Here is a 57,671-nt window from a genome sequence, read left to right on the forward strand (position 1 = left end):
CGTCCGCCCGGAGGGCGGGGCCTGCGACGTCTGGTGCGTGCGATCCCAAGGCGGAGGATCATCCGTGTACTGGACGTACTCGGATGACTCCGACAACGCCCCGAGCGGGCGTGCCGGGCGTCGCGGGCCAGGCGGGATGTGTCAGACAGGACCTAGTGGCCCGAGTGTTCCGTCATGCCCTTCATGCCGGGCATGTCCTTCATCGGCTTCGCCGCGCCCATCGGGTGGTCAGGGTCGTGCGGCTCGTAACCCGGGACCGTGCCGTCCGGCTTCGCCACCAGCAGCAGTCCGGCCATACCCATGTCGGAGTGGCTCTGCACATGGCAGTGGTACATCCACGCGCCGGCGCCCACGTGTTCGCCCGCGATGACCTGGAATCCGAATGACTCCGCCGGGCCGGTGATCCGGGTGTCGATGACCCGGCTGGGATCGTCCGGGCCGGTGAGCAGGCCCGTTCTGTTGTCGGCCCAGCGGTGACCGTGAATATGGAAGGTGTGGTAGAACTCGCCGTGCGTGATCATGACGATCTCCACCCGGTCCCCCACCGTGGCCTCGAAGTTCGGCGTCTCGGCGGCGGGCTTGTTATTGATCATCATGTCGTTGAAGACGATCGTGAACTGCTTGTCCGGCAGGATGTCGCCCTTTCTGCGGACGATCAGCGGGCCGTAGAGGCCCTTGCGGATACCACCGGTGCCGTGATCCGTACCGACGACATGATCGTGGTAGTGCCAGTACCCCGCGCTGCCCGCCTGCCAGGTGCCGTCCTTGCGCTTGCCGGGAGCATGAGTGCGCCAGGTGTAGGTGCGCGTGCCACCGGGCTCGACATGACTCCTGGTCATCCGCGTGCCGTCGCTGGCGATGTCGTAGTCCACGCCGTGGACATGGAGGCTGGCCGCCACGTCCGCCGCGTTCTCGAACTCGATGTGCAGGGTGTCGCCCTCCACCAGCTCGATCAGCGGCCCCGGCACGGTCGCCTTGCCCTTCTCCAGGCCGTAGCCGAGCTGACCGTCCGGCAGGTTCTCGGCGTAGAGCTTGAGATGGCGTACCTGTCCGCCCGCGGGCGCCGTCCTGGGCGGCGGTTCCGCCGAGGTCGCCGAGGGAGCGGTGGCGACCGACAACGATGTCACTCCTGTCGCCGCCACCGCGCCTCCCGCCAACAGGCGCCGGTTGAAGGTCCGTCTGTCCATGGCCATACCGAACTCCCCAGTGCCGTATGGAGGTTGCGGGGCCCACGAGGCCCCTGGGACGGCCACACGGTAGACCAGTGATCTTCGTTTATCCACACTCAGGACAAAGTTGGTGGGATTACGGTTCAACCTATTGGCGAGTCACCGAAAGAGGTCTAGCTTCAGGCGCTGTTGCTATGACCCAAAGAGGTGTGACCAAAGAGGGGTGGGTGAACACATGCAGCGCGCACCACATCACCGGTCAAGATCCAGGCGCGGAATGGCCGCGGCCCTGGTGGCCGGCACGATGGCGGCGTCTCTGCTCGGCGGCACCGCCGCGACCGCAAGACCGTACCCGGAAGCGCCGTCGACAACGTTGTCCCTTCCGTCGCCTCCCGGCGGCAAGAACGTCAAGGTCCTCGTCTTCCACGCGTCGGCCACCGAGGAGTCACCGGCCGTCGACGCCGGTATCGAGGCCATCGAGGCGATCGGCCTGTCGGGAACCGCCGCGCAGCGCTTCAAGACCGAGGCCACGGACGACGGTTCGGTCTTCACCAAGGCCAAGAAGCTCGGTACGTACAACGCGGTCGTCTTCCTCACCGGAGGCGGCGATGTGCTCGATCCCGAGCAGGAGGCGGGCCTGGAGGCCTATGTGGAGGCCGGTGGCGGCTTCCTCGGCATCCATGACGCGGCCCGTACGGAGCCGTACTCCGACTGGTTCACCGGGCTGATCGGAGCCCGGCCGGCCGCCACGAGTCCCACCAATGTCCAGCGCGCGACCGTCGAGGTCGGCGACCGGGTCAACCCGGCCACGAAGGACCTTCCGCTGGAGTGGAAGCGCCCGGACAAGTGGATCAACTGGGCGAGCAACCCGACCGGCAAGGTGCACACCGTGGCCCGCGTCAGGGAGAGCACGTACCAGCCCGGCGCCGGTGCCAACGGCTCCGACCATCCGGTCTCCTGGTGCCGTGACTACGACGGCGGCCGGTCCTTCTACACCGGCATGGGCGGTACGGCCGAGTCGTTCGCCGAGACCGACTTCCGCGACCATCTGCGCGGCGCACTCCTGTGGACGACGCGGCTCTCCCGCGCCGACTGCAAGGCGACGATCGACGCCAACTACACGGCGGAGCGCGTCACCCAGCCGAACCAGCCGGGCCAGCAGGACCAGATCGGCGAGCCGCACGGCATGGTCGTCGCGCCCGACGGACGTGTGCTGTACATCGGCCGCGGTGGCGGTACCGGCAGCGACCCTGTCGTGACCGACTGGAACAACCCGGACGTCGGCAAGGGCAAGGGCGACATCCACGTCTACGACCCGGTGACGAAGAAGGTGACCCTCGCGGGCTCACTGACCGTCTTCGGCAACAAGGGCGGCGGCGACGAGCTGCAGAAGGTCGAGGAGGGGCTGCTCGGCATCGTGCTCGACCCCGACTTCGAGACCAACGGCTGGGTGTATCTGCACTACTCACCGCACTCCGAGATCAACCGTGACACCCAGATGGGCAAGCGGCGGGTCGCCCGCTTCACACTGGACCTGACGACCAACAAGCTGGACCTCGCCTCCGAGAAGGTCCTGCTGCAGTGGCCGGTGCAGATCCACAGTTGCTGCCACGCGGGCGGCGGCATGGCCTTCGACTCGAAGGGCAATCTGTACATCGCCGTCGGCGACAACAACTCGTCCGGCTTCAGCGACGGTTACTCCGGCAACAACCCGCAGCCCAACTACAAGGGTGTCTCCTTCGCGGACGCACGCCGCACCGCGGGCAACACCAACAACCTCAACGGGAAGATCCTGCGCATCCACCCGGAGGACAACGGGACGTACACCCTGCCCGAAGGAAACCTCTTCACGGGCAAGGAGACGGCCGAGGGCGGCGGCAAGACCCGCGGCGAGATCTATGTGATGGGCGTGCGCAACCCGGCACGTATCTCCATCGACACGAAGACCGATGTGCTGTACGCGGGCTGGGTCGGCCCGGACGCGAACGCGCCGAGCACCACCTGGGGCCCGGCGAAGTACGACACCTTCTCGGTCATCACCCACGCCAGCAACCGCGGCTGGCCGTACTGCATGGGCAACAAGCAGCCCTACCGCGACCGCAATCTGCCCGACCCGAGCAAGCCGCTGGGCTGGTACGACTGCGACAACCTGAAGAACGAGTCGCCCAACAACGACGGCCTGGTGAACATCCCGCCGGCCGAGTCCAACACCATCTGGTACTCGCCGCAGGGCGGTGCCCCCGACTATCCGCGCGACGCGAACGGCGTTCCCAGCTACAAGGCGTCCGAGGCGAAGTTCCTGCTGCCGTGGCTCAAGGGCGGCGGCCAGGCGACCATGGACGGCCCGGTCTACCGGTACGACGCGACGACCGACAGCGCCGTCAAGTGGCCCGAGTACTGGGACGGCAAGTGGTTCGTCGGTGACTTCTACGACGCGGACAACCCGCGCCACGCGGTGCTGACCGACCCGAAGACCGCCGGTCAGGGCGGACTGCCCGTGTCCGCCGAGTCGCTGAAGAAGATCATCCCGGTCGGTGAGGGCGGTATCCGCAACCTCATGGACTGGAAGTTCGCCCCGGACGGTTCGCTCTATGTCCTGGACTACGGGCGTGGCTTCTTCACCTCCGATGCCCAGTCCGCGCTCTGGCGTGTGACATACAAGGGCGGCGCGCCGACACCGGCCGCCGATGATCTGGCCAGGAAGGCGGCGCAGTGAGACACCGACCTCTACGCCTGTGGACGGCGCTCGTGGGCGCGCTGCTGATGGTGCTCGGACTCACCACGACAGCGGCGTACGGACGGCCCGACGACCGTGCGGACAACCGCGCGGCGGCGGCCCAGGTGCTCACCTGGACGGCCGGCGATCCCATCGACCACTACCTCAGTTTCCCGACCACCGCGGTGGCCGGACCGACCACGATCGTCTTCGAGAACAGCGCGGCCACCGGCAACACCACCGGAATGCCGCACACGCTGACGTTCGACGTGTCCAACTCGGACTACAACAACGACGTCCCGCTGAACATCCTGGCCAATCCCAGTGATGCCAACGGCGGCAAGTACACCGCCGAGGTCAACCTCAGCCCCGGCACCTACCGCTTCTTCTGCTCCATGCCCGGCCACAACATGATGACCGGCATCCTCACCGTGACCGAAGGCGGCGGTGGCGAGGACACCACCGCTCCCGTGACCGCGGCCGAGGTCACGGGCCAGCAGAACGCCGACGGCGCGTACGTCGGTTCCGCGACGGTCACCGTGACGGCGACCGACGACGGCTCCGGCGTGGCGACGACCGAGTACGCGGTCGGAGCCGACGGACCGTGGCAGGCCTACACCGCGCCGGTGGTCGTCGACCAGGTCGGCGCCCAGACGATCCGCTACCGGGCGACCGACAAGGCCGGCAACGCGGCGGCCGAGAAGTCCGTGGACTTCACCGTCGTGCCCCCGCCGACCGACGACACGACCGCGCCGGAGACCTCGGCGACCGTCAGCGGCGAGAAGGACGAGGCCGGCAACTACCTGACGATGGCCACGGTCACCGTCACGGCCTCGGACACCGGCTCGGGCGTCAACACGATCGAGTACGCGCTCGGCGCCGACGGCGCCTGGCAGCCGTACACCGCGCCGGTGATGGTGCACGAGGTCGGCACCCACACGGTCCGCTACCGCGCGACCGACAAGGCGGGCAACGCGGCGGCCGAGAAGTCCGTCGGGTTCACCGTCGTGGAGCCGCCGGCGCAGGACGCCACCGCACCGGAGACCTCGGCGGCGGTGGCCGGTGACAAGAACGCCAACGGCGCCTACATCACCAGCGCCAAGGTGACGCTCACCGCGACCGACGCCGAGTCGGGTGTGGACAAGGTCGAGTACTCGCTCGACGGCGGCCCGTACCTCGCGTACAGCGCGCCCGTCATCGTCGACCCGGTCGGCTATCACGTGTTCGCGTACCGCGCGACCGACAAGGCGGGCAACACCGCACCGGCCAAGCAGGTGACCTTCACCATCGCGCAGGGCGGCGGTGTCCCGGCTCCCAACTGCCCTGAGTACGACGAGCGGTTGACGGTCATCGTCGGCACGGTCGACACGGGCGTGCCAAACCGGCTCACCCGTAACCGGTGCACCATCAACGAGCTGATCGAGGACGAGCGGGAGTGGACCTCCCAGGCCCTCTTCCTCAAGCACGTCGACGGTGTGCTCGACAAGCTGCTGGCCGACAATGTCATCGACCAGCGCGAGTTCAAGAAGATCACCAAGGCCGCCAACCAGTCCAAGATCGGCAAGCCCGGCCAGACCACGGGCTACCGCGATCTCTTCGACGGCACGGCGGCGTCCCTCGCCAAGTGGGAGCAGGTGGGCGGCGGCAAGTTCGCTCTGACCGACGACGGTGCCATCAAGAGCAGCACCACGGTCGACGGCATGGGCATGCTGTGGTTCCCGGAGCGCAAGTACGGCGACTTCTCGCTGAAGCTCCAGTTCCGCGACGACGCTCCGGGCACGGGCAACGCCAACGGCGGTGTCTTCGTCCGCTTCCCGAATGTCCACGGGCACCCGGAGGAGTCCCGCCCCGAGTGGGTCGCCATCAACTACGGCCATGAGATCCAGATTCTCGACAAGCCGGACGGCGACATCTACAAGACCGGCTCGATCTACGGCTTCGACCGCGTGGGCCTGGGCGGCGCCGGTGTCACTCCGAAGGGCACCTGGAACGACTACGAGATCCGTGTGGTCGGCCAGCACTTCACGATTCTGCGCAACGGTGTCCTGATCAACGAGTTCGACAACATCGGCGGTCAGACGTTCACTCCCGAGCGCGCCGGTGACCCGGGCACGGACGGCCGGCGGTACGCCACCGGCTATGTCGGGCTCCAGGTCCACAGCACGACGGATGTGATCTCGTACCGCAACATCCGCATCAAGGAGCTGTAGCGGGACCGGCTCCGGTTCGTACGCCAAGGTGCCCCCTCTCTCGCGGGAGGGGGCACCTTCGTCTGTCGGCGGAGCCGGGCGGACACGACCGCTACGCGCTGTCGTCGCGTCTGGCCCGGCTCGGCTGGACCCGCTTCGGCTCGCCCGGCATCTTCGGATAGTCCGGCGGATACGGCATGTCTCCGAGCCCGTGGTCCCGTTCGTACCGGTCGGCCAGTTCCAGCAGTCCTTCGAGGCCCTGCGCCTCGTCCTCCATCTCCGCGTGCACATCGCCCAGTTCGGCGAAGCGCACCGGCATGGTCGCCAGATCGAAATCGCGCGGCGAGACCTCGTCCAGCTCCGACCAGCGCAGCGGCGCGGAGACCGGCGCGTGCGGCCGAGGCCGTACGGAGTAGGCGGAGGCGATGGTGCGGTCGCGGGCGGTCTGGTTGTAGTCGACGAAGATCCGCTCGCCGCGTTCCTCCTTCCACCAGGCGGTGGTCACCCGGCCGGGCATCCGCCGCTCCAGCTCGTGGCCCACGGCGATGGCGCACCGGCGTACCTCGGTGAAGGTCCAGCGCGGTTCGATCGGTACGAACACATGGAGGCCCCGGCCGCCGGATGTCTTGGGCCAGCCGCGCAGCCCCTGCTCGTCGAGGAAGGCGTGCAGCTCGTGGGCGGCTCGGACCGCGTCGTCGAAGTCCGTGCCGGGCTGCGGGTCCAGGTCGATCCGCAGCTCGTCCGGATGGTCGGCGCGGCCTCTGCGTACCGGCCAGGGATGGAAGGTGAGGCAGCCGAGGTTCGCCGCCCAGAGCACGGCGGCCACCTCCGTCGGACAGATCTCGTCGGCCGAGCGCCCGCTGGGAAAGTCGATCCGGGCGGTGGGAATCCAGTCGGGCAGATTCTTCGGCGCGCGTTTCTGGAAGAAGGACTCGCCCTCGACGCCTTCCGGGAAGCGCTCCAGTGTCGTCGGCCGGTCGCGCAGCGCGCGGAGCACACCCGTCCCCACGGCCAGGTAGTAGCGGGCGACATCCAGCTTGGTGAAGCCTCGCTCAGGAAAATAGATCTTGTCCGGGCTGGACAGCCGTACGGTCCGGCCACCCGCCTCCAGCTCCACCGCTGCACCCATGTGCGCCACCGTAGGCCGGGCACACCTGGACCGCATATCGGGCGAAGCGCGATGTTCCCCAGCACAATCGGGACATGGATCTGCCGGTGATGCCACCTGTGAAGCCCATGCTCGCCAAGTCCGTGGCCGGCATTCCGGCCGGTATGCAGTACGAGGCCAAATGGGACGGCTTCCGGGCGATCATCCACCGCGACGGCGACGAGGTGGTGATCGGCAGCAGGACCGGAAAGCCTCTCACCCGCTACTTTCCCGAGCTGGTCACGGCCCTGCGGGCCGAGCTGCCCGAGCGCTGTGTCGTGGACGGAGAGATCGTGATCGTCCATGACGGAAGGCTGGACTTCGACCGTCTCACCGAGCGCATCCATCCGGCGAAATCCCGGGTGGACACGCTCGCCGAGCGGACACCGGCGAGCTTCGTCGCGTTCGATCTGCTGGCCCTCGGCGACGCCACACTGATGGCCGTCTCCCAGACGCGACGCCGAGAGGCACTGGAGGCCGCGCTTGTCGGCGCCGAACCGCCGGTGCATCTCGCGCCCGCCACCACCGATATCGAGCTGGCACGGGAGTGGTTCGAGCGGTACGAGGGCGCCGGGCTCGACGGAGTGATCGCCAAGCCGCTCGATCTGCCGTACCGGCCGGACACCCGGTCGATGTTCAAGATCAAACACGAGCGCACCGCGGATGTGGTCGTCGCGGGCTACCGGCTCCACAAGAGCGGCCCGGTGGTGGGATCTCTGCTGCTCGGCCTCTACGACTCCGCCGGCGCACTTCAGCATGTCGGCGTCTGCGCCGCGTTCTCCATGAAACGCCGGGCGGAGCTGGTCGAGGAGCTGGCACCGCTGCGGATGGAGTCGGCGGCGGGCCATCCGTGGGCCGCGTGGACGGAGGAGACCGCGCACGAGAGCGCACGGCTGCCCGGCGGACCGAGCCGCTGGTCCGGTACGAAGGACCTGTCGTGGCTTCCGCTGCGTCCTGAGTGGGTGTGCGAGGTCGCCTACGACCATATGGAAGGCGCCCATGAGAGCGGCAGGTTCCGGCACACGGCGCAATTCCGCCGATGGCGCCCGGACCGTACGCCCGCGAGCTGCACCTACGACCAGTTGGACGAGCCGGTGCGGTACGACCTGGCGGAGGTGCTGGCGATTCCGCGAGGCTGAGCGGCCGTCGGCGGCGGTCCGGTCAGGTCGGGTCCGGTCCGGTCCGGTCCGGCCCGGCCCGGTCAGGTCAGGTCAGGTCAGGTCAGGTCAGGTCACTCCGCGAAGGTGCCGTCCACATAGACCCAGGCACCTTCGTGGCGCGCGAAACGGCTCCGCTCGTGCAGTACGCCGGGCTTGCCCTGCTGAGTGAAGCGGGCGCGGAAGGTGACGGTGCCGGTGGTGTGGAACGCGCTGCCGTCGGTGGTCTCCAGGATCTCCAGTCCCGTCCACCGCATCGCGGGTTCGAGATCCACGCTCGGCGGGCGGGTGGCAGGATCCCATGTCGTCAGCAGATACGGCTCGTCACGCACGGCGAAGGCGCTGTAGCGGGAACGCATCAGCAGCTCGGCGGTGGGCGCGGTGGCGGGTCCCGTGTGGAACCGCCCGCAGCACGCGCCATACGCGGCGGGCAGACCGCAGGGACACGGCGAGGCGGTGGTGACGGCAGGGAGTTCGGAACGCTTGGCGCGTGGCGCACGGACGGATCGTCGGGACATGGCCCCATTCTGCGGCCTGCGCGGGACACTCTCCCGACCAGCCCGCCGAGGACGCGCGACCGGACAGGGCCTAACGGGCCACCTGGTCGTCCCGGCTCGCGGCGAACGCGATGAAACCGGCCCACGCGCCAGAAGCGAACACAAGCACCGGACCGGCAGGCCTCTTGGAATCACGGACAGGCACCACACCAGACAGACCGGACGCGACCTCAACACAGTCGCCACCGTTGCTACTGCTGTAGCTGGACTTACGCCACACCACACCGGGCAGACCGCTCAAGCTGATCATGGTCTGAGTTCCTTCAAAACACGTCAGAACACCTGACTAATCCACCTTGCTCGCGGCGAACGCGACGAAACCGGCCCACGCGCCAGAAGCGAACACAAGCACCGGACCGGCAGGCCTCTTGGAATCACGGACAGGCACCACACCGGACAGACCGGACGCGACCTCCACGCAGTTGCCGCCATTGTCGCTGCTGTGGCTGGACTTACGCCACACCACACCGGGCAGACTGCTCAAGCTGATCATGGTCTGAGTTCCTTCAAAGAGTCGGCGATCATATCGATCGAGCGGTTGGGCGAAAGGGCAGCGGCTGCGAGCAGATCATAGGCACGCGTGGCCGCCTTTACGTCCTCGGGCTCGGCGAGGATCTGCCCTTGCAGGAAGCCGTCGACGTATACGACATCCGGCCCTTCATCCAGCGTGAGTGCGGAGAACGGTCCACCTACCCCCGCGTGCCCACCAGCGTCGTACGGGATGATCTGAAGCACGGTGTTATACGTCTGCGCGGCTGTCAGTAGGTGTTCCAGTTGACCACGCATCGTGTCAACGCTCCCCATGCGACGGCGGAGCACGTTCTCATCCAGCACTATCCACAGTTCCGGCGGGCTGTCGCGCATGAGGATACGTTGCCGTTCGAGCCGGGCGATGACGTGTTCTTCGACGACATCGGGGTTGGGCCGTCTAGCGGCGAGCACCTCACGCGCATAGCCCTCCGTCTGCAACAGACCAGGCATCACCTGCACTTCGAACGACCGAATCTCCGACGCCGCTTCCTCAAGCTCCACGAACGGCCGGAACCACTTGGGATAGGCGTACTTGATGACCAGAGGCCAGAGCCGAGTGAAGTGACCGTCAGTGCCGAACGTCCTGTCCGCGAGCGCTGACAGCTCTTTCGTCGGTAACCGCTTCGCCGCCTCAATCTTGTTGAGCAGCGAGGGCGCCATCAACGCCTCGGCAGCCAGGGCCCGTTGAGACATACCCGCCTTCTCGCGGAGCCTCCGTAGATCCGTCGCGTAGAACGACAGTACGGAGTCCGCCGGATCCAGCTCGTCTGCATATGCCACGCGGGCAGCCCTTTCCTTGAAAGCCCTCATAGTCAACGCCGACCCCCTGTTGAGCGTACTCGCGCCAGCCGATGCTTGAACACAGACGGCGAATGCGCGATTACGGAAGGCACATCCTCATGCGCGAGAAAACCCCTCAGGTATCGGAACCGGCAGACGAGTCGCCCGGCCCGGACGCGTCGGTCGCCGCCGGAGGACCTGAGGCGGTTGGCCGTATGACACGGAGCGAGTCGCGACGGTTCTTGTCCCGGCTGTCGGCGGCGTTCGGCGTGGACGGTGTCCTCCTGGTCCAGAAGGCCGGCGCCGAACCGGAAGGCGCGGACCTCGTCCCAGGATCCGGCCTTCGATGGCCCCGGTGTGAATGCGGTTCGCCGAAGTGCCCCGACTATGTGGCCCCGCCTTCTTCCGACGAAGTGCTCAGCGCACGCGCGGCGGAGCGGAACGGGCGGCGCAACGGGAACGGGCGGTGACCACGGATCCAGGAGCCGCGCCCGTTCCGGTGGACGGCTGTGACGTATGCGCCGCACTGGCCAAGCAGCGTGACGAGGCACGGACGGCCGGCGCCGGCTGGATCGTACGGGCCTGCGACGCGGAATTACGGAACCACTGGAATGGGCGAGCGCCCGACGGGCGCCCGGAGGCGCCATAACACGGCGCTGCTGACGCGTCACGGCGTCGACTGACACGCGTCACGGCGTCGAACGGCCTCTCACGCCGGGCCGAACCGGCGGCGGTAGGCGCTCGGCGGGAGACCCGTGCGGCGGCGGAGCTGAGCGCGCAGGTTCGCCGACGTGCCCAGGCCGCTGACGCGCGCCACCCGGTCGAGCCGTACCTCGCCCTCCTCCATCAGACGGCACGCCAGGGCCACTCGCTGCGCGGTGAGCCAGGCCAGCGGCGTGGTGTCGAGCTGAGTGCGGAAGCGGCGGTGCAGAGTCGCCTGGCTGACGGCCGCTCTGGCCGCCAGGTCCGCCACGGTCAGCGCCGTACCGAGCCGCTCCCCGGCCCAGGCGAGCAGCGGTCCGAGCGAGGTGTCCGGGACGGCGGGCAGCGGCTGTTCGACGAACTGGCGCTGGCCGCCGTCGCGGTGGAGCGCGAAGACCAGCCTGCGGCTGACGGAGACGGCGGCCCGCGCCCCGTGATCCTGGCGGATCAGCTCCAGACAGGTGTCGAGAGCGGCCGCGCTGCCGGCGGCGGTGACGATGTCGCCGTCATCGACGAACAGCACCTCCGGGTCGAGCCGTACGGCCGGAAAGCGGGCCGCGAAGAGTTCGGCCCAGCGCCAGTGGGTGGTGGCCCGCCGTCCGTCGAGCACTCCGGCCGCCGCCAGCGTGAAGGAACCGGTGCAGAAGCTGACCAGCCGGGCGCCGCGCGCGGCGGCCCGGCGCACGGCGGCCAGGACCGCGTCCGGTGGATCGTTCTCGGGGTCCGGGCGGTTGGGAACGATCACGGTGTCGGCGCGGTCCACGGCGTCGAGACCGGCCACTCCGGAGAGCTGGAAGAACCCGGAGTGCATCCGCACATTCGGAGTCTCGGCGCACAACTCGAAGTCGTACCATCGCCGCTCCAGCTCGGGGCGGGCGAGGCCGAAGAGCTCGGTGGCGATGCCCATCTCGAACGGATTGGAGCCGTCCGCGACGATCATGACCACGCGGTGCGAGGATTCTTGCGCCATATGCAATTCCTAACACTCGCGCTCGGCCCTCGCCAGGCCGATGATCCTTCCATGAGCCATGAACCCATCTCGCTGAGCCAGGCCCTCGACTCCTTCGATGCCCTGTGGAGCCCGCGCATCGTGACCCGCGTCAATGACTACGACGTACGGGTCGCCAAGGTCGCCGACGAACACGTCTGGCACGTCCACGACCACACCGACGAGTTCTTCCAGGTCCTCGACGGCGAGCTGCTGATCGCGCTGCGCGAGGACGGTGCGGAACGGACCGTCGTCCTGCCTCGCGGCTCGGTGTTCGTCGTCCCGCGCGGTGTCGAGCACAAGCCGTCGTCGCCGGAGGGCGCCTCGATCCTGTTGTTCGAGCCGACCGGCACGCTCTCGGTCGGTGATCGCCATGACGCACTCCCGGCCCATGTCGATACCACGACCGGGCACGGCCTCTGACGACGAAGGCGGACAGGGCCCGTCGCGGCGCCGGGCGCGGCGCCCAGCCACGGCGAACGATTCCGCCCGCTTGCCGGAGTGACCGCCATTCACAGACGACGCGAAACGTACTGCGTACGTACGGACCCGGACGGTACCGTGACAGTGACGTTCCGTCACAGCGTTGACCTTGGAGGTGGCAGGTCGTGGCCCGTGTCTGGGAAGCCGACCCGTCCGCGTCATTCGTCCGGCGGTTGGGAAATTCAGCGAAAGAGCTGGGCAACTCCCAGGGCAGAGAGCAGTGCCCGGACATCTGGCAGCTCAGCAATGGCGATATCGCCGTCATCGGCCGCGATCTGACTGACGACTACGATTCGCGCCTGCCGGAAGGTGTCACGCTCGCCGCTGACGAACGAATCGTCATCATTCCGGGCAACATGCTCAGCGCGGCGAAGCCGGACATTCCAGATGCTTGATGTGCACGCTCCGGCGCTTCCCGTGGAACGCGGCCGGCGGCTGGAAAACGAGGAGTACCTCCAGGATTTCCGCGCGCGGGACGCGACGATCCGCAACGGCAACTCATGGAAACTCGAACGGCTACAGCACTTTGAAGAGGTAGGCAGCCCGTCCCGCGACGCGCTGCGGCGAGGCGACTGGAGCATGGCGCTGCGCTTGTTCGAGGAAGAACGTGACAACCTGCGCGGGATCCAGGCGGACGAAGAGGCCCGGGGCTCGGTGTTCCACCGCGTGCGCGTGGTGGAGAATCCGCTGACGCCGTACGTGCAGTGGGAGCTGCATTCGTTGCGGATCAGCGCCGAGCACGGGGAGCGCGTACGGATTCTGCCTGCCGAGGCGGTCGCCACGGCGGAGAACGACGGACCGCTTCCAGAACTGACCATTCAGGACGACAAGGTGCTCTTCCACGTCTTGTACACCGATACCGGGGTGCCAGATGGTGCGATCCGCTTCACCGACCCGGCCGTCGTTGAACCGTGGACGGCATACCTGCGGGCGACCTACGCGGCCGCAGAGGACATCGCGACCTACTTCGAGCGCGCCGTCGCGCCGCTGCCGCCGCCCCCGGCGGCCTGACTCGGAAGGATGTACCCATCGGCAAGCCGGCGGACTCCGACGGACGGCCCGGAGACTCGGCCAACGATCTCTCCGGGACGTCCCGTGATGTGGTCCAAGCCGGGAATGTCACCGGTGACATCCACTTCCATCAGGCGCCTGGAGCACCCGAGCGTCCACGCACGCCTCGGCAACTTCCTGCCGACATCGACACTTTCGTCAACCGCACCGCAGAACTGGGCGAATTGAACGCCATCCTGACCGGCCGGGACGGCGGCCAGGTCATCGTGTCCGTGCACGTGGTGGCCGGCACGGCCGGAGCGGGCAAGACGTCCCTGGTCCTGCACTGGGCCCATCAGGTCAAGGACCACTTCCCGGACGGCCAGCTCTTCGTGAATCTCCGGGGCTACGATCCGCGCGAGCCTGTCACCGCCGAGCAGGCGTTAAGCCGTTTCCTGCGCGCGCTCGGAGTGGCGTCGGGCGACGTACCGCAGGACACGGACGACGCGGCCGCGCTCTACCGTTCCCTGCTCGCCGACCGCCGGATGCTCATCCTGCTCGACAACGCTGCCACGGTCGGCCAGGTGCGCCCGCTGCTTCCCGGCAGCGGCGACAGCCTGGTGGTGGTAACCAGCCGCAACCGCCTGGCTGCCCTCGCCGTACGCGACGGCGCCCGCAGGATCACCCTCGGCACACTCCCCGAACCGGAGGCCGTCGCACTCCTGCGGGCCGTCACCAGGGACTACCGCCCGGGAGACGACCAGGACAAGCTCACCGAGCTGGCCAGGCTGTGCGCGTGCCTCCCGCTCGCCCTGCGTATAGCCGCTGAGCGCGCCGCCGGCCACCCACACCTGCGCCTCGACGACTTGCTGGCCGATCTGCGCGACGAGTCCGCGCTCTGGGACGCGCTGAGCACGGGAATCGACGAGGAGGCCGAGGCCGTCCGTACGGTCTTCGCCTGGTCCTATCACGCGCTGCCGCCGCACTCCGGTCGGCTCTTTCGGCTCCTTGGCCTGCACCCCGGACCGGAGTTTGGGCTCCACGCCGCCGCTGCCCTCGCCGACCTCGCGCTCGGCCGGGCCCGGCAGCTTCTCGACGACCTCGTGGGCGCACATCTGCTGGAGCAGATCGGGCCTGACCGCTATCAGTTCCATGACCTCCTGCGCGCCTACGCCTCCGACCAGGCTCACGACGAGGAACCCGTCGAGCAGCGGAAAGCCGCCCTGCGCCGCGTGCTGGACTGGTACCTGCACACCGCGGACGCGGCACAGACGTGGCTCCAGCCCGGTGAGGACCACCTGTCGCTGCCCGGGACGACCACAGTCCTGCCGCCGCCTGTCTTCTCCGACTACGACGCCGCCGCCGACTGGGCAGAGCGGGAACGCGCCACCTTCCCGCACCTCGTACAAGCCGCCGCGGCCGCCGGGCTGCACCAGCACGCCTGGCAGCTGACCGCGACCCTGTGGAACGCGTTGTCCGCTTCCGCGTCTTTCGTGGACTGGCTCGACTTCGGACTCGTCGGCCTCGCGTCCGCCGAGCACGTGAACGACACGAATGGTCAGCTCCTGCTGCTCAACCAACTCGGCATGTCCCACCGGTCCGTTCACCAACTTGACCAGGCGGTGGACTACCTGAGTCGCGCTCTCGTTCTTGCCCGCACTGCTGGAAACCGCGTGGAGGAGGCACATGCCCTCAATCTCCTGGGCCTCATCCACTTGCGCGCCCGCCGACTCGATGCTGCCGCCTCACACTTCGCACAGGCCATAGGAGTCTTCCGTGAAGTGAACGGCGACCGCTGGGCCGCGTCCGCCCTGTCCAACTTCGCCGGAGCCCACCTGGAAGCGGGCCGCCTTCCGGAAGCAGCCACCGCGATCCAAGCCGCCCTCGACGCTCACCGCGCCCTGGACAACCAGCAGAGCGTCGGTAACGCCCTGTGGCTCACCGCAGCACTGCATCTTGAGCGGAACGACATCGCGGCGGCACGTGAGGCCATCGACGAAGCCCTCGGGATCGCACTCAGCCTGCGCAATCGTGGGCTGGAGGGCTTCTGGCTGCTCACCCTCGGCGACATCCAGCGCGCTGCCGGGCAGTACGGCGACGCTCTGGCCTCTTACCAGCGTTCGGCCATGCTCCACCGGCGCATCGGTGATCGCAGTCGCGAAGCCCTGGCCTGGCGGGGCACGGGGCAGACGTACGCCGTAATGGAACGTCACGGCGACGCTGTCGCCTTCCACCGCCAGGCCGCGGCCGTCCACCGTGGCCTCGGAGACCTGTGGCAGCTCGCCGTGGAACTCGATCAACTGGCCGCCGCCGTCCATGCGGAGGACCCGGAGGCGGCTCGCGCCCACTGGACCGAGGCCCTGACGCACCTGGCCCTTCACACCGATCCTCGCGCCGAGTCCCTTCGCTCCCGAATGGAGAGGCGGACGGCCGGACCCGCCGACTGAACGCGCCGCCCATCGCACGGCCGGCATCCGGACGGACCTCTGGCCGGAAACCGCTCGGTTCACCGTCAGCCTGTCCACTTTCGGCCCCTCGGTCCGACCGCGACAACGGCCCGGCGGTCCGCCGCCCGTTCATCCGTGACCTGCCCACCTGCCCACCTGCGCGGCGGCGCGTGGCGCTGTCCGGGATCGCGTGTTCGGCACCGATCACGGCACAGGATGGCAAGTCACCATATGACGGGCATGGTTGACGATGCTCCCCCGGCCGCGCCCATCACGCCACGGTCTAAAACAAGCCGAGGTGACTGGTAAGCGCCGTGTTGCCGCCGCGTAAAGGCCCACGTGGTCCACGGCGTGTGAGAGCGAACCAGCAGCGAACGGCTGACCGACTTTCGGACAACGATCTCCGCTCTGATGACAATCCGATCTCCCGCTGAAACTATCTGCACACCGCATGGACGTCGCATCGCACGTCTTCTCGCCGGAGGAATTCCAGCCTCCGGTTCCCGCATCGCCACCGGCCGCCACCTCACGGCCGGACAGAAGGAAGCCGCAGGAGTGACGAACTTTTTCCGTAGCACCAGGACAACGTTGTCTCATCCATCCCATCCCTCATCTCGCCGGACCTCCGCGCGCGGGCGTGTGGCGGGGACAGCGGCTGTCGCCATGGCCGCGCTCCTCGTCTCCGCGCTGCCCGCCGCGGGCGCCGTCTCCGCCGCGCCGGCCGGCGCGGATCAGGCCCCTCGGCAGATCACGGCGAAGCCAAGACCCGGCGCCGCCGCCGTCCAGCTCTCTCCCGCACAGCGGACCAAGCTGCTGAAGGCCGCCGCGGATTCGGCGACCGCCACCGCCCGTTCGCTGAAGCTCGGCGATCAGGAGAAGCTGATACCGAAGGACGTCGTCAAGGACGCCGACGGCACGCTGCACACCCGTTACGAGCGCACCTACGCCGGACTTCCCGTCCTCGGCGGCGACTTGGTCGTCCATGAGAGCGCCGGTACTCGTACCGTCACCAAGGCGTCGAAGGCGAAGGTCTCGGTGCCGACGACCAAGGCCGCCGTCTCGGCCTCGGCGGCGAAGAAGTCGGCCCTCGCCGTCGCGGAGACGGAGAAGACCGACGAGGCCGCCCCGGACGGAGCGCCGAAGCTGGTCGTCTGGATGGGATCCGGCACGCCCACGCTGGCCTGGGAATCCGTCGTCACCGGTGTGCAGGAGGACGGCACACCCAGCGAGCTGCACATCGTGACCGACGCCGAGAGCGGTGAGCGGCTCCAGAGCCACGAGCAGATCCACTCCGGCACGGGCAACAGCCAGTACAGCGGCAAGGTGCAGATCGGCTCCGTCCGTAACGGCGACGTCTACGAACTGACCGACGCGCAGCGCGGTGGCCACAAGACGTACGACCTGGCCCTGGGCGGGAACGGCACACTGCTGACCGACACCGACGACGTCTGGGGCGACGGGACCACCGCCGACCGCCAGACAGCGGCCGTCGACGCCGCCTACGGCGCGCAGAAGACCTGGGACTTCTACCACGACCTGTTCGGCCGCAACGGCATAGCCAACGACGGCGTCGGCGCCCGCTCCCGCGTCCACTACGGCGACGGATACGCCAACGCCTTCTGGGAAGACGGCTGCTTCTGCATGACCTACGGCGACGGCATCGGCAACGCCAGGCCGCTGACCTCACTTGATATCGCCGCACACGAGATGACCCACGGCGTCACCTACGCCACCGCCGATCTGGACTACGAAGGGGAGTCCGGCGGTCTGAACGAGGCCACCAGCGACATCATGGCCGCCTCCGTGGAGTTCTTCGCCAACGGCTCCAGCGACGTACCGGATTACCAGATCGGCGAACTGGACGACGTCCGCGGCACCGGCAAACCGCTGCGCTACATGGACCAGCCCTCCAAGGACGCCTCCGCCAAGGGCACCTCCCAGGACTTCTGGACCCCTGAAACCGACTCGCTCGACCCGCACTTCAGCTCCGGCGTGGGCAACCACTTCTTCTATCTGCTCGCCGAAGGCAGCGGCAAGAAGACCATCAAGGGTGTCTCCTACGACAGCCCCACCTACGACAACAAGCCCGTCGCCGGTCTGGGTCTGCACAACGCCACCAATGTCTGGTACCGGGCGCTGACCCTCTACATGACCAGCGACACCAACTACGCCGGCGCCCGGACCGCCACGCTCCAGGCGGCGGCCGACCTGTTCGGCAAGTCCAGTGACGCCTACGAGGCCGTCGGCAACGCCTGGGCCGCCGTCAACGTCGGTCCCCGCTACGTCAACCACATCGCCGTCACGGCGCCGTCCACCAGGGATGTGGCGGTCGGCCAGCCGACCAGCCGGCAGATCGAGGCCACGACCTCCCGTCCTGGCAGCCTGACCTACTCCGCCACCGGCCTGCCCGGCGGCATGACGATCGATCCCGTCACCGGCCTGATCTCGGGCACACCCACCACGGCGGGCACCTTCACGACGACCGTGAGTGTCAGGAACTCGGCGGCCGAGACGCTCAAGGTCCCCTTCACCTGGACCGTCCTCGCCTCCGGCGGCGACTTCTTCGTCAACCCGGCCCGGTACGACATCCCGAACTGGGGCATCGCCAAGTCGCCGATCACCGTCACCGGCCGGGAAGGCAACGCCTCCAGCGACCTCAAGATCACGGTCAATCTCTTCCACGGCTTCGCCGGTGGCCAGGTCATCGACCTGATCAGCGAAGACGGCACCTCGATCCGAGTCAAGGACTTCATCTACGCTCCCGGTCCGGAGCTGCACGAGACGTACACGGTCGACGCCTCCGCGGTGCCCGCCAACGGCACCTGGACGCTGCGGGTCGAGGACGACACACCCGGCATCTTCACCATTCCGCCGGGCTACCTCGATAGCTGGAGCATGACCTTCTGATCCCTCTTCTCCACCGCACCACCCAGCTTCTCCACCGCACCATCCAGCCGCCGCGTCCGGTCAACCGGGCGCGGCGGTAGGCGTTCCGCCTGACGGCGGTCGCGGCGGCACCGGTCGACGCCCGGTACGCGGTCTCCTCGAATGACGCGACCGACCGGCCTCGGAGACGGACACGCCGGCGCGAGTGGCAGGATGAGCGCAGGCCCACGGGAAAGGTGTCGAGACATGGCAGTTATCCACCACACCACGCTGACGCCCAGCAAGCTGGAGCTTCTCGTCTCGTGGCTGCCCGCGCAGCCCTGGTACCTCGGCACGGAGGACGAGCCGCGGCTGACCAAGGCCGGTGGCTTCCGGCTCGACGATCCGCACGGTGAGGTGGGAATCGAGTTCATGGCGGTCACCGACGAGTCCGGAGACCAGCCGCTCACGTATCAGGTACCTCTCAGTTACCGTGGGACACCGCTCGACGGAGCGGACCACGCGCTCATCGGCACCGCTGAGCACGGTGTGCTTCGACGGCGGTGGATCTATGACGGAGCCCACGATCCGGTTCTCGTCGCCCAGTTGTTCGCGCTCGTCCTCGGCGAGGCCGAGCCGCAGGCCCAGAGCACAAGCGATATGCCCGACCCGTCCGTCACCAGTCACTTCACCGGCACCGGCCGTACGGCGTCGATCAGGCCGGTGGACGTGATCAACGGGCCGCACGGTACGGATCTCCTCGTACGGACCGTCTCCGCTTCCGGGCTGCCGCGACCGGCCGAGGGGCTGACCCTCCGGGTGAATCGCGTCCTGCGGCCGGAGCGGGCCGAGCCGTCCGCCGGAGCGGCGGCGGTCCTGGGACATGTCACCGCCGACTGGCGCCTGCCGGACGGCACCACGGCGCGCGGCCCGTACACCGTCGTCCGCGCCACCGCGCCCGGCCCCACCAGGTGAGACGTAACGCGCCATTGACGCGGTCCCGGCCCAGGTCTAGCGTCCCTCTCCGGTCGTACTTCATACGTCATATATGAGACACGATGCGCGAGATGAACGCCGATGACCTTTGCGCCCGCCCCGATTCCCTCACGCACCCAGTACATTCTGGAAGCGGTCAAGCACGACATTCTCACCGGCGGACTGAGCCCTGGTCAGCCGCTGGTCGAAGCCGAACTGGCCGCGCGGTTCGGAGTGTCGAAGACGCCGGTGCGTGAGGCGCTCAAGACGCTCGCCGGTACCGGGCTGGTCGTGATGAGCCAGTACAAGGGCGTCACCGTACGGACCGTGGACGCCGCGATGGCGCGCGAGGTGTACGACGTACGGCTGCTGCTGGAGCCCGAGGCGCTGCGGCGCACCGTCGCCGGCGGCGCATCGCTCGCGGAGGCCGCGCAGGCGCTCACGCGCGCGGACGCGGCGGCCGACATCGCTGAACGGTCCCTGGCCAACCGGGACTTCCACCGCGCGCTGGCCCTGCCGTGCGGCAATCCGCTGCTGGTGCGGATGCTGGACGAGATCCGTGATCAGTCGGCGCTGGTGGCCGCCGTCGCCTGGGCCGCCGAGCCGACCTGGCATCGCGAGGCGGCCGAGCACCGGAACATCCTGCGGCTGGCCCGGGACGGCGACGCCAACGGCGCGGCCCGCGCCCTGCGTGACCACATCGCCCGCTTCGTCGAGCGGTCCTTCCCGGGAGGCGCCGTCGTATGACCACCGTGGATTTCACCTCCACACGAGCCGCGCTGGCGGATGTCGTCGCGATTCCCGTCACTCCGTTCGCCGAGGACGGGACCGTCGACCGCGACGCGTACCGGGCGCTGCTGCGCCGGCTGATCGCGGGCGGCGTACGGACCGTCACTCCGAACGGCAACACCGGCGAGTTCTACGCGCTCTCGCCCGAGGAGCGTTCGCTGGTGACGGAGCTGGCCGTGGCCGAGGCGCGTGGCCGGACCCAGGTGCTGGCCGGCGTCGGACACGATCTCGGCACCGCCGTCGCGGCGGCCCGGCACGCCCGGGACGCCGGAGCGGCCATGGTCATGGTGCACCAGCCGGTGCATCCGTATGTCGCGGAGGAGGGCTGGGCCGACTATCAGCGGACCGTCGCCGACGCCGTCCCGGAGCTGGGCGTGGTCCCGTACATCCGCGATCCGCGGCTGAGCGGCGCGACACTGGCCCGGCTGGGCGCGCTCTGCCCGAATGTCATCGCGGTGAAGTACGCGGTACCCGACGCGGCGCGGTTCGCGGCCTTCGCACGCGACGCGGGTCTGGACCGCTTCGTCTGGATCGCCGGGCTCGCCGAGCTGTACGCGCCCGTCTACTGGGCGGCCGGGGCCACCGGCTTCACCTCGGGTCTGGTCAATGTCGCGCCGGATCTGTCGGTCGCGATGCTGGGGCGGCTGCGCGCCGGAGACTTCCCGGCCGCCATGGAGATCTGGCAGCGGATCCGGCCGTTCGAGGAACTGCGCGCCGCCGGCCAGTCCGCGGACAATGTCTCGGTCGTCAAGGAGGCCCTCGCCTCGCTCGGTCTGTGCCGCCGCGAGGTGCGCCCGCCCAGCCGGCCACTGCCCGCCGCGCTGCGCGCCGACGTCGCGGCGCTGGTGCGCGGGTGGGAGCTGTGAAGGCGCCGGAGGAGCTGCGCAGCCATCAGTGGTACGGGACGGACGGGCTGCGGTCGTTCAGTCACCGCGCCCGCACCAGGCAGCTCGGTTATCTCCCGGAGGAGCATCTCGGCAAGCCCGTGATCGCGATCCTGAACACCTGGAGCGACATCAATCCCTGCCATGTGCATCTGCGGGAGCGGGCGCTGGCGGTGAAGCGCGGTGTGTGGCAGGCCGGTGGATTTCCGCTGGAATTCCCGGTCTCCACGCTGTCGGAGACCTTCCAGAAGCCGACGCCGATGCTGTATCGCAATCTCCTCGCCATGGAGACCGAGGAGCTGCTGCGCTCCTATCCGGTGGACGGCGCGGTGCTGATGGGCGGCTGCGACAAGACGACCCCGGCGCTGCTGATGGGCGCGGCGAGTGTCGATCTGCCCGCCGTGTTCGTCCCGGCGGGTCCGATGCTGCCGGGTCACTGGCGCGACGAAGTGCTCGGTTCCGGCACCGACATGTGGAAGTACTGGGACGACAGGCGGGCCGGGCTGATCGGTGACCGTGAGCTGGCGGAGCTGGAAAACGGTCTGGCCCGCTCTCCTGGTCACTGCATGACGATGGGCACCGCCTCCACGCTCACCGCGGCGGCCGAGGCGCTGGGAGTCACCGTGCCGGGCGCCTCGTCCATACCCGCGGTGGACTCCGGGCACGAGCGGATGGCCGCCGCGTCGGGCCGGGTGATCGTGGATCTCGTCCAGCGGGATCTGCGGCTGTCGCGGATCCTGACCCGGGAGGCGTACGAGGACGCGGTCACCACCGTGCTCGCCCTGGGCGGTTCGACCAACGCCGTCATCCATCTCATCGCGATGGCCGGGCGCTCCGGTGTACGGCTCACGCTGGACGACTTCGACCGGGTCGCGCGTACGGTCCCGGTGCTGGCGAATCTGCGCCCCGGCGGCCGCTATCTGATGGAGGACTTCCACTTCGCGGGCGGGCTGCCGGCGTTTCTGTCACGGCTGACGGATCTGCTGCATCCGGACCGGCCGACCGTCGCGGGACCGACGCTGCGCGCGCAGCTCGACGGCGCGCGCGTCCACAATTCCGAGGTGATCCGTCCTCGTGACCGGCCGCTGGCGCCGGAGGGCGGAGTCGCGGTGCTGCGCGGCAACCTCTGTCCCGACGGTGCGGTGATCAAGCACATCGCCGCGGATCCGGCGCTGCTGAGGCACACCGGGCCCGCCGTGGTCTTCGACGACTACCGGACCATGCAGCGGACCATCGACGATCCCGCGCTCGGTATCACCGCGGACCATGTGCTGGTCCTGCGCAACGCGGGCCCGCGTGGCGGGCCCGGTATGCCGGAGTACGGGATGCTGCCGATTCCGGATCATCTGCTGCGGCAGGGAGTCCGTGACATGGTGCGGATCTCCGACGCCCGGATGAGCGGCACGAGTTACGGCGCGTGTGTGCTGCATGTGGCGCCGGAGTCCCATGTCGGCGGACCGCTCGCGCTGGTGCGTACCGGTGATCCGATCACCCTCGATGTCGCGGCGCGCACACTGCGGCTGGAGGTCGCCGACGAGGAGCTGGACCGTCGGCGCAGCCGCTGGACTCCGCCGCCGGAGCGGTTCGGACGGGGCTACGGCGCGCTCTACAGCGAGCAGATCACTCAGGCCGACACGGGCTGCGACTTCGCGTTCCTGTCCCGTCCCGGCGAGGTGCCCGATCCGTACGCCGGCTGAGCGCCGGGGCCGGTCAGCCTCCGAAGGCGGTGGCCGGCAGGCCCTGTCCCGCGTCCGGCAGGACCAGCAGTGAGCCGGAGAGCGGATGCGGGCGCTCGATGCCGGTGCGGGCCGTGGTGATGTAGAGGTCCCGCAGTCCGGGACCGCCGAAGGCGCAGGAGGTGGGCCGGCGTACGGGCAGTTCGACGGTGCGGTCCAGCGCGCCGTCGGGTGTGTAGCGGCGTATCTGTCCGCCGTCCCAGAGCGCGGCCCAGACACAGCCGTCGGCGTCGACGGTGAGTCCGTCCGGGACGCCGGCGCCGGGCTCGACGGTGGCCAGCGTCCGCCGGTCGGTGACGCGTTCGCCGTTCACGCGGAAGCGGTCGATCCGGCGGGTGGGGCTGTCGATGTAGTACATCGTCCGGCCGTCGGGGCTCCAGCCCGTGCCGTTGCCGACGGAGACGGTCAGTGCCTCGGCGGCCGAACCGTCCGGTGCCACCCGGATCAGTGTGCCGCCCGCGTGGGCCTCGTCGTAGCGCATGCTTCCGGCCCAGAGCGAGCCGTCCGGTGCGACGGCCGCGTCATTGCCGCGGCGGCCGGGCACCGGGTCGTGGACCAGCCAGGAGAAGGTCCCGGCGGAGTCGTACACGCCGATGCCGTCCCGCAAGTTGACCACCAGGCCGCCATCGGCGCGCGGTTTGGCCGCGCCGACATGCTGTTCGGTCGCCAGGACGGTGCGGCGGCCGTCGGACGGGTCGTAGGTGTGGACGCGCGAGGAGAGTATGTCGACCCAGATCAGCCGGCCGGAGGCGGCGTCCCAGGTGGGGCCCTCGCCGAGCCGGGCGCTCGCCCGTACGGCGACCTCGGCCCTCATGGCCGCGCCCGGTGGCCGAGGCGCCCGGAGAGCGCGCCGGCGCCCTTCACCGCCAGTTCGGCCAGTTCGGCCTCGCGCTCGTCGCTCCAGCGGATCATCGGTACGGAGATGGACAGGGCCGCGACGACCCGGCCCGCGCTGTCCCGTACCGGCGCGGCCACACAGCTCACATCGGGATTGGACTCGCGGCGCTCGACGGCGACACCGCGCTCCCTGATCCCGGCCAGTTCGGCGCGCAGGACGTCCGGGTCGGTGACGCTGTTGGGCGTCATCGCGGTGAACTCGTGCCCGGCGACGCGGACTTCCAGCTCCGCCTCGGGCAGCGAGGCGAGCAGCATCTTGCCGACCGAGGTGCAGTGCGCGGGCAGTCTGCGTCCGGCGGCGGAGACCATCCGGACCGCGTGCGTGGAGTCGACCTTCGCGATGTAGATGACGTCGGTGTCTTCGAGGATGGCGACATGGACGGTCTCGTCGCAGGTCCCCGCGACCTCGCGGGCGACCTGTTCGCCTTCCGCGGCGAGGTCGAGCTGTTCCGCGTACCGGCTGCCGAGCTGGTAGGTGCGCACACCGAGCCGGTAGCGGCCGGGCTGTCCCGGCACCGGCACCACATAGGAGCGGGCTGCGAGTGTGGTGAGCAGTTCATGCGCGGTGGTGCGCGGCAGTTGGAGCCTGCGGATGACATCGGGAGCGGAGAGTGTGCCGTCGCCCTCCAGGAACAGTTCGAGTATGTCCAGGGCCCGCGTCACCGCGGGGACCAGCCGCCCCATGGCCGACCACCACCCTTTCTGTTCGGTACTCCGGCTTTCCGTTCGGTACTCCGGCCACTGGCCGGAATGACGAACAGGCTAGCCGTTGCGCAACCCATTGACACCCCCCGGACTGCCTGAATACGGTCACGCCACCATTTCGAACGTGTGACGAAATACCGAACACACCCTGAGGACAACTGCCTTGCGCATTACCGGAATCACCACGCATGTCGTCGGCACGCCCTGGCGCAACCTCACCTATGTGCTCGTCCACACCGACGAAGGTCTCACCGGTGTCGGTGAGACCCGGATGCTCGGCAGGACCGACGCGCTGCTCGGCTACCTCCACGAGGCCGAGGCCAATCACATCGCCGGGTCCGATCCGTTCGCGGTCGAGGACCTCGTACGCCGCATGAAGTACGGCGACTTCGGCCGGGCCGGCGAGATCGTGATGTCGGGCATCGCGGTCGTCGAGATGGCCTGCTGGGACATCAAGGGCAAGGCGCTCGGTGTGCCGGTGTGGCAGTTGCTCGGCGGCAAGGTCACCGACCGGGTGAAGGCGTACGCCAACGGCTGGTACACCACCGAGCGCACTCCGGACGCCTACCACAAGGCGGCCGAGGCGGTGGTGGAGCGCGGCTACCGGGCCCTGAAGATCGACCCGTTCGGCACCGGACACTTCGAGCTGGACCGGGCGGCGTCGAACGACGCGGTGGCGCTGATCGAGGCCGTACGGGACGCGATCGGGCCCGACACCGAACTCATGCTGGAGATGCACGGACGGTTCAGCCCGGCGACAGCGGTCCGGCTGGCGCGCGAGCTGGCGCCGTACGCCCCGGCCTGGCTGGAGGAGCCGGTGCCACCGGAGAATCTCAAGGCGCTGCGCAAGGTGGCCGACAAGGTCGAGCTGCCGATCGCGACCGGCGAGCGCATCCATGACCGCATCGAGTTCCGCGAGCTCTTCGAGTCCGGCGCCGCCGACATCATCCAGCCGGACGTCGGCCACATCGGCGGCATCCTGGAGGCCCGGAAGCTGGCCGCGACCGCCGAGACGCACTACACACTGATCGCGCCGCACAATGTCGGCGGATCGGTGCTGACCGCGGCCAGCCTCCAACTCGCCGCCTGCACGCCGAACTTCAAAATCCTGGAGCACTTCAACGACTTCGCGGACGCGGAGATCAAGAAGGTCGTCCGAGGCGCTCCGCGGGTCGATCCCGCCACGGGCTGCTTCGAGGTGTCGCACGCGCCGGGTCTCGGCGTCGAGTTCGACGCGGAGGCGGCGGCCGAATTCCCGCAGCAGCAGGCCCGGTTCGACCTGTGGGCCGAGGGCTGGGAGAAGCGCGCTCCCAAGGCGCCGAGATGAGCAGCCGGGCGATCGTCCTGGACCGGCCGGGCGTCCACCGGCTGGTGAGCGGCGCCGAACCGGTGCCGGGCCCCGGCGAGGTACTGGTACGGGTCGCGGCGGCCGGTATCTGTATGAGCGACCGCGAGGTGTACGACGGCCGCCGCGACGCGGCCTATGTGCGCTATCCGGTGACGCCGGGCCATGAGTGGTCGGGGACGGTCGAGGCGGTGGGCGCGGGCGTCGATCCGGCGCTCACCGGCCGCCGGACCGTCGCCGAGGGATTCCGCGCCTGCGGAAGCTGCGCGCGGTGCCGGGCCGGTGAGACCTCGCTGTGCACCGCCGGTTACGACGAGACGGGCTTCACCCGGCCCGGTGCCTTCGCCGACCATGTCGTCGTGCCCGCCGCGCTGTTGCATCCGCTCGCCGACGACGCGGATCTGCGGGCCGCCGCGCTGCTGGAGCCCGCCGCGGTGGTGGCCGCGGCCGTGCGGCCCTGCCGTCCGGAGCCGGGCGAGCGGATCGCGGTGGTCGGAGCGGGGACGCTGGGGCTGCTCGCCGTACAGCTCCTCGCCGCCCACTCCCCCGGTGAGCTGACGGTGATCGACCCGCGTACCGAACGGACCAGGCTCGCGCGGCTGTTCGGAGCGACCGGCGCCCGGACTCCGGACCGGACGGAGGAGCTGCGCGGACGGTACGACCTGGTCGTCGAGACCGCCGGCGCGCCGGCCACGGCCGCCTCCTCGTGTCTGCTGGCGCGGCGCGGTGGCCGGGTGGTGCTGACCGGGCTGTTCGCGCCGGGCGCGACCGGTATCGACCCGGTGCATCTGTCGCTGAACCAGCTCACGGTACGGAGCGTCTTCGGCGCCTCCTCCGCCGCCTGGGCCCATGCCGTACGGGCGTTCAACGCCGGGCTGCTGGACCCGGGGCCGCTGGTCACCCATGAATTCCCGCTGGAGCGGTACGCGGAGGCCGTGGCGCTGGTCGGCGGAGGTGATCCCGGCACCGGAAAGGTGCTGCTGCGTCCGTGACCCGGCCGCGCGCCAGGACGCACCGAGGCGCGCCTCGTCTTCCGAACTTCGTTCGGCATACCGAACACGTCAGACCCGCAGGACCGAACCAAAGGACTTGTCCGTGACCGACGCATCAGCCCCCGGCCCCCGCCGCCCCGGCGAGCAGGCGCTCGCCGCGCTCGGCCTGGCCGCGCCCGACGACAACCCCGCGGACGCCTCCCTCCACACCTTTCCCGACGGCGGCCGCTGGCGCACCGAGATCCCCTCCGTCGAAGGACCCGAGTCTCTCGCCGAGGTACTGAAGGAGTCCGCGCGGCTGGATCTGCCGGTCCACCGCGTCAGCCAGGGCAGTGGCGTCTGGATGCTCTCCGACGCCGACATCACCGAGATGGTCGACGCCTGCGCGGCTCGTTCCATCGAGTTGTGCCTGTTCACAGGGCCGCGCGGGACCTGGGACACCGGCGGTTCGACCCGCAGCGACTCGGGCGGCGCGGGACTGCGCGCCCGCGGCCATGACGCCGTGGCCGGGTGTGTGGAGGACGCGCTGCGCGCGACGGAGCTCGGCGTGACGTGTCTGCTCGTCGCCGACGAGGGTGTCCTGTGGTCCCTGCACCGGCTGCGCGCCCAGGGTGTCCTGCCCGCCGACACCACGCTCAAGGTCTCGGCGCTGGTCGGCCCCGTCAATCCGGCGTCGTACGCGGTGTTCGAGCACCTCGGGGCCGACTCCATCAACATCCCGTCGGATCTCACGCTCGCCCATCTCACCGAGATCCGCCGGACCAGCCGCGCGCCCATGGACCTCTATATCGAGGCGCCCGACGACCTCGGAGGCTATGTGCGGATGTACGAGACGGCGGAGCTGATCCGGCGTGGCGCACCGCTCTATCTGAAGTTCGGCCTGTCGAAGTCGCCCGGTATCTATCCGTACGGCGCCCAGCTCCGCGAGACCGCCCTCAGCAGCGCCCGCGAACGGGTGCGGCGCGGGCGGCTCGTGCTCGATCTGCTCATCCGGCACGGGGCCGACGGCGGGATGTCGCCGCTCGGGTCACGGCTGCCGGGCCCGCTCAGCCGCTTTCCGCTCACCCACGACAAGGACTGATGCCCCATGCGTACCCGCCGAGCCGCACTCACCGTCACCGCCGTCTCCCTGGTCCTTTCCCTCGCCGCCTGCGGGCAGAGCGGCGAGGGCGGCAGCAAGGAGGAGAAGAAGAAGGGCGGCGAGGGCGCCACCATCGGTATCGCGATGCCGACCAAGTCGTCGGAGCGCTGGATCGCCGACGGCAACAACATGGTCGCCCAGTTCAAGGAGCTCGGTTACAAGACCGACCTCCAGTACGGCGAGGACGATGTCGCCCAGCAGGTCTCGCAGGTAGAGAACATGATCACCAAGGGAGTCGACGTACTGGTGATCGCGGCCATCGACGGCCGGGCGCTCAGCGATGTGCTCCAGCAGGCCGCCGACCAGAACATCGAGGTGATCTCCTACGACCGGCTGATCCTCGGCACCAAGAACGTCGGCTATTACGCGTCCTTCGACAACGAGAAGGTCGGTGTCCTCCAGGCCACCTATCTCCTCGACAAGCTCGGTCTGAAGGACGGCGCCAAGAAGGGCCCGTTCAACATCGAGCTGTTCGCGGGCTCGCCGGACGACAACAACACCCGCTACTTCTTCGACGGCGCGTGGAAGACCCTCAAGCCGTACATCGACAAGAAGCAGCTCGTCGTCAGGAGCGGCCAGACCGGGCTGGACCAGATCACCACCCTGCGCTGGGACGGCGGCACCGCGCAGAAGCGGATGGACGACCTGCTCACCAAGGCGTACGGCTCACAGCAGGTGGACGCGGTCCTCTCGCCGTACGACGGCATCTCCATCGGCATTCTGTCGGCGCTCAAGTCCGACGGTTACGGCACGTCCGCCAAGCCGTATCCGCTGGTCACCGGGCAGGACGCCGAGGTCGCCTCGGTGAAGTCGATCGTCGCGGGCCAGCAGACGCAGACCGTCTACAAGGACACCCGGGCGCTGGCCAAGCAGGCCGTGCAGATGGCGGACGCCGTGCTCAACGACAAGAAGCCCGAGGTCAATGACGACAAGACCTACAACAACGAGGTGAAGGTCGTCCCGGCCTATCTGCTCGACCCGGTCAGCGTCGACAAGTCCAACTACCAGTCGGTGCTGGTGGACTCCGGCTACATCAAGGCGAGTGACCTGAAGTGACGCCTCCTGTCCTGGAGATGCGCTCCATCGTGAAGACCTTCCCGGGGGTCAGAGCGCTCTCCGATGTCAGTCTGACCGTCGCTCCGGGCGAGGTGCACGCGGTGTGCGGCGAGAACGGCGCGGGCAAGTCCACGCTGATGAAGGTGCTCAGCGGCGTTCATCCGCACGGGAGTTACGAGGGAGAGATCCTCTTCGAGGGCTCTCCCTGCGCCTTCCGCGACATCAGGGCCAGCGAGGCCCAGGGCATCGTCATCATCCATCAGGAGCTGGCGCTCATCCCGTATCTGTCGATCGCCGAGAACATCTTCCTCGGCAACGAGCACGCCACCAGAGGCATCATCAGCTGGAACGAGACGCTCAGACATGCCGCCTCGCTGCTCAAGCGGGTGGGTCTGCGGGAGCATCCGGGGACGCGGGTCGCGGACATCGGAGTCGGCAAACAGCAGCTCGTGGAGATCGCCAAGGCGCTCGCCAAGAAGGTGAAGCTGCTGATCCTGGACGAGCCGACAGCGGCGCTCAACGACGGCGACAGCGCTCAACTGCTCCAGCTCATTCTTGAGTTGAAGGCTCAGGGCATTGCCTCGATCATCATCTCGCACAAGCTGAACGAGATCGCCGAGGTGGCCGACTCCGTCACGATCCTCCGGGACGGCCGGACCATCGAGACCCTCGATGTGAAGGCCGAGTCGACCACCGAGGACCGGATCATCCGGGGCATGGTGGGACGCGACCTCGACCACCGCTTCCCGGAACGCACGCCCTACGAAGGCGATCCCGGGGCGCGGCCGGCGCTCGAAGTGCGCGACTGGACCGTGCACCATCCCATCGATCAGCAGCGCAAGGTCGTCGACGGCGTCTCGGTCTCGGTCCGCAGAGGCGAGATCGTCGGCATCGCGGGACTGATGGGCGCGGGCCGCACCGAGCTGGCGATGAGCGTCTTCGGACGCTCGTACGGCCGCAACATCACCGGGACGGTCCTCAAGGACGGCCGGGAGATCCGTACCCGCACGGTGCCCGAGGCGGTCGCGCACGGCATCGCGTATGTCACCGAGGACCGCAAGCAGTACGGGCTCAACCTCATCGACACCATCGCCAGGAACATCACGATGAGCGCCCTGTCCAAGGTGGCCAGGCACGGTGTGGTCGACGAGCACGAGGAGAGCCGGGTCGCCGAGTCGTACCGCGCGAGCATGAACATCAAAACGCCGACCGTCTTCGAACAGGTCGGCCGGCTCTCCGGCGGCAATCAGCAGAAGGTCGTCCTCAGCAAATGGATCTTCGCTGGTCCCGATGTGCTGATCCTCGACGAGCCCACCCGGGGCATCGACGTCGGCGCCAAGTACGAGATCTACACCGTCATCGACCAGCTCGCCGCACAGGGCAAGGCGGTCGTCTTCATCTCCTCCGAACTTCCCGAGCTGCTCGGTATGTGCGACCGCGTCTACACGATGGCGGCCGGCCGGCTCACCGGTGAGATCCCGAGGGCGGAAGCGACCCAGGAAGTCCTGATGCGCCATATGACCAAGAACACGAGGTAGTCGACATGGGTCCGGTCACCACCGACACACCGAGGGACGGCGCGCCGAAAGGCGGCCCGCCGTCCGCCGCGTCCGGGCGCGGCGCCACGGGGGCGCTGCTGCTGGAGGCCGCGCGCCGCAATATGCGGCAGTACGGCATGCTCGTCGCTCTCGGTCTGATCGTCGTGCTGTTCCAGATATGGACCGGCGGTGTGCTGCTCAAGCCGAACAACGTCACCAATCTGGTGCTCCAGAACAGCTACATCCTGGTGCTCGCCATCGGCATGATGATCGTCATCATCGCGGGCCACATCGATCTGTCGGTCGGCTCGCTGGCCGCGTTCGTCTCCGCCGCCTGCGCGGTGATGATGGTCGAGCACAAGGTCCCGTGGGTGCTCGCCACGATCCTGGGGCTGCTCATCGGCGCGGTCGCCGGCGCCTGGCAGGGTTTCTGGATCGCGTACGTCGGCATCCCGTCGTTCATCGTCACTCTCGCCGGGATGCTGCTCTTCCGCGGCGGTACGCAGATCTTCCTGGGATCACGCTCGCTCGGGCCGTTCCCGGAAGGATTCCAGAAGATCTCCACCGGCTATCTTCCCGAGATCGGGCCGGCCACCAACTACCACAATCTGACCCTGCTGCTGGGTGTCGCGCTGCTGGCCTTCGCGCTGCTCCAGGAGGTCAGGGACCGCCGACGGCAGCGTGCGTACGACCTGGAGGTGCTGCCCCGCAATCTGTTCCTGGTCAAGTGCGTGGCGCTGGCCGCCGCCGTGCTCGCCTTCACGATGACTCTGGCCAGCTACCGAGGTGTGCCGGTCGTCCTGCTGCTGCTCGCCGCGTTGCTCATCGGCTTCGGCTATGTCATGCGCAACGCCGTCGTCGGCCGTCATGTGTACGCGCTGGGCGGCAACCAGGCGGCGGCGAAGCTCTCCGGAGTCAAGGACCGGCGTGTCACCTTCCTGGTCTTCGTCAATATGGGAGTGCTCGCCGCGCTGGCCGGCATCGTCTACGCGGCCCGGCTCAACGCGGGTGTTCCACAGGCGGGCGTGAACTTCGAACTGGAGGCCATCGCGGCCGCGTTCATCGGTGGCGCGTCGATGAGCGGTGGCGTGGGCACGGTGTTCGGCGCGATCATCGGCGGACTGGTCCTCGGCGTGCTCAACAACGGTATGTCGCTGGTGGGCGTCGGCACGGACTACCAGCAGGTCATCAAGGGTCTGGTGCTGCTGGCCGCGGTGGGCTTCGACGTCTGGAACAAACGCCGGGTGGGTGCCTGACGGCCTCGGCGCACCGCGCTCACCGGCGCCTCAGGGATGATGAGGCGTGCTGAGGCACCGAGAGAGGGCGGTTGGAGCATGAGGCTGACGATTCTGGGCGGTGGTGGCTTCCGGGTGCCGCTGGTGTACGGGGCGCTGCTCCGCGACCGGGCCGAGGGCCGGGTCACCAGGGTCACGCTGTACGACGTGGACGCCGGCCGGCTCACCGCTGTCGCGCGGGTGCTGGCCGAGCAGTCGTCGGGCGTGGCGGACGCGCCGGAGGTCAGGGTCACCACCGACCTCGACGAGGCGCTGCGCGGCGCGGACTTCGTCTTCTCCGCGATCAGGGTGGGCGGCCTCGAAGGACGCGCGGCCGACGAGCGGGTGGCGCTGGTGCAGGGCGTGCTCGGCCAGGAGACGGTCGGCGCGGGCGGGATCGCGTACGGACTGCGTACGGTCCCGGTCGCGCTCGACATCGCACGACGGGTGGCGGCGCTGGCTCCGGACGCCTGGGTCATCAACTTCACCAATCCGGCCGGGCTGGTCACCGAAGCCATGTCGCGGATCCTGGGCGACCGGGTCATCGGGATCTGCGACTCGCCGGTCGGTCTCGGCCGCCGTGTGGCGCGGGCGCTGGGCGTGGACCCGGCGAAGGCGTGGTTCGACTACGTCGGGCTCAATCACCTCGGCTGGCTGCGGGGCCTGTGGGTCGGCGGGCGTGACGAGCTGCCCAGGCTGCTGGCCGACCCCGGGATGCTGGGCTCCATCGAGGAGGGCAGGCTCTTCGGCGCGGACTGGCTGCGCTCGCTCGGTGCGATCCCCAACGAGTACCTGCACTACTACTACTTCAACCGCGAGACGGTCCGGGCGTACACGGACGCCGAGCGGACGCGGGGCGCGTATCTCCGTGACCAGCAGGCCGGTTTCTACGCCGAGCTGAGCGGTACGGACGGCGCGGCGGGATCGGCGCTCGACGCCTGGCACCGTACGCTCGCCGAACGCGAGGCCACCTATATGGCGGCGAACCGTGACGCCGCCGGGGTGGGAGAACGGGACGCGGAGGATCTGGAGTCCGGCGGCTACGAGAAGGTCGCCCTCGCGCTGATGCGGGCCGTCGCACGCGACGAGCACGCGACGCTCATCCTGAATGTCCGCAATCGCACCACGCTCTCCGTGCTGGACGCGGACGCGGTCGTCGAGGTGCCCTGTCTGGTGGACGCGAACGGCGCTCATCCGGTGACGGTGGATCCGCTGCCGTCTCACGCGGTCGGTCTTGTCACCGCCGTCAAGGCGGTCGAGCGCGAGGTGCTCGCGGCGGCGGAGAGCGGCTCGCGGGCGAGCGCGGTGAAAGCGTTCGCGCTGCATCCGCTGGTCGACTCGGTGTCCGTGGCCCGGCGGCTGCTCGACGGCTATACGGAGGTGCATCCCGGGCTGGCCTACCTCCGGCGGTGACACGACGGACGGCGGCCCGATGACACGCGCGCGGCGCCGCAGCACACCTGAAAGTGCTGCGACGCCGCGCGATGGTGCGTCAGCGGAGTCGTCAGAGCTTGCGCGCCACTCCCGCGTATCCGGGGACTGGCTCGTCGCCCGGGACCGGCACGACCTCGCCCAGCTCGGGACGCCAGTCGGCGGCCAGCGAGACACCGGGCTCGACCAGTTCGAGTCCCTTGAAGAACTTGGCGAACTCCTCGCGCGAACGCGGGGCCAGAGTGAGCCCTCGCTGCTTGTAGAGCTCGCGGGCCTTGTCCGCGCTGCCCCGGTCGAAGTCGCCCGTGACATGGGAGAGCACCAGATAGCTGCCGGAGGGCAGCGGATCGAGCAGCCGGCGCACCAGCTCGTACGCGCCGTCCTCGTCCGAGATGAAGTGCAGCAGCGCGACCAGGGAGAGCGCCACCGGCTTGCCGAGGTCCAGGATCTTCCCGGCCTCCTCGATGATGCTCTCCGGCTCCCGCACATCGGCCTGGACGTACTCCGTGACGCCCTCCGGGGTGCTGCGCAGCAGCGCCTCGGCATGACGGAGCACGATCGGATCGTTGTCGGTGTAGACGATCCGGGACTCCGGAGCGACCTCCTGAGCGATCTGATGGAGATTGGGCTCCGTCGGGATGCCCGTGCCGATGTCCAGGAACTGGCGTATCCCGGCGGCGCTGCCGAGCCAGCGGGTGGCGCGGTGCATGAAGGCCCGGTTGACCCGGGCCATGTCCGGACCCCTGGAATCGATGGCGAGGAGCTGCTGCGCCATCTCCTCGTCCACCGGATAGTTGTCCTTGCCTCCGAGTAACCAGTCGTACACCCGCGCCGGATGCGGCTTGCTGGTGTCGATGAAGTCTTGCCCGGTCATGTGCGCTCCGTGAGTCTCAGGATCGGTGTGAGCAGGTTCTGTGGAACGGATGAGGTCTGTGGAACCGTGCGTTGCCCAGCTTGTGCGGATCCGAGCCGACTCCGGATCAGGTGAGGAGGAAGTCCGCCTGGCCCGCCTTGGCGCCCTGGATGAAGGCGGCGATCTCGCCGGTCGTGTAGATGAGTGCGGGGCCTTCAGGGTCGGTGGACTGGCGCACGGCGACTCTGCCGTCGGCCAGCTTCATGGCCTCGACACAGTTCCCGCCGTTGCCACCACTCCACGGCTTGTGCCAGCCTTCGGCGCCGAGGTCGGTGGCGGGCATGCCGTTGTATATGGGATCCATTCACAGCTCCTTGCGGACATCCCTGAGGATCTCCTTCGTGCGTTGTGCAGTTGCGGCCTGAGCCGCCATCCGGTCCATGACCTCCAGATGAGTGGCCACCTCGGAACGCGCGTCGAGATAGACGGCACCCGTCAGGTACTCGCTGTAGATCATGTCCGGCAGTTCCGGTACGGCGAAACGGAAGATCACGAACGGCCCGTACGTACCGGGATGATGTCCGCTCGCGAATTCCGCGATCTGCAGTGTCACATTGGGCATCGCCGCGGCTTCGAGCAGCCGGTCGATCTGCGCCCGCATGACGTCCGGGCTGTTGCCCACAGGGCGGCGCAGCACGGTCTCGTCCATGATCACCCAGAATCTGGGCGCGTCCGGACGGGTGAGCAGGGACTGGCGCTCCATACGCAGCGCCACATGGCGTTCGATCTCCTCGGGCCTGGCCTGTCCCACGGCCCCGGCGTGCATCACCGAGCGGGCGTACTCCTCGGTCTGGAGGAGTCCCGGCACGAAGTGCGGTTCGTACGCCCTCACCAGGGCGGCGGCGCCCTCCAGGCTGACGTACATGCTGAACCAGTCCGGCAGGATGTCGTGGAAGCGCTGCCACCAGCCGGGCTTGTTGGCCTCCTCGGTGAGTTCGACGAAGGCCTCGGCCTCCACCTCCGGGATTCCGTAGGCCCTGAGCAGTATCTGCACATACGGGATCTTGAGAGTGACCTCGGCCGTCTCCATCCGGCGGATCGTGGCCGGCGCCACCCGGAGCAGCTTGGCGGCCTCTTCGCGTTTCAGGCCGACACGCTCGCGCAGATCCTGCAAACGTCTGCCGAGTACGACCTGACCCACGGTCGGGGCTGACCGCGGTTCGCTCACTTTTGAGACCTCCCCATGCACGGTTGCCAGCAGTCTGCCATGCCTCCACGACGAAGAACACGGCACTCTGAATTTTTCAGAGTGCTACTTGCCAAGTGTCCCTGGACGGGTGGAGAGTGGAGCGGTGAACCAGTACCTGCGGTTCCAGCGCCGTGCCCCAGGGAGAGGTATCGCGCATCGCCGCTGCTCCCCCCACCGTTAGGATCCGGTCGTGGCACCTGGTAACGCGCTCACTTCACAGCTCACCGCCCTGTGCTCTGGCAACGTTGTCCGACGCTATGGGTTCGAGCTCCCGGCACGCGCGGAGTCGGTCGGGCGCGCCAGAACGCTCACCCGGGACCGGCTCGTCCAGTGGGGCGTGGCCGAGGACACCTGTGAGACCGCGATGCTGGTCGTGTCGGAACTCGTGACCAACGCCATCGTGCACGCGGCGGGCCAGCATGTGATCTGCGAGATACGGGAAGGTCTGGGCCACCTGCGGATCGCGGTGGAGGACCAGGGATACGGGCCGACCGGGCCGCAGCTCCACCGGGTCTCCGACGGAGAGGGCGGCCGGGGCCTGCTCCTCATCGACTCCCTGTGCAGCGGCTGGGGAGCGCACGACACCTCGGAGTACAGTCCCGGGCGGGTCGTCTGGGCCGAGCTGCCGTACGGAAAGGGGCAGCCGTGTTGAGGACCGCGCTGCACCGGCTCACCCGCGGCCTGCGGACCGAGTACGGCGCCGGATATCCAGGCCGCCGGATCCAGCTTCCGCTGCCGCCGACCCTGCCCGCCTCGCTGGGCTGTGACGCGGTGGGTGTGCCGGCCCGGCACGGCTTCCGGCTCATGGCGCGACTGCCCAGGACCGGCTGTGTCTTCGCCGACACCGACTGGTGGTGGTGGATCGTCCCGGCGGGCTCCGACCTCGATCTGACCTGGCCGGCACCGGCCCGCTACATCTCCGGTACGAGCGTGCCCGCCGTACGCCCGCGACTGATCCACTGGCCCGACGCCCCGACGCCGTACACTCCGCCGATCCCCTTCTATCTCATGGTCTGCCAGCTCGCCGGCACGGCTCCGGCCTGGTCACCGCATGACGCGCCGGGCACGGTGCCGGCGCGGCAGCACGGCTGATCGGCACCGGCCGGCCGATCGCGAACAGGCGGACGGCGGGCAAACGCGTTACGTTTTTCTGGATGTGTTCCTGTTGGCAGGACCAGCCGGGAAGCCCGAACGCCCCGGAGCGCGCGGGATGCCTCCGCTGAACGGGACGTTCCTGTCGACGCCCGGACCGGCGGCACAGCGAAGGACATCCGCGCCATGGACGGTCTGCTCTCGCATGTACTCGACGCCCACGGCGGACTGGACCGCTGGGCGGACACGGACACCATCACCGCGCGGGTCTCCATCGGCGGACCCATCTGGGCCGTCAAGGGCTGGGACGGCGCGCTCACCGACGAGACGGTCACTCTCGACACCCGGCGCGAGCGCACCGAATTCGCGCCGTTCACCGCGCCGGAACTGCGCTCGGTCTTCAGCACCGGACCGGAACGCGTCACCGTCCTGACCGTCGACGGCCACATCGTCGAGGAACTGTCCGACGCCAGGGACGCCTTCGCCGGCTATCTGCGCGCCACCCGATGGGACCGCCTTCATCTCGGTTACTTCATCGGCTACGCGTTCTGGAACTACCTCACCTCGCCGTTCCTGTTCACCTGGCCCGGTGTCGAGGCTCACGAGATCGAGCCGTGGCGCGAGGCCGGACAGGAGTGGCGGCGTCTGCGCGTCCGATTCCCGGACACCATCGCGACCCACAGTCCCGAGCAGGTCTTCTACTACGACAGCGAGTTCATGCAGCGGCGCATGGACTATGTCACCGAGATCCTCGGCGGCACGCTCGTCGCGCACTACTCCGGCCGTCCGAAGAAGTTCGACGGCCTGGTCTTCCCCACCTGGCGCCGCGTCTTCCGGCGCAATCAGGACGGGACGTCCAATCTCAGTCTTCCCTCGATAACCATCGACATCGACGCCATCACGGTCGGCCGAGGCGGCTCATCATGACCACTTCCGTGAACCACACCACCGAACACCCGACACACCGGCTCGATGTGGCGCTGCCGGCGCCCTACGAACGGGCCGTCAAACGTTACGAGGAACTCGTCCCCGCCGCCGACACGGCACGGTTCGGCCAACTCGCCTCCTGGCAGGCCGCGCTGGACCTCGCGGAGATCAACGCGCCGCACGGTTTCATGATCTACTGGCGCACCGATGTCACGTCCGACATGGCCGGATCGGGTTCGGGCTGGAAGTGCACCGCGTATCTGATGGGCAACCACACCATCGCCGAGCGCATGTTCCGTCATGATCCCGCCACGATGCTGCACGCGCCGCTGCGCACGGCCCTCTACGCCGATGTGCACGGCGACACCCGGTTCGTGGTGGACCGGCCCAGCTCACTCTTCGACAGCTACGGCACCCCGGCCATCACCGCGGTCGGCGAGGAACTCGACCAGCTCCTCGCCGGTCTGCTCACCCTCCTGGGCGCCACACCGCCGAAGGAACTCAGCGGATGAGAAGGCGCCCGCGAGGTGCTGAGCCGACCGCTCACGGGAAACACGGCGGCGCTTCGGTGAGCGGGGCCGCCCGATCCCGGCGCCGAGCGCGTAACGACGCAACGGACGTACCGGAACGGGCGGTTGATCGAGAGGACGCTCCCCACCCGGGCTGCGACTTCCAGTAACCGCGACGGTGCTCGCGCGCGCTCCTGACCGGCCGATCCGGTAAGCGGCCGTACCGCTTGCCGGATCAGCCGCGCGCGGACGCCGGCTCCTCCAGCGTCGCGGCCGACCAGGTCTTCTCGTCCGCCGCCAGCAGCTCCCTCATCCGGTCCCGCGGCGGCAGCGGACCGTGGTCCGCCGTGACACCCAGCGCCGACGCCGCCGTCAGATGACCGAGCCGCAGAGCGCGCACCGGATCGCCGGACTCGCGCAGGCCCGCCAGGAAGCCCGCGGCGAAGGCGTCTCCCGCGCCGACCGGTTCGACCACCCGGACCGTCAGGGCCGGGACGGTGTACGGCACCGGCCCGACAAACGCGGTCGACGCGCGCGAGCCGTCCTTGACCACCAATGTGCCGGGTCCCGGCAGGAGTCGGCGGACCGATGCCGCGTCGGTGACGGCTCCGCCCCACAGCTCCTGTGCCTCGTCGAGGCCGACGAAGACGATGTCCGCGCGGTTGGCGAGCGAGAGCAGTACCTCCGCCGCCGGTTCATCCGCCGGCCCGGACGGCCAGAGCGCCGGGCGGTGGTTCACATCGAAGCTGACGGAGTACGGCCGGCCGGGCGACAGCGCCTCCTCCACCAGGGCGCGGCAGCTCGACGACAGCGCCGGCGTGATACCGGTGAGATGGACAAGTCCCGCGCCGCGTACGGCTTCTGTGCGCAGCACCTCCGGGCTGAGCGCGGCGGCGGCGGAGCCGCGCCGGTAGTAGTGGACACGAGTGCCGTCCGCGCCGGGATCCTTGATCAGCAGTCCCGTCGCGCGCGCGGAGTCCGTGCGGACACCGGAGACATCGACGCCGGAGGCCGCGATCCGTTCCCGTACCCGCCGTCCGAAAGGATCGTCGCCGAGCGCGGACACCCAGCGCGCGGGCACTCCGTGGTCGGCCAGATACACCGCTACGTTCGATTCGGCGCCCGCGATGTCGACCCGGAGCAGCTCGGCGTCGTCGAGCGGAGCGACCGGGTCCGGCGCCAGCGCGGCCATCGTCTCGCCGATACAGACGACCGGACCCGCCGGTGCGCTCATGAGCCGTGCTCCGGGCGGTACGACGCCGTCGCGAGGCCCGGCACCTCGACCCGTGCGGTGAAGACCGCGCCGTCCAGCGGTCCCGGCCGGGACATACCGATGAAGGCGCTCGTGATGTACAGCGTGCGGCCGTCGTCGCCGCCCAGGCAGACGCCGGCGGGCTGCGCGGCGGGCAGCGGCAGCACCCGGTCGAGAGTGCCGTCGGCCCGGTAGCGGTGGACCGCGCCCTCGCCCCAGACGGCCGTCCACAGCCCGCCGTCCGCGTCGACGGCCATCCCGTCGGGACTGCCGGCGTCGAGCGTCGCGAACACCGAAGGGCCGCCCAGCTCGCCCGTCGCCGGGTCGACCGGGTAGGTACGGATGACTCCGCGAGCGCTGTCGGCGAGGTACATCGTCGTCCCGTCGGCGGAGAAGACCGGGCCGTTCGGCACGGTGAGGCCGTCCAGCACCCGGGTCACCGTGCCGTCGCGATCGGTCCGGTACAGAGACCCCGCGCCCTCGACCGCGTCGTACGCCATGCTGCCCGCCCAGAACCGGCCGGACGGATCGGCGGTTCCGTCGTTCATCCGCGTCGGCACGGCCGCCGAGTCCTCCGGACGCGCCAGCCACTCGGCCGTACCGTCCGCGCCGAGCAGGCAGATACCGGTTCCGGCGGCGGCGATCCAGACGCCGGGACGGCCGGCCACCGGCGCCACCGCGCCCAGCGGCACCGGGAGTTCGGCGACGACGTCCAGCCGGGACAGGTCCGGAGCTCCGTCGCCGGCCGGCGCGGACAGCACGTCGGCCGGCGCGGAGAGCAGCCGGCCGGCCAGGATGTCGACCAGGACGATCCGGCCGTCGGTCCAGCGGACGCCTTCGCCGAGTTCGAGCCGGTCGGCCCAGCGCGGGACAGGTGTGTACGCTCCGCCGTTCACCGGCCGTCCTCCGCCGCCTCGCGTACGACACCGAGGAACTCGCGCGCCCGCGTGCGCAGTTCGTCCAGGCCGCCGCCGTCGGCCGCGTCTCCGATCAGCGGCGAGCCGACGCCCACGGCCACCGCGCCGCGTGCCAGATACTCCCGCGCGGCCTCCGCGTCCACTCCTCCGACAGGCACGAAGGGCAGCTCGGGAAAGGGTCCGCGCAGCGCGCGCAGATAGCCGGGACCGCCCGCCTGCTCCGCCGGGAAGATCTTGAACGCCTCGGCGCCCAGCCGGCGCGCGGACAGGATGTCCGACGGTGTCATCACACCGGCGAGGACCGGAAGCCCCAGCTCCCGCGCGGTGGTGATGCCGTCGCTGACCGCCGGTGTGACGATGAAGTCCGCGCCGGCCCGGTGCGCGGCGCGCGCGTCGTCGGCGCCGAGGACGGTTCCCGCGCCGAGCGGCGCGTCCGGACCGAGCGCGGCTCTGGCACGGGCGATGACATCGAGTGCGTCCCGGCCGCTGAGCGAGACCTCGATCAGCGCGACGCCTTCCTCGACCAGCGTCAGTACGGTCTTCAGCGCCGCGTCGGCGTCGCCGCCGCGCACGATGGCCAGAAGACGGTGGGAGCGCAGGGCTGCCAGCAGATCCACGGGAGGGATTCCTTTCCTGTATGTACTCAAGAGTGGTGCGTCGCCGTCAGGACGAGCCGCCAGCGGACCTCGCCGGACGCCGGGACGCACGCGGCGTCTCCCTCACCGGCCGCGGCCAGGTCGAAGACCCGGCCGAGCATCGGCTCGACACCGATGGAGCGATACGGCGCGTCCTCGGGAAAGCCGCCGAGATTGCGCCACAGGGCGACGGAGACGGGCTGGCCCTCGGCCTCGACCGCGAGACTCAGTCCGTCGGCCCCGTCCCGTACGGACACCTCGGCGGTGTCGACCACCGCGCCGAGGGCCGTACCGTCGTCCGGTCCGAGCCGGTCGAGCGGTACGCCGTCCACCTCGGGCCAGACGCCCGGAGTCCAGCGGGATCCGCCGTCGGGATAGAGCCGGACGGCCGCGCCGTCCCGCAGGACCACGCGTCCCCGCTCGGAGACGTCCAGCAGCGCGTGCGCGGCCCACAGGAAGCGGTAGCCGGGCTCGGCGGTCAGCCGGTAGTCGACGGCCAACCGTCCATGCAGGCTGTCATGTATGCGCCGGACGAGCCGGAAGTCGGGACAGCCGACGGACTGCTCGTCGCCGTCCTGACGCCATGGCCGCGCCCAGGCGTCACCGTGGTCGGGTGTCCCGCGCACCGTGGGAACGCACTCCTCCAGACCACCCGCGTCGGCGAAGGCGTCGCCGGGCCGGACACCGGCCCTGCGCGGCTCGTCCCGGTGCCACAGCCATTCGCGGACGGCGCCGTCACCGGCGCCGTCCGCGCGCAGCGATGTCCAACGTCCGCCGTGGGCCGGGTCCGTGGTGATCCGGAGCCCGGACGGGCTCCCGCCCACCGCCTCACCGCCCGCCGCCTCACCGCCCGGTTCGCTCACCATTCCGCGAAGGACCCGTCCGTGTGCCGCCACACCGGGTTGCGCCACGCGTGTCCCGTGCGGTCGGCCGCGCGTACCGCCTGCTCGTCGACGGTGATGCCGAGTCCCGGCAGATCCGTCCTGCGCGCCTTTCCGTCGGTGAACCGGAACGGCTCGGTGTCGACGAGATACGACAGCAGATCGGCGTCCTTGTTGTAGTGGATGCCTCTGCTCTGCTCCTGGATGAGGAAGTTCGGTGTGCTGAAGGCGAGCTGGAGGCTGGCGGCGAGCGCGATCGGCCCGAGCGGACAGTGCGGCGCGAGCTGCACTCCGTAGGTCTCGGCGAGGGTCGCGATCCGGTGGACCTCCGAGATACCACCGGCGTGCGAGAGATCGGGCTGGGCGACGGCGATGCCCGCGGCGAGCGCGGGCAGGAACTCCGCCCGCCCGTAGAGCCGTTCACCCGTCGCGATGGGTACGGGGCTGGCGGCCACCAGCGCGGCCAGCAGATGTCCCTGCTCCGGCAGCAGCGGTTCCTCCGCGAACAGCGGATGCAGCGGGCCGATCTCGCTCAGCACCCGGCGGGCGGAGGCCGGACTGAACCGGCCGTGGAAGTCGACCGCCACATCGCGGTGCGGCCCGAGGACCTCCCGCGCCGCGGCGACCCGGTCCACCACGGCGGCCGTCTCGGCGGGCGTGGTGATCGGCGAGGTGCGTCCGGCCGCGTTCATCTTGACGGCGGTGAAGCCGGCCTCGACCTGTTCGGTGATCTCCTCCGTGAGCCGGGCCGGTTCATCGCCGCCGACCCACGCGTATACGCGGATCTCGTCCCGTACCGGTCCGCCGAGCAGGCCGTGCACCGGCGCGCCGTAGGTCTTGCCCGCGATGTCCCACAGCGCCTGGTCGATGCCGGCGACGGCGCTGGAGAGCACAGGACCGCCCCGGTAGAAGCCGCCCTTGCTCAGGACCTGCCAGTGGTCCTGGATCCGCAGCGGGTCCTGGCCCACGAGGTATTCGGCGAGGACGCCGACCGCGGCCCGTACCACCTCGGCCCGGCCCTCGACCACCGGCTCGCCCCAGCCGACCACACCGTCATCGGTCTCGATGCGGCAGAACAGCCAGCGGGGCGGGACGAGGAACGTTTCGACGCGAGCGATCTTCACTTCGCCTCGGAGCCTTTCGTGTGGGGGGTGCCATGGACCTTGTCGAGGTCGCGTACCGCCTGGTCGAGCAGGACGCGCATGGCGTGTTCCGCCGCGTCCCGGTCTCTCGCCCGGACGGCGTCGAGCACGGCGCGGTGGCTGGGCACCGGGTCCTCGCCGTGCGGAGAGCTGTGCACGATCTGGTCGCGGTGCGCGAGACCGGACTCGATGACCATCTCCATGCGTTCCAGCAGTTCGTTGTGGGTGGCGGCGAGCAGCGCGCGGTGGAAGGCGAGGTCGGCCTCGACCGCGTGGGCGGCGCCGCCGTCCTCCTCACCCATCGCGGTCAGCGCCGCCTCCAGTTCCGCGAGATCGGCGTCGGTACGGCGCTCGGCGGCCAGCCGCACAGCGGCCGGCTCGATGATGCCGCGGACCTCGCCGAGGTTGTGCAGCAGTCCGATGTCGGCGCCGGCCCCCGCGCCGGTGCCGCCGGCGAACTGCCAGCGCAGTACGTCCGCGTCCAGCAGATTCCAGTCGGCGCGTGGCCTCACGAACGTGCCGCGCTTCTGCCGTGCGTCGACCATCCCCTTGGCCGCGAGTACCTTCAGCGATTCACGCAGTGCGGTCAGACTGACGTCCAACTCGTCCTGCAACGCCACGAGATCGAGTGTCGCCCCCTCGGGAATCTCCCCGCTGAGCACCCGGCGCGCGAGAGTCTCCACGGTCTGGCCGTGCACTCCGCGGCGCGCGTACGGCGTCATGTCGTTATGCCTTTCTGCTGGTCGGGTGGTGTACGGCGAACTGCCGGCAGGCCGGTCAGGCCGAGGCCTTCACAACGCTCCAGCCGCCGTCCACGAGCAGGCTCGTTCCGGTGATGTAGGAGGCTTCACCGGCCGCGAGGAAGGCGATCGCGGCGGCGACCTCCTCCGGAGTTCCGAAGCGGCGCGCCGCGGTCTCGGCGACGCTGCGCTCCCGGTCCTCCGCCGGCACCCGGTCCCAGGCGGCGGTGAGGATCGGGCCGGGCAGCACGGCGTTGACCCGTACGTCGGGCCCGTACTCCACGGCGAGCTGTCCGCAGAGCGAGAGCAGCGCGCCCTTGGACGCGGCGTAGGCGGGATGACCCGGGATGCCCTTGTGCGCGTGGACGGAGGAGGTCAGCACCACCGCGCCGCGCTGCGCGCGCAGATCGGGCAGGACGGCTTTGAAGCCGAGGAATCCGCCGGTGAGATTCACGGCGAGCTGTCGTTCCCAGGAGGCGAGGGACATCTCGTGCGCGGGAGCGACCTCCACCGTGTAGGCGTTGCTGACGAACACGCCGACGGGTCCGAAGCCGTGTGCGGCGGCCACGATCCGGTCCCAGCCGCCCTGGTCCGCGACGTCCGCCGGGACGGCCACGGCGCGGCCGCCGTCCGCGCGGATGCGCGCGGCGACGCCTTCCGCGAGGTCCGCGGCGACATCGGCGAGCACCACGGCGGCGCCCTCGGCGGCGAGGCGCTCGGCGGTGGCGGCGCCGATGCCCTGGGCTGCTCCGGTGACCACGGCGACGCGGTCGGTGAAGCGTGCGGTTCCGTTCATGAGGCGGGTCGACTCCTTGAGGTGCGAGGCTGCCTGCGGCGCCCTGGCGACTGTAATGACTGCGCGGTCCGTGGCCGGCCTACTGCCGTACGAGCACGACGAGTTCCGCGTCGTACCGTTCGGTCCAGGCGAACGGCAGCCCGGAGTGGACCAGATGGGCGCCGCTGTAGACCTGGCCTGACGCGGCGTCACGGTAGCGCGCGGCGGCGTCGAGACCGCGCAGCCGCAGCCGGGCCGGCCGTCCCGGCACCAGCGGCGCGCCGTCGAGGCGGCCGGTGTTCCAGGCCGTGACGACGACCCGGCCGCCGCCTGGCTCCTCGTACTGGACTCCGCAGGTGGCGTCGGCCGGTGTGTTCAGCAGACCGACCTCTCCGTGATGGATCACCTCGCGGATCTCCTTGTAGCGGGCGATCCACTCCGCCGCCTCGGCGCGCCGCTCCTCCGGCCAGGTGCGGATGTCCGCGCCGATACCGAGGACACCGGCCGCCGAGCTGACGAAGCGGAAGGCGAGCGAGCGTGGCCGCGGATCGAAGACTCCGGGCGAGTCGGTGACCCAGGAGCTCATCGTGTGCGGCGCGTGGGCGTGCAGATAGCCGTACTGGATGGAGAGCCGGTCGAGCGGCGCGGTGTTGTCGCTGGGCCACACCACGTCGGTACGCGCGATGGTGGCGTGCTCGATCCGGCCGCCGCCGCCCGCGCAGCCCTCGACGGTGACATGCGGGTGCTCGGTCCGCAGATGGTCGAGGACCCGCAGATAGCCGGCCACATGCGCGGCGTCGAGATCCTGCCGCTCGACCGGACCGGCGCCTGGCCGGCCGCGTTCGGTCGGCGGACGGTTCATGTCCCACTTGAGATAGCTGATGTCATGGTCGCCGAGGAGCCGGTCGAGGGTGGCGAGGACGAAGTCCTGGACGTCCACGCGGCCGAGGTCGAGCAGAAGCTGGTTGCGTACGAGCGTGGCGGGCCGGCCCTCGACGCGGTAGACCCACTCGGGATGTTCGGCGTACAGCGCGGAGTTGGGGCTGATGGCCTCCGGTTCGATCCACAGGCCGAAGTCCATGCCGAGGTCGCGCACCCGCGAGACGAAATGGTCGAAGCCGTCGGGAAAGGACGCCGGGTCCGGATGCCAGTCGCCGAGGCCGCCGGTGTCGTCGGGCCGGCCGGTGAACCAGCCGTCGTCGACGACGAACAGCTCCGCGCCCATGTCGGCGGCGATGCGGGCCAGTTCGAGCTGGCTCGCGGCGTCGACGTCGAAGCCGGTGGCCTCCCACGAGTTGTAGAGGACCTTGCGCGGGCGGTCCATGCGGTCGCCGGTGAGATGCCGCTCGTAGCGGTGCCAGACCCGGGCGAGACCGTCGAGGCCGTCCGGGCTGAAGGCGCAGGCGAGCCTCGGAGTGGTGAGGGTGGCGCCGGACGCGAGCCGGACGGCGCTCTCGTGAGGCAGCCGTCCCGCCCGGACCCGGACCGCTCCGCCGGGCTCGGCGTCGGCGGTGATGTGCCAGTTCCCGGACCACTCCAGGGCGATCCCGTAGGTGGGCGTGGCGCCCTCGGCGGGGCTCGCGGCGTCCTGGACGGCGAGCCAGGGCGCGTACGCGTGGCCCGGTACGCCCTGGGTGGAGGCCATCTCGAAGCGGCCGCGGGCCAGTTCGAGCTGGGTGAGCTGGAACTCCCGCGCCCACTGGCCGGTGAGGCAGGTGAGCCGGGCGCCGGCCTCGGCGGGGATGTTCACGGCCGCCGAGTCGAAGCGTTCCAGGCGTAGTTCCGTGTCCCCGGTGCAGGTCAGCTCGGTCCAGCGGAGGATCACATCGGTGCCGGGAACGGCCTCGTAGCAGAGCGCCGCGGTCAGCCCGAGCAGCTCGTCGGTGAAGACCAGCCGCAGTGCCCGGTCGCCGTCCTCGGTGGCGTCGGTGAACCGCCACCACACGCCGCGTTCCTCGCCGGGCCGCTGGGCGACCAGGTCGGCGCCGGTGAACGGCCGCAGCCCGTACGGGATGTACTCGGCGGGCGCGGCGTCGGCGGGAGTGATGAAGTGCGTACGGCGGGACCAGTCGAGTGCCGAGGGACCGGTCTCGACGCCGTGCGGCCCCCAGGCGGTCAGCTCGGCCCACTGGCCGTCTCCGGCGAGTGCGACCGCGTACGTGGTGTTCTCGGTGCGCAGGATCCACCGGTCGTGCGGTTTCCCGTCGTGCGGTCGCCGGTCGTGCGGGGTCACTTGACTGCTCCCAGATTGAGTCCGGCGACGAAGTGGCGCTGGAACCGCAGGAATACGAGGACGGTGGGGGCCGCGGCGATGACGGAGCCGGCCGCGATGACGTTCCACATGGAGACGTACTGGCCCTGGAGCCCGATGAGCGAGGCGGTGATGGGCATCTGGCTGTCCGTCCGCAGCACGGTGATGGCCCACAGCAGATCGTTGAAGATCCAGGTGAAGGAGAGGGCGCTCAGCGCGGCGAGGGCGGGTGTGGCCAGCGGCAGGATGATGCGCCGGTAGATCTGCCAGGGCCCGGCGCCGTCGATGACCGCGGCCTGCTGGATCTCGGGCGGGATGGACCGCATGAATCCGTGCAGGACGAAGACGTAGAAGCCGACGCCGAAGCCGACCTGGACGCCGATGAGTGCGTACAGGCTGTCGTACAGGCCCAGTGTCTCGCTGATCCGGGAGACCGGGATCAGCAGGATCTGCGGCGGAAGCAGATTGCCGCCGAGCATCAGGAGCAGCAGTGTGCGGCGTCCCGGCAGGTCGTAGCGGCTGAGTCCGAACGCGGCCATCGAGGCCAGCAGGAGCGACAGCAGCACGGTGGGCACGGTGACCAGCAGGCTGTTGATCAGTGCGCGCTGCTGGCCGCCGTCCACCCAGGCCTGGCGGAAGCCGTCCAGGGTGAAGGAGTGCGGCAGGCCGCCGAGGCCGTTGGCGGAGATGTCGTCGAAGGACCTGACGCTGGTGACCAGTACGAGAGCGATCGGCAGCAGCCAGAGCAGGGACAGCAGCCCGGCGCTGAGATGGAAGCTCGCGGTCGCCCAGGCGCGGCGCCGCGCGCGCGGGCCGGGGTCGGGCTGCGGGCCGGTGGCCGCCGTGTCCCGCTTCTCGGTGGCCGGCGCGGAGGCGTGGGTGACGGTCATCAGTCGGCCTCCCGGAAGGCGCGGACGAGATAGGACGCGATGACCCCGAAGGCCAGCACGAAGATCACGACGGCGAGAGCGGAGCCGTATCCCAGCCGCAGCGACTGGAAGGCGGTGGAGTACATATAGGTGCTGAGCAGCTCGGAGGAGTGGTACGGACCGCCGCGGGTGAGCGCCCAGACGACATCGAACGAACGCAGCGAGTCGATGACGATGACCGACAGGACGACGGCGTTGACGCTGCTGAGCTGCGGCAGTGTGATGTGGCGGAACTGCTGCCGGCGGGACGCGCCGTCCATCTTCGCCGCTTCGTAGAGCACCGGGTCGATGCCCTTGAGCCCGGCGAGGTACAGCACCATCACATAGCCGATCTGGCGCCACAGGGCCGGCACGATCACGGCGTACAGCGCGGTGTCCTGGTCGGCGAGCCAGGCATGGGTGAGGCTGCCGAGGCCGACGCCTTCGAGCGTCTTGTTGATCAGACCGTCCGGCTGGTACATCGCCTGCCACACCAGCGCGGTGGCGACGAGCGAGAACACGACCGGGAGGAAGAGCGCGGCCCGGTAGAAGCCGACTCCGCGGCGCTCCTGCTGGAGCAGCAGCGCGGCGCCGAGGCCGAGGATCGCGGAGAGCCCGCCGAAGAGCAGCAGCCAGAGCACGGTGTCGACGACGGCGGTACGGAAGACGCTGTCGCCGAGCATCTCGCGGAAGTTGCCGAGGCCGATGAACTCCGGAGCCGAGACGCCGTCCCAGTTGGTCAGGGAGAGATAGAAACCCTGGAGCGCCGGCCAGAACACCCAGAACGCCTCGGCGAGCAGTGGTATGAGGACGAAGGCGAGGACCACGGGCGGGACCCGGGTCGCTCCCTTTCGCCGCCGTACCGCGGTGAGGACCGCCATCTCACTGGCTCCAGATCTTCTGCGCGTCCCGCTGCCAGGTGGTGAGGATCGAGCCGATCTCCTTGGGCTTGGCGAGATAGCGGGTGAGCGCGTTGTCGGCGGAGGGCTGCAGGGCGTCGCTGGAGTCGCGGTTGAAGAACTGAGTGACCTCCGCGGCGCTCTCGACCAGTTCGCGGCCCTTCTTGACCAGCGGCGTTCCGCTGTCCTTGGCGTCCGGGTGGGTGGGCAGCGCGGTGCCGGAGGAGCCCTTGAGGTAGATCTCCTGCGCCTCGGCGCTGGCCAGGTAGCGCATCAGCTCCTTGACCTCGTCCTCGCGGCCGGTGCGGGCGCTGGCGAAGTAGCCGTCGGTGGGCGCCTCTTCGGCCATCGGGACCTTCGGGTCGATGACCGGGAAGCGGAAGAAGTCGATGTCGTCCAGCTCGCCCTTCGGCGCGGCGTCCGCGAAGAAGGTGCCGATCAGCATCATGCCGGTACGGCCCTGGAGGAGAGCGGTGGTGGCGTCCTGGAACGGAATCGCCTTGCCGTTGGGGTCGAAGAACGGCAGTGCCTCGTCCCACCGGTCGAAGACCTTGCGGATCTCGGGGTCGTCGAAGCGGTGCTTGCCGGCGAGCAGGTCGCGGTGGTACTGCGCGCCGTTGATCCGGATGTTGAGGTAGTCGAACCAGGAGGAGGCCACCCAGGCGGTGTTGCCGCCGGCGCCCAGTCCGATCGGTGCGACGCCCTTGGACTTGAGCTTGTCGCACAGGTCCAGGAACTCGTCCCAGGTCTTGGGCTCCTGGACGCCCCACTTGGCGAAGTTCGACTTCCGGTAGAAGACGCCCCACCAGTAGTAGGAGGTCGGGACGAAGACCTTCTTGCCGTCGGCGGAGGTGCAGAGCTTCTTCTGGGCGTCGGAGTAGCCGGCCAGCTCCGGCTTGGTCCAGATGTCGCTGACGTCGAGCAGCAGGTCCTTCTTGGCGTACGACTCGGCGACGGATCCGGGATACCAGGTGAGGAGGTCCGGCGGGTTGGCCGAGGTGAGATAGGTCGGAAGCTGGGTGCGGAAGGTCTCGGACGCGACCGTGTTGAGCTTCGCCGTCGCGCCACCGCGCTTGTTGAACGCGTCGGTGAGCTGCTCCATCGCGGCCTTGGCCTGCGGTGACGAGAGGTTCGACTGCAGGGTGACCGCGCCGCCCGACTCGCTGGTGCCGCTCGGGCTGGAGGTGACACAGCCACTCATCAGCGCGGCGGCGCCGACGGCGCCCGCTCCCGCGAGAAACCGGCGGCGGCTGGGTTCTGAGGTGATCATGGAAGAACTCCCTATACGCCCACGGAACGGAGCCGGACCCCCTGACGGCCGGGCTCTCGTTCGGCGGATACAGACTGACGTGCTGTCGTAGCAGCGTCAAGATTAATTACTAATTTATTTACGACCGGGTGCCGCCGGGCCCTGAGGCGTCCCGGCGGCACCCGGTGAACCGACCGGACCGGTCAGCCGGACCGGTCAGCCAGACCAGTCAGCCAGACCAGTCAGAGAGCGCTCTGGTGGACCAGACCGTCCACACCGCGGAACACCGTCAGCACCGTGCCGTCCGGGCCCGCGGTGGCTCCGAGCGCGCCGTTGAAGACACCGCTCACGAATTCGGCGCGCGCGGACCAGCCGCCCCAGCCGTCCGTACCACCGGCCGCGTAGGACCGCGTCCAGAGGGTGTAGTCACTGGCTCGGGCGTAGAGCCGCACGGTGTCCCCGGACGCCACCAGCGTCGGGCTGCCGCTGACCGTACCGCCCAGCGAGGACCACTCCGACCAGGCGCCGGACGCGTCGCGCACCCGCTCCCAGACCGAGTCGTCCGAGGTGCGTACGGCGACATGGGTGCTGCCCGCCGAGTCCGTGACCGCCGAGGGACGCCCGTAGACGGGAAGGCCTCCGGGCGCGCTGAGCGTGGTCCAGTCACCGCTCGGACCGCGCGACCAGATGAGCCCGTCCAGACCGCGGGCGAAGACGGTCCAGTCGTCCGGACCCCGGAAGGCGACGCTCGGCGCGTCCGTGATCCGGCCGCCCAGGTGCTGCCAGCCGCCCCAGCGTCCGCCGCTGAAGACACGGCGGTACGTCGCGTTGTCCGTGCCGCGCACGAAGACATCGATACGGCCGTGCGCCGAGGCGTACGCGGCGGGCTGGCCGAGGATCTCGCCCCTGGTCGGTCCGCCCAGGCTCGTGGTGCCGGACGACCAGTGGCCGTCACGGCCCGTCTGCTGCCGCAGCGAACCGTCCGTACCACGGGTGAACGCGGTGAGCCTGTCGCCGTCGCGCACCAGCGCGGGACTCGCCGAGGAACGCGAGCCGAGCGAGACACCGGGAGCGGCGTCCTTGCCGGACAGCTTGAAGAAGGCCGTGCCGTGCGCCGGCACCGTGACCGTGTAGGAGCCGGTGTGCGTACCGGCGTTCTTCCTGGCCCGCAGGTCGCGGACGGCGATCTCGCCCGTCAGCCCGGTGTCGGCGAATTCCACCGTGCGCTCGACGGCCTGCTCGGAGCGGTTGAGCAGGACGACCGCGCGCTTGCCGGAGCCCTGGAGCACCTTGCTGTAGACATCACCGGTGGCGTCGGTGGCGACCCGTACGCCCTGGATGGCGAGCGGGTCCTGGTCGACGGCGATGATCTCCGGGTTGCGCAGTGTGTCGATCATCGCCTGCGGCAGTGTGCGCGGGTCCGAGCCGATGACCAGAGGAGCGCCCATCTCGGCCCACAGCACGAGCTGCGTGGTGGACTCCTCCTGGGACAGCTCGTACGAACCGTCCGCCATCTTCCGCATCGGGACCAGATAGTCGGGATCGTTGTAGTGGCCGGGGCCCTGCGCCTCCGGATGCCAGGCGTTGGCGTCGGCGCTGCGCAGGATGTTGGGCCACTGACCGGCCGTGGGAGTGCCCCAGGCGAGATCGGTACCGGTACGCCAGGAGTCGCCGGTCGTCGGACCGTAGGTGTACGCGTTGTGCGCGTCCTGCGCCGGAGTGTGCGGCACACCCCAGTCGTCGGTGAGCGGATTGCAGAGATTCAGCAGCATCCGCCGGCCCGACTTGGCGACCGCGTCGCTGAACTCCTTGAACGCGGGCCCGGGATCGAGCTTCGCGGAGATCCCGCACAGGAAGTCGACCTTGATCGCGTCGAACTTCCAGTCCGCGAACTGCTTGGCGTCCTTCTCGTAGTAGCCGCGGCTGCCGAGGCCGCAGCTCTTGCCACCGTCGTACGTCCCGGCGTCGGTGTAGATCCCCGCCTTCAGACCGCGGGCGTGGAGATAGCTCACCAGCGACGGAAGGCCGGACGGGAACCGGTCGGCATGGGCCGTCAGACGTCCCCGGCTGTCGCGCGGATCGTCGGCCTGCCAGCCGCCGTCCAGCCAGACGATGTCATAGCCGGTCTTCTTGAGGCCGCTGCTGACCAGATAGTCCGCGACGCTCTTGACCTGGCTCTCCGTCGGAGCGCCCAGACCGTAGTAGGTGTTCCAGCCCATGTAGGGCGTGGGGGCCAGACCGCTGTCGTAGTAGCGCGGTGCGCCCTGGTCGTCGGCGCCGGCCGGGGCGGAGGCGCCGGTGGCGTGTGCCGCGGGCACCGCCACCCCGATCAGGGCGGCGGCCCCCAGGGCCGCCGCCGCACGCCGGGCACGCATCATCCCTGCACGATGCGAAGTCACGTGATGTCTCCCGAGAGTTGGGGTTTCCGGGCGCCCCGCCGACCCGAGATCACGGCGACGGCGCCACGACGAAGACTGTGGCCGCGTGTCCGTACGCTGTCAACGATTATTACTAATTAACTTAAACAAGCTGCGGTGTGGCGGATCTGCTTGCCTCGATGCCCCCTACACTCGATGCGGATCACATAGGCTCGTTCGCGAGATGAACACCAACCACACTTCCCTCGGCCCCAAGGCCGACAAAGAGACGGTGCGCCGGCACAATCTGAGCCTTGTGCTGAGGGCGGTACGGGACGAGGGCGAGGCGACCCGGGCCGGTGTGGCGGCGCGCGTGGGCCTGACCAGGGCCGCCGTGTCCTCGCTGGTCGAGCAGTTGCTGGAGAGCGGTTTCCTCTCCGAGTCCGGCAAGACGTTCAGCGGCCAGGCCGGGCGTCCGGGCACCGTGCTGAAGGTGACACGCTCCGGGCCCGCCGGCATCGGCGTGGAGATCAACATCGACTATGTGTCGGTGTGTGTGGTCGACCTGTCCGGCACCGACCGGGTCCGGCTGACCGAGCACATCGACAATCGCGGCGCCCAGCCGGCCGAGGTGCTGGCCCGGGGAGCCAGGATCGCCGCGCGCACACTGGAGTCGGCGGCGGAGCAGCAGTTGCTTCCGGTCGGCGTGCAACTCGCTCTTCCCGGGCTGGTGTCGGGAGGCACGGTCCGGCAGGCACCGAATCTGGGCTGGAACCGGGTCCCGGCCGAGGAGCTGTTCGCCAAGGCACTGGCGGAACTGCGGCCGGACGCGCCCGCGCTGCCGGTGAGTTCGGAGAACGAGGCCAATCTGGCGGCGCTGGCCGAGCTGTGGTTCGGCGGCCTCGGCCCGCTGCGCACGTTTCTCTATCTGACCGGTGAGATCGGCGTCGGCGGAGCGTTCGTGCTGGACGGCGAACTGCTGCGCGGAGCACACGGCTTCGCCGGTGAGATCGGCCATGTGGTCGTCGACGCGGCCGGCCCGCTGTGCCGCTGCGGCTCCCGGGGCTGTCTGGAGCAGTACGCCGGCCAGTCCGCGCTGCTGCGCGCGGCCGGGGTCGACGAGAACTCCGGCGTGCCCGGTGTGGCGGAGCTGGAGCGCCGGGCGCGCGACGGTGACACGCGGGCCGTGGCGGCGGTCGAGCAGGCCGGGCTGATGCTGGGCCGTGTGCTGTCGGGCGCGGTGAACATCCTCGATCCCGACGCCGTCGTGCTCGGCGGGATCTACCGGGATCTGATGCCCTGGCTGTCGCCGTCGGCCGACCGGGAGCTGACGGCACGCGTGGTGTCGGGTCTGTGGCCGCGCGACAGCGGACGGCTACGCGCGTCATCCTCGGCCGGAGACGCGGCGCGCGGCGCGGCGGCGCTGGTCGTCCGGGCGGTACTGGCCGATCCGGTGGCGTATGTGCGGCGCGGGACGGGCTGACGGACGGAGCGGCACGCAGGAAGCGCGGGGCGGGCCGTTTGGACGGCCCGGCCCGCGCTTCGTCGTGCGGAGCCCTGGGTCAGCGGGCGCCGAGAAGGTGGTCCATGGCGAGCTGGTCGAGCTGCTCGAACGCCATTCCGCGAGCGGCGGCGGCGTCGACGTCGAAGTCCTCGTAGGCACTGCGGTCGGCCAGCAGCGCGGCCACGCCGTCGGCGGCGGTCGGCAGGGCCAGCTCGTCCAGGCGTGCGGCGCGCAGCGCCTCCTGGACCTGCGGGTCGGCGCGGAAGGCGGCGGCGCGCTCCTTGAGGATCAGGTAGTTGCGCATACCACCGGCGGCGGAGGCCCACACACCGTCGAAGTCCTCGGTGCGCGGCGGCTTGAAGTCGAAGTGCCGCGCGCCCTCCCAGCCCGCGGACTCCAGCAGGTCGACGAGCCAGAAGGCGGCGCGCAGATCGCCGGCGCCGAAGCGCAGGTCCTGGTCGTACTTGATGCCGCTCTGACCGTTGAGGTCGATGTGGTAGAGCTTGCCGGCCCAGAGCGCCTGGGCGATGGCGTGCGGGAAGTTCAGCCCGGCCATCTGCTCGTGGCCGACCTCGGGGTTGACGCCGTACAGCTCGGGGCGCTCAAGGCGCTCGATGAACGCCAGGGCGTGGCCGACGGTGGGCAGCAGGATGTCGCCGCGCGGCTCGTTCGGCTTGGGCTCGATGGCGAACTTGAGGTCGTAGCCCTGCTCGACGACATACTCGCCGAGGAGGTCGAAGGCTTCCTTCATCCGGTCGAGAGCGACCCGTACATCCTTGGCGCCACCCGACTCGGCGCCTTCGCGGCCGCCCCAGGCGACAAAGGTCTTGGCGCCCAGCTCCACCGCGAGATCGACATTGCGCAGCACCTTGCGGAGCGCGTAACGGCGGACGTCGCGGTCGTTGGCGGTGAAGCCGCCGTCCTTGAAGACCGGGTGCGTGAAGAGGTTGGTGGTGAGCATCTCGACCACCAGGCCGTGCTCGTCGGTCGCCTGCCGGAAGCGCTTGATGTGCGCCTCGCGCTCCGCGTCCGAGGAGCCGAACGGGATGAGGTCGTCGTCGTGGAAGGTCACGCCCCAGGCGCCCAGCTCAGCGAGGCGCTTCACGGACTCGACGGGGTCGAGTGCGGGGCGGGTGGCGTCCCCGAAGGGGTCCCTGCCCTGCCAGCCCACGGTCCACAGGCCGAAGCTGAACTTGTCCTCGGGGGTGGGAGTGTAGCGTTCCGTCATTGCTCTGGCCGCCTTCGGTACCTCAGGTCCGGCACGTGCCGACCTTTTTGTTTCCTGACATGACTAATAATGCACCCCGACGCCGGTGCGCAAAACCCCTCGCCTGCGCTCATCTGTGTCCGATGCGTCCGGCCCGTCGAACACGTGCGTGCACACTCTGGCACGGACGATGATCGGCATCACAGTTCCCGTCCGCCACACCATCGCGTAATTTGTTTTTAGTACGTCCAAAACCGCTCCGCCGAGGCCGGTGGAGCGGGTCGGGATCCAGTCGGGGAATCCAGTCAGGGAAAGAGGTACGCCCATGTCCACGGCCATGTCGCAGAACCCGGTCGTGATCGGCGTGGACAGCTCCACCCAGTCCACGAAGGCCGCCTTCACCGACGCCGTCACCGGACGGCTGCTCGCGGTGGGCCGCTCTCCGCACCGGGTGACCGGCGAACACGGCGCGCGCGAGACAGACCCGGAGGTGTGGTGGAACGCACTGCGCGAGGCGGTCGCCGCCGGGCTCAAGGAGTCCGGAGTCGCTCCCTCGGCCGTGACCGGTATAGCGGTCGCCGGCCAGCAGCACGGACTGGTCGTACTGGACCGGACCGGCCGGCCGCTGCGCCCGGCGCTGCTGTGGAACGACACCCGCTCCGCCCCGCAGGCCGCCGCGCTCACGGAGGCGCTCGGCGGCCCCGACGCCTGGACGGCGCGCACCGGGTCCGTACCGGTGGCGTCGATGACCGCGTCCAAGTGGCAGTGGCTGCGGGAGAACGACCCCGCCATCGCCGACGCGGCGGCGGCCGTCAGGCTCCCGCACGACTTCCTCACCGAACGGCTCGCGGGAACCGCGGTCACCGATCCCGGAGACGCCTCGGGCACCTGCTGGTACTCGACCGCCACCGGTGAGTACGACCCCGAGCTGCTCGCGCTCCTCGGCCTGGACCCGGCCCTGCTGCCGGACGTCGCGAAGACCGGCGGCGCCCGGATCGGTTCGCTCACCGCCGGGTCGGCGGCGGAACTCGGCCTGCCCGCCGGTATCGCCGTCGCCGCGGGCACCGGCGACAACATGAGCGCGGCCGTCGGCCTGGGCCTGGGAGGCGCCGGGCTGCTGGACCATCCGGTGCTGAGCCTCGGTACGTCCGGCACGGTGTTCGCCGCGACCCGCACCCGTCCCGACTCCGCCGCGCTCTCCGGGTTCGCCGCGGCCGACGGCACCTATCTGCCGCTGGGCTGCACCCTCAACTGCACGCTCGCCGTCGACAAGGTGGCGGAGCTGCTCCGGCTGGACCGCGAGGACGCGGTGCCCGGCGGCGAAGCCGTACTGCTGCCGTATCTCGACGGCGAACGCACTCCCGACCTGCCCGCCGCCTCCGGGCTGCTGACGGGACTGCGCCATGACACCACTCCGCAGCAACTGCTGGGCGCGGCCTACGAGGGCGCGGCCGTCACGGTGCTGCGCGCGCTGGACGAGGTGCTGCGCGCCTGCGGTCTCGACCCGGCGGCGCCGGAGGTCGCGAACCGACCGCTGCGGCTGGTCGGCGGTGGCGCGCAGGGCCGTATGTGGGTGGAGACCGTACGACGGCTCTCCGGCCGCCAGTTGATCGTGCCCGAGAGCGGCGAACTGGTCGCGCTCGGCGCCGCCGCGCTGGCCGCCTCGGCGGCGACGGGCGAGGACCCGGTGGCGATCGCGACGGCGTGGCAGACGGGCCGGGGTCCCGGACTTCCGCCGGTGGAGCGGGACATGGAGACCTGGGACCGGGTGACCTCGGTGCTGGACCGGGCGGCGCCCAGCCTGCTGTCCTGAGGCCCGGCGAGGGCCTGTCGCCGACAGCGGCGAGGCGCCGCCGTGTTCTTGGCGGCGGTTGAGCGCCGCCGCCATGGACGGGGCGCGGGCAGGTATGAAGGAGGCGCGGGCGCGCGGGCGAAAATGCCGTCGCGCTCCCGCGCTCCCGCCGAACCACAACGAGCGCCCCGCATCGGGCACTTGAGGACACATCGGGCGCCCTCTACCCTTCGGTCTGCGCGGCACGGTCCGCGGCGGGGACGGAGGAAGGCTGCCATGGCCGAAGCACCACCCGAGGAAGAGCTGCTCAAGGCCGTCTCCCAGTGCCTCGGACCGTCCCGCCAGGGCGCGAGTCCGGTGCTCCAGGGACCGCGGATCGTACGGTCGCAGATCGTCGAATTCGCCATCACCTGGTCCGTGGAGACCCGCGCGGAGAAGGAGCGTACGGAGCACGGCTCGATCGATCTGTCGTCGCGCCCGAGGTATGAGGGAGCCATCGAGGACCATCCCGTCGACCCGCCGAAAAATCCCGCGACGGCGCGGAGACTGACGCTGGTGCTCCGCGACTCGGAGCGCGAGAGCGTCTGCGCGTGTGACGACGGCAGGATCCAGTGTCCGCGCTGCCTCGGGCGAGGACGGCACGACTGCGCGCCGACGGCCGTCTGCGCGGACTGCCTGGGAGTGGACTCGTGCACCGCCTGCGGCGACACCGGGAAACGCCGGCGCGAGCGCGGCCGGCCGTCCTCGGCGCGGCCCGCGCCCGGCTCTCCGAGTGAGCGAATCACCTGCGCCACGTGCGGCCGCCGGGAAGCGGCCTGCGCCGGCTGCCGCGGGCGCGGTATCACTCCGTGCGCGGAGTGCGCGGGCAGAGGGACGGTGAGCTGCGACCACTGCGAGAGCTCCGGTCTGGTGGCGCATCCGGCCTGCGGCGGCAAGGGCAGGACCACCTCCTGGACCGAAGGGACCGTCCGCCACACGCCCGGCGGCGAGCGGCTGTCGCTGCCGCTGAAGCGCGCGCCCTATCCGGTCCGGCGACGGATGGAACGCG

51 protein-coding genes (1 of these 51 running past the window's edge) are annotated in these 57,671 nt (G+C 69.7%); 26 read left to right on the forward strand and 25 right to left on the reverse strand.

The annotated features are described in order from the left end of the window. Positions 1-152: 152 nt before the first annotated feature. A complete protein-coding gene (locus tag PV679_RS28015) occupies positions 153-1,187 on the reverse strand; it encodes a multicopper oxidase domain-containing protein (protein ID WP_319683287.1) in 1,035 nt (344 codons plus the stop codon). 217 nt (positions 1,188-1,404) lie between these two features. On the opposite strand from PV679_RS28015, the gene PV679_RS28020 reads away from it, so the two are divergent. Together PV679_RS28020 and PV679_RS28025 are read left to right on the forward strand one after the other, a co-directional pair. Next, positions 1,405-3,885: a ThuA domain-containing protein gene (locus tag PV679_RS28020; RefSeq protein WP_319683223.1), complete on the forward strand. Its 2,481-nt coding sequence runs from the start codon at positions 1,405-1,407 to the stop codon at positions 3,883-3,885. 47 nt (positions 3,886-3,932) lie between these two features. Further along, entirely contained in the window at positions 3,933-6,095 is a 2,163-nt protein-coding gene (locus PV679_RS28025) for an OmpL47-type beta-barrel domain-containing protein (protein ID WP_319683288.1), read from the forward strand. A 91-nt stretch (positions 6,096-6,186) separates the two neighbouring features. On the opposite strand, the gene ligD is transcribed toward PV679_RS28025, so the two are convergent. Continuing rightward, positions 6,187-7,203, reverse strand: coding sequence for a non-homologous end-joining DNA ligase (gene ligD, locus PV679_RS28030; RefSeq protein WP_319683224.1), 1,017 nt, complete (start codon positions 7,201-7,203; stop codon positions 6,187-6,189). Positions 7,204-7,277: 74 nt separating this feature from the next. Between ligD and PV679_RS28035 the strand changes: the two genes are divergently transcribed. Continuing rightward, positions 7,278-8,360, forward strand: coding sequence for an ATP-dependent DNA ligase (locus tag PV679_RS28035; RefSeq protein ID WP_319683225.1), 1,083 nt, complete (start codon positions 7,278-7,280; stop codon positions 8,358-8,360). A gap of 92 nt (positions 8,361-8,452) precedes the next feature. Here PV679_RS28035 and PV679_RS28040 read toward each other — a convergent pair whose 3' ends face one another. The 5 genes from PV679_RS28040 to PV679_RS28060 all read right to left on the reverse strand — a co-directional run bounded on the left by PV679_RS28040 (position 8,453) and on the right by PV679_RS28060 (position 11,918). Continuing rightward, positions 8,453-8,896, reverse strand: a complete 444-nt coding sequence (locus tag PV679_RS28040; protein ID WP_319683226.1) for a YchJ family protein — start codon at positions 8,894-8,896, stop codon at positions 8,453-8,455. Positions 8,897-8,966: 70 nt separating this feature from the next. Beyond that, the gene (locus PV679_RS28045; protein WP_319683227.1) at positions 8,967-9,185 is read right to left on the reverse strand and encodes a DUF397 domain-containing protein; all 219 of its coding nucleotides are present in this window, start codon (positions 9,183-9,185) and stop codon (positions 8,967-8,969) included. A gap of 36 nt (positions 9,186-9,221) precedes the next feature. Beyond that, positions 9,222-9,428, reverse strand: coding sequence for a DUF397 domain-containing protein (locus tag PV679_RS28050; RefSeq protein WP_319683228.1), 207 nt, complete (start codon positions 9,426-9,428; stop codon positions 9,222-9,224). Beyond that, the gene (locus tag PV679_RS28055) at positions 9,425-10,246 is read right to left on the reverse strand and encodes a helix-turn-helix transcriptional regulator (protein ID WP_319683229.1); all 822 of its coding nucleotides are present in this window, start codon (positions 10,244-10,246) and stop codon (positions 9,425-9,427) included. The genes PV679_RS28050 and PV679_RS28055 overlap by 4 nt, the downstream gene beginning before the upstream one ends. A gap of 709 nt (positions 10,247-10,955) precedes the next feature. Next, positions 10,956-11,918, reverse strand: coding sequence for a helix-turn-helix domain-containing protein (locus tag PV679_RS28060; protein ID WP_319683230.1), 963 nt, complete (start codon positions 11,916-11,918; stop codon positions 10,956-10,958). A gap of 51 nt (positions 11,919-11,969) precedes the next feature. On the opposite strand from PV679_RS28060, the gene PV679_RS28065 reads away from it, so the two are divergent. The 9 genes from PV679_RS28065 (at position 11,970) to araD (ending at position 23,066) form a co-directional block, all read left to right on the forward strand. Continuing rightward, positions 11,970-12,359: a cupin domain-containing protein gene (locus tag PV679_RS28065; protein ID WP_319683231.1), complete on the forward strand. Its 390-nt coding sequence runs from the start codon at positions 11,970-11,972 to the stop codon at positions 12,357-12,359. Positions 12,360-12,544: 185 nt separating this feature from the next. Beyond that, positions 12,545-12,814, forward strand: a complete 270-nt coding sequence (locus PV679_RS28070; RefSeq protein ID WP_319683232.1) for a hypothetical protein — start codon at positions 12,545-12,547, stop codon at positions 12,812-12,814. Next, positions 12,807-13,430 (forward strand): DUF6879 family protein, encoded by a 624-nt coding sequence (locus PV679_RS28075; RefSeq protein WP_319683233.1) that lies wholly within the window; start codon positions 12,807-12,809, stop codon positions 13,428-13,430. Before PV679_RS28070 ends, PV679_RS28075 begins: the two co-directional genes overlap by 8 nt. 89 nt (positions 13,431-13,519) lie before the next feature. Further along, entirely contained in the window at positions 13,520-15,856 is a 2,337-nt protein-coding gene (locus tag PV679_RS28080; RefSeq protein WP_319683234.1) for an ATP-binding protein, read from the forward strand. Positions 15,857-16,519: 663 nt separating this feature from the next. Beyond that, positions 16,520-18,763: a M4 family metallopeptidase gene (locus PV679_RS28085; RefSeq protein ID WP_319683235.1), complete on the forward strand. Its 2,244-nt coding sequence runs from the start codon at positions 16,520-16,522 to the stop codon at positions 18,761-18,763. A gap of 225 nt (positions 18,764-18,988) precedes the next feature. Then, entirely contained in the window at positions 18,989-19,696 is a 708-nt protein-coding gene (locus PV679_RS28090) for a maltokinase N-terminal cap-like domain-containing protein (protein ID WP_319683236.1), read from the forward strand. Between the two features lie 102 nt (positions 19,697-19,798). Next, positions 19,799-20,443: a GntR family transcriptional regulator gene (locus tag PV679_RS28095; RefSeq protein ID WP_319683237.1), complete on the forward strand. Its 645-nt coding sequence runs from the start codon at positions 19,799-19,801 to the stop codon at positions 20,441-20,443. Then, positions 20,440-21,351: a dihydrodipicolinate synthase family protein gene (locus PV679_RS28100; protein WP_319683238.1), complete on the forward strand. Its 912-nt coding sequence runs from the start codon at positions 20,440-20,442 to the stop codon at positions 21,349-21,351. Before PV679_RS28095 ends, PV679_RS28100 begins: the two co-directional genes overlap by 4 nt. After that, a complete protein-coding gene (araD, locus tag PV679_RS28105; RefSeq protein ID WP_416069822.1) occupies positions 21,348-23,066 on the forward strand; it encodes an L-arabinonate dehydratase in 1,719 nt (572 codons plus the stop codon). The genes PV679_RS28100 and araD overlap by 4 nt, the downstream gene beginning before the upstream one ends. A gap of 13 nt (positions 23,067-23,079) precedes the next feature. Here the strand turns inward: araD and PV679_RS28110 are convergent, their stop codons facing one another. Together PV679_RS28110 and PV679_RS28115 are read right to left on the reverse strand one after the other, a co-directional pair. Continuing rightward, the gene (locus tag PV679_RS28110; protein ID WP_319683240.1) at positions 23,080-23,919 is read right to left on the reverse strand and encodes an SMP-30/gluconolactonase/LRE family protein; all 840 of its coding nucleotides are present in this window, start codon (positions 23,917-23,919) and stop codon (positions 23,080-23,082) included. Further along, the gene (locus tag PV679_RS28115) at positions 23,916-24,686 is read right to left on the reverse strand and encodes an IclR family transcriptional regulator (protein WP_319683241.1); all 771 of its coding nucleotides are present in this window, start codon (positions 24,684-24,686) and stop codon (positions 23,916-23,918) included. The genes PV679_RS28110 and PV679_RS28115 overlap by 4 nt, the downstream gene beginning before the upstream one ends. Before the next feature lie 184 nt (positions 24,687-24,870). On the opposite strand from PV679_RS28115, the gene PV679_RS28120 reads away from it, so the two are divergent. The 7 genes from PV679_RS28120 (at position 24,871) to PV679_RS28150 (ending at position 33,466) form a co-directional block, all read left to right on the forward strand. After that, positions 24,871-26,034, forward strand: coding sequence for a mandelate racemase/muconate lactonizing enzyme family protein (locus PV679_RS28120; RefSeq protein ID WP_319683243.1), 1,164 nt, complete (start codon positions 24,871-24,873; stop codon positions 26,032-26,034). Beyond that, a complete protein-coding gene (locus PV679_RS28125; protein ID WP_319683244.1) occupies positions 26,031-27,044 on the forward strand; it encodes a zinc-dependent alcohol dehydrogenase in 1,014 nt (337 codons plus the stop codon). Before PV679_RS28120 ends, PV679_RS28125 begins: the two co-directional genes overlap by 4 nt. A gap of 103 nt (positions 27,045-27,147) precedes the next feature. Further along, entirely contained in the window at positions 27,148-28,125 is a 978-nt protein-coding gene (locus PV679_RS28130) for a hypothetical protein (protein ID WP_319683245.1), read from the forward strand. Positions 28,126-28,131: 6 nt separating this feature from the next. Further along, positions 28,132-29,241: a multiple monosaccharide ABC transporter substrate-binding protein gene (gene chvE, locus PV679_RS28135; protein WP_319683246.1), complete on the forward strand. Its 1,110-nt coding sequence runs from the start codon at positions 28,132-28,134 to the stop codon at positions 29,239-29,241. Next, entirely contained in the window at positions 29,238-30,779 is a 1,542-nt protein-coding gene (gene mmsA / locus PV679_RS28140; protein ID WP_319683247.1) for a multiple monosaccharide ABC transporter ATP-binding protein, read from the forward strand. Before chvE ends, mmsA begins: the two co-directional genes overlap by 4 nt. 5 nt (positions 30,780-30,784) lie before the next feature. Next, positions 30,785-32,035, forward strand: coding sequence for a multiple monosaccharide ABC transporter permease (gene mmsB, locus PV679_RS28145; RefSeq protein ID WP_319683249.1), 1,251 nt, complete (start codon positions 30,785-30,787; stop codon positions 32,033-32,035). A gap of 78 nt (positions 32,036-32,113) precedes the next feature. After that, entirely contained in the window at positions 32,114-33,466 is a 1,353-nt protein-coding gene (locus PV679_RS28150) for a 6-phospho-beta-glucosidase (protein WP_319683250.1), read from the forward strand. Between the two features lie 91 nt (positions 33,467-33,557). Here the strand turns inward: PV679_RS28150 and PV679_RS28155 are convergent, their stop codons facing one another. The 3 genes from PV679_RS28155 to PV679_RS28165 all read right to left on the reverse strand — a co-directional run bounded on the left by PV679_RS28155 (position 33,558) and on the right by PV679_RS28165 (position 35,565). Next, entirely contained in the window at positions 33,558-34,358 is an 801-nt protein-coding gene (locus tag PV679_RS28155; protein WP_319683251.1) for an SAM-dependent methyltransferase, read from the reverse strand. Positions 34,359-34,464: 106 nt separating this feature from the next. Further along, positions 34,465-34,701 (reverse strand): DUF397 domain-containing protein, encoded by a 237-nt coding sequence (locus PV679_RS28160; RefSeq protein WP_319683252.1) that lies wholly within the window; start codon positions 34,699-34,701, stop codon positions 34,465-34,467. Next, a complete protein-coding gene (locus PV679_RS28165; protein ID WP_319683253.1) occupies positions 34,702-35,565 on the reverse strand; it encodes a helix-turn-helix transcriptional regulator in 864 nt (287 codons plus the stop codon). A gap of 211 nt (positions 35,566-35,776) precedes the next feature. Here PV679_RS28165 and PV679_RS28170 point away from each other — a divergent pair, with 211 nt between their 5' ends. The 4 genes from PV679_RS28170 to PV679_RS28185 all read left to right on the forward strand — a co-directional run bounded on the left by PV679_RS28170 (position 35,777) and on the right by PV679_RS28185 (position 38,117). Continuing rightward, on the forward strand, positions 35,777-36,238 hold the full coding sequence (locus PV679_RS28170; protein WP_319683254.1) for an ATP-binding protein: 462 nt from the start codon (positions 35,777-35,779) through the stop codon (positions 36,236-36,238). After that, complete coding sequence (locus PV679_RS28175) at positions 36,232-36,678, forward strand: hypothetical protein (RefSeq protein ID WP_416069820.1); 447 nt, start codon at positions 36,232-36,234, stop codon at positions 36,676-36,678. Before PV679_RS28170 ends, PV679_RS28175 begins: the two co-directional genes overlap by 7 nt. Before the next feature lie 186 nt (positions 36,679-36,864). Continuing rightward, positions 36,865-37,605, forward strand: coding sequence for a hypothetical protein (locus PV679_RS28180; RefSeq protein ID WP_319683255.1), 741 nt, complete (start codon positions 36,865-36,867; stop codon positions 37,603-37,605). After that, positions 37,602-38,117 carry a hypothetical protein gene (locus PV679_RS28185; protein WP_319683256.1) on the forward strand — a complete coding sequence of 172 codons (516 nt, stop codon included), beginning with the start codon at positions 37,602-37,604 and terminating at the stop codon, positions 38,115-38,117. Before PV679_RS28180 ends, PV679_RS28185 begins: the two co-directional genes overlap by 4 nt. A 232-nt stretch (positions 38,118-38,349) precedes the next feature. On the opposite strand, the gene PV679_RS28190 is transcribed toward PV679_RS28185, so the two are convergent. The 12 genes from PV679_RS28190 to PV679_RS28245 form a co-directional block, all read right to left on the reverse strand. Beyond that, positions 38,350-39,348, reverse strand: a complete 999-nt coding sequence (locus tag PV679_RS28190; RefSeq protein WP_319683257.1) for a sugar kinase — start codon at positions 39,346-39,348, stop codon at positions 38,350-38,352. Beyond that, complete coding sequence (locus tag PV679_RS28195) at positions 39,345-40,262, reverse strand: SMP-30/gluconolactonase/LRE family protein (RefSeq protein WP_319683258.1); 918 nt, start codon at positions 40,260-40,262, stop codon at positions 39,345-39,347. Before PV679_RS28195 ends, PV679_RS28190 begins: the two co-directional genes overlap by 4 nt. Continuing rightward, the gene (locus PV679_RS28200; protein WP_319683259.1) at positions 40,259-40,900 is read right to left on the reverse strand and encodes a bifunctional 4-hydroxy-2-oxoglutarate aldolase/2-dehydro-3-deoxy-phosphogluconate aldolase; all 642 of its coding nucleotides are present in this window, start codon (positions 40,898-40,900) and stop codon (positions 40,259-40,261) included. The genes PV679_RS28195 and PV679_RS28200 overlap by 4 nt, the downstream gene beginning before the upstream one ends. A 26-nt stretch (positions 40,901-40,926) precedes the next feature. Beyond that, the gene (locus PV679_RS28205) at positions 40,927-41,784 is read right to left on the reverse strand and encodes a hypothetical protein (protein ID WP_319683260.1); all 858 of its coding nucleotides are present in this window, start codon (positions 41,782-41,784) and stop codon (positions 40,927-40,929) included. Further along, positions 41,778-42,923, reverse strand: a complete 1,146-nt coding sequence (gene dgoD, locus PV679_RS28210) for a galactonate dehydratase (protein ID WP_319683261.1) — start codon at positions 42,921-42,923, stop codon at positions 41,778-41,780. The genes PV679_RS28205 and dgoD overlap by 7 nt, the downstream gene beginning before the upstream one ends. After that, complete coding sequence (locus PV679_RS28215; protein WP_319683262.1) at positions 42,920-43,663, reverse strand: FadR/GntR family transcriptional regulator; 744 nt, start codon at positions 43,661-43,663, stop codon at positions 42,920-42,922. The genes dgoD and PV679_RS28215 overlap by 4 nt, the downstream gene beginning before the upstream one ends. 55 nt (positions 43,664-43,718) lie before the next feature. Further along, the gene (locus tag PV679_RS28220; RefSeq protein WP_319683263.1) at positions 43,719-44,477 is read right to left on the reverse strand and encodes an SDR family NAD(P)-dependent oxidoreductase; all 759 of its coding nucleotides are present in this window, start codon (positions 44,475-44,477) and stop codon (positions 43,719-43,721) included. Between the two features lie 79 nt (positions 44,478-44,556). Beyond that, a complete protein-coding gene (locus PV679_RS28225; RefSeq protein WP_319683265.1) occupies positions 44,557-46,689 on the reverse strand; it encodes an alpha-galactosidase in 2,133 nt (710 codons plus the stop codon). Then, positions 46,686-47,597: a carbohydrate ABC transporter permease gene (locus PV679_RS28230; RefSeq protein WP_319683266.1), complete on the reverse strand. Its 912-nt coding sequence runs from the start codon at positions 47,595-47,597 to the stop codon at positions 46,686-46,688. The genes PV679_RS28225 and PV679_RS28230 overlap by 4 nt, the downstream gene beginning before the upstream one ends. Beyond that, positions 47,597-48,496 carry a carbohydrate ABC transporter permease gene (locus tag PV679_RS28235; RefSeq protein ID WP_319683268.1) on the reverse strand — a complete coding sequence of 300 codons (900 nt, stop codon included), beginning with the start codon at positions 48,494-48,496 and terminating at the stop codon, positions 47,597-47,599. Before PV679_RS28235 ends, PV679_RS28230 begins: the two co-directional genes overlap by 1 nt. 1 nt (position 48,497) lies before the next feature. Further along, positions 48,498-49,784, reverse strand: coding sequence for an ABC transporter substrate-binding protein (locus PV679_RS28240; protein WP_319683270.1), 1,287 nt, complete (start codon positions 49,782-49,784; stop codon positions 48,498-48,500). 221 nt (positions 49,785-50,005) lie between these two features. Continuing rightward, positions 50,006-52,141, reverse strand: coding sequence for a glycoside hydrolase family 27 protein (locus PV679_RS28245; RefSeq protein ID WP_319683291.1), 2,136 nt, complete (start codon positions 52,139-52,141; stop codon positions 50,006-50,008). A 223-nt stretch (positions 52,142-52,364) separates the two neighbouring features. Between PV679_RS28245 and PV679_RS28250 the strand changes: the two genes are divergently transcribed. Next, positions 52,365-53,603 carry an ROK family protein gene (locus PV679_RS28250; RefSeq protein WP_319683271.1) on the forward strand — a complete coding sequence of 413 codons (1,239 nt, stop codon included), beginning with the start codon at positions 52,365-52,367 and terminating at the stop codon, positions 53,601-53,603. 79 nt (positions 53,604-53,682) lie between these two features. Here PV679_RS28250 and xylA read toward each other — a convergent pair whose 3' ends face one another. Further along, positions 53,683-54,852: a xylose isomerase gene (xylA, locus tag PV679_RS28255; protein ID WP_319683273.1), complete on the reverse strand. Its 1,170-nt coding sequence runs from the start codon at positions 54,850-54,852 to the stop codon at positions 53,683-53,685. 316 nt (positions 54,853-55,168) lie between these two features. On the opposite strand from xylA, the gene xylB reads away from it, so the two are divergent. Together xylB and PV679_RS28265 are read left to right on the forward strand one after the other, a co-directional pair. Then, positions 55,169-56,644: a xylulokinase gene (gene xylB, locus PV679_RS28260; RefSeq protein WP_319683293.1), complete on the forward strand. Its 1,476-nt coding sequence runs from the start codon at positions 55,169-55,171 to the stop codon at positions 56,642-56,644. Positions 56,645-56,899: 255 nt separating this feature from the next. Beyond that, positions 56,900-57,671 carry the 5' portion of a hypothetical protein gene (locus PV679_RS28265; protein WP_319683274.1) on the forward strand. 314 nt of this gene lie beyond the right edge of the window, so the window shows 772 of its 1,086 coding nt (coding positions 1-772); the start codon lies at positions 56,900-56,902; its stop codon lies off the right edge, out of view.

Origin of the sequence: Streptomyces sp. AK02-01A, assembly GCF_033795305.1 — a bacterium.
Lineage (GTDB): Bacteria > Actinomycetota > Actinomycetes > Streptomycetales > Streptomycetaceae > Streptomyces.

Bases quoted from the DNA above. Each gene is read 5' to 3' on its own strand.
- PV679_RS28015 (WP_319683287.1), bottom strand. From the start codon at position 1,187: ATGGACAGACGGACCTTCAACCGGCGCCTGTTGGCGGGAGGCGCGGTG.
- PV679_RS28020 (WP_319683223.1), top strand. From the start codon at position 1,405: ATGCAGCGCGCACCACATCACCGGTCAAGATCCAGGCGCGGAATGGCC.
- PV679_RS28025 (WP_319683288.1), top strand. From the start codon at position 3,933: ATGGTGCTCGGACTCACCACGACAGCGGCGTACGGACGGCCCGACGAC.
- ligD (WP_319683224.1), bottom strand. From the start codon at position 7,203: ATGGGTGCAGCGGTGGAGCTGGAGGCGGGTGGCCGGACCGTACGGCTG.
- PV679_RS28035 (WP_319683225.1), top strand. From the start codon at position 7,278: ATGGATCTGCCGGTGATGCCACCTGTGAAGCCCATGCTCGCCAAGTCC.
- PV679_RS28040 (WP_319683226.1), bottom strand. From the start codon at position 8,896: ATGTCCCGACGATCCGTCCGTGCGCCACGCGCCAAGCGTTCCGAACTC.
- PV679_RS28045 (WP_319683227.1), bottom strand. From the start codon at position 9,185: ATGATCAGCTTGAGCGGTCTGCCCGGTGTGGTGTGGCGTAAGTCCAGC.
- PV679_RS28050 (WP_319683228.1), bottom strand. From the start codon at position 9,428: ATGATCAGCTTGAGCAGTCTGCCCGGTGTGGTGTGGCGTAAGTCCAGC.
- PV679_RS28060 (WP_319683230.1), bottom strand. From the start codon at position 11,918: ATGGCGCAAGAATCCTCGCACCGCGTGGTCATGATCGTCGCGGACGGC.
- PV679_RS28065 (WP_319683231.1), top strand. From the start codon at position 11,970: ATGAGCCATGAACCCATCTCGCTGAGCCAGGCCCTCGACTCCTTCGAT.
- PV679_RS28075 (WP_319683233.1), top strand. From the start codon at position 12,807: ATGCTTGATGTGCACGCTCCGGCGCTTCCCGTGGAACGCGGCCGGCGG.
- PV679_RS28085 (WP_319683235.1), top strand. From the start codon at position 16,520: ATGGCCGCGCTCCTCGTCTCCGCGCTGCCCGCCGCGGGCGCCGTCTCC.
- PV679_RS28090 (WP_319683236.1), top strand. From the start codon at position 18,989: ATGGCAGTTATCCACCACACCACGCTGACGCCCAGCAAGCTGGAGCTT.
- PV679_RS28095 (WP_319683237.1), top strand. From the start codon at position 19,799: ATGACCTTTGCGCCCGCCCCGATTCCCTCACGCACCCAGTACATTCTG.
- PV679_RS28100 (WP_319683238.1), top strand. From the start codon at position 20,440: ATGACCACCGTGGATTTCACCTCCACACGAGCCGCGCTGGCGGATGTC.
- PV679_RS28110 (WP_319683240.1), bottom strand. From the start codon at position 23,919: ATGAGGGCCGAGGTCGCCGTACGGGCGAGCGCCCGGCTCGGCGAGGGC.
- PV679_RS28115 (WP_319683241.1), bottom strand. From the start codon at position 24,686: ATGGGGCGGCTGGTCCCCGCGGTGACGCGGGCCCTGGACATACTCGAA.
- PV679_RS28125 (WP_319683244.1), top strand. From the start codon at position 26,031: ATGAGCAGCCGGGCGATCGTCCTGGACCGGCCGGGCGTCCACCGGCTG.
- chvE (WP_319683246.1), top strand. From the start codon at position 28,132: ATGCGTACCCGCCGAGCCGCACTCACCGTCACCGCCGTCTCCCTGGTC.
- mmsB (WP_319683249.1), top strand. From the start codon at position 30,785: ATGGGTCCGGTCACCACCGACACACCGAGGGACGGCGCGCCGAAAGGC.
- PV679_RS28150 (WP_319683250.1), top strand. From the start codon at position 32,114: ATGAGGCTGACGATTCTGGGCGGTGGTGGCTTCCGGGTGCCGCTGGTG.
- PV679_RS28155 (WP_319683251.1), bottom strand. From the start codon at position 34,358: ATGACCGGGCAAGACTTCATCGACACCAGCAAGCCGCATCCGGCGCGG.
- PV679_RS28160 (WP_319683252.1), bottom strand. From the start codon at position 34,701: ATGGATCCCATATACAACGGCATGCCCGCCACCGACCTCGGCGCCGAA.
- PV679_RS28180 (WP_319683255.1), top strand. From the start codon at position 36,865: ATGGACGGTCTGCTCTCGCATGTACTCGACGCCCACGGCGGACTGGAC.
- PV679_RS28185 (WP_319683256.1), top strand. From the start codon at position 37,602: ATGACCACTTCCGTGAACCACACCACCGAACACCCGACACACCGGCTC.
- PV679_RS28190 (WP_319683257.1), bottom strand. From the start codon at position 39,348: ATGAGCGCACCGGCGGGTCCGGTCGTCTGTATCGGCGAGACGATGGCC.
- PV679_RS28205 (WP_319683260.1), bottom strand. From the start codon at position 41,784: ATGGTGAGCGAACCGGGCGGTGAGGCGGCGGGCGGTGAGGCGGTGGGC.
- PV679_RS28215 (WP_319683262.1), bottom strand. From the start codon at position 43,663: ATGACGCCGTACGCGCGCCGCGGAGTGCACGGCCAGACCGTGGAGACT.
- PV679_RS28220 (WP_319683263.1), bottom strand. From the start codon at position 44,477: ATGAACGGAACCGCACGCTTCACCGACCGCGTCGCCGTGGTCACCGGA.
- PV679_RS28230 (WP_319683266.1), bottom strand. From the start codon at position 47,597: ATGACCGTCACCCACGCCTCCGCGCCGGCCACCGAGAAGCGGGACACG.
- PV679_RS28235 (WP_319683268.1), bottom strand. From the start codon at position 48,496: ATGGCGGTCCTCACCGCGGTACGGCGGCGAAAGGGAGCGACCCGGGTC.
- PV679_RS28240 (WP_319683270.1), bottom strand. From the start codon at position 49,784: ATGATCACCTCAGAACCCAGCCGCCGCCGGTTTCTCGCGGGAGCGGGC.
- PV679_RS28245 (WP_319683291.1), bottom strand. From the start codon at position 52,141: ATGATGCGTGCCCGGCGTGCGGCGGCGGCCCTGGGGGCCGCCGCCCTG.
- PV679_RS28250 (WP_319683271.1), top strand. From the start codon at position 52,365: ATGAACACCAACCACACTTCCCTCGGCCCCAAGGCCGACAAAGAGACG.
- xylA (WP_319683273.1), bottom strand. From the start codon at position 54,852: ATGACGGAACGCTACACTCCCACCCCCGAGGACAAGTTCAGCTTCGGC.
- xylB (WP_319683293.1), top strand. From the start codon at position 55,169: ATGTCGCAGAACCCGGTCGTGATCGGCGTGGACAGCTCCACCCAGTCC.